Origin of the sequence: Microcoleus sp. BROC3, from assembly GCF_036702515.1 — a bacterium.
In the GTDB taxonomy this organism is placed as follows: domain Bacteria; phylum Cyanobacteriota; class Cyanobacteriia; order Cyanobacteriales; family Microcoleaceae; genus Microcoleus.
Map to the genome: position 1 here is coordinate 1 of NZ_JAUBTQ010000046.1, position 57,671 is coordinate 57,671.

Sequence of the window (57,671 nt, forward strand, 5' to 3'; positions counted from 1 at the left end):
CGCCTGCTTGGTGTCGCGATCGACTGACTGACGTAGCGATCTATCGCCTGACTCTTTTAAGATACAAGGGGCGGGTTAACCAACCATAATCGCCTGAAAAAAACAATCTCAAAAACCCGCCCAACCCAACAAACAATCGAAATGTACATTCCGATTGACCGTGGGTGGGGGCGGGTTTTTATAGATTGTGGGTCATCGTTATATATTATTCGTAAAACCCGCCCCTACCGCAACGTACATTCAACCCCAAAATCTGCTACAATCTCCAGCAACATCTCACCCACCCAGCCAATGTTCCGACAAATTTGGCAAAGAATCCTCAACCTGTGGCGGCAAATTCAGCGACATTTCCGCAAACGAGCACCCTCACCGCCAAAGCCAACTCCGATTCGCACTTTTAGGGAATACGAACAGAAATTTTTGCAACTGTTAGAGGGTGTTGAACAAGGCTGGAGTCGGGGCGAAATTAAAGGCTTTTTAATCGGCTGCAAAATCAAAGATGCTGAGTGGGCAAACTGGCTGCAAGAATTTGGAGACAGGTTGCTGGTATCGCCGGAAACTAATTTAGAATTGGGTGGGCGAATGGTGCGCCTGGGTGAGATGAATTGCGGGAGAATTAGTGAGGTTGCTGGGAATATTGGTAGGCAATTGTTGGTTGGGAAGAGTTTAAATCCGACTCCTGTGGATGATTCATTAGTGATAGGTGAAAATATTGTTATTCCCTTGTTGGAAAAGAAGAGTTTTAGTGTTTCTTCTACAGATAATTCATCGGCTGCTAAGCAACGCGATTCAACTTCGCAGTCAGAATCTATAGCAAGAGAAGTCTGTCAAGAGGCTATAGAATTATATAACCAAGGACGAGAACGTTATTATGCAGGAGATTTAGGTGAGGCGATCGCAGCCTTCGAGAAAGCCTTAGAAATTGACCCCAAATACCACTTGGCATGGAACGGGCTGGGCGCTACCCTAAATGGTTTGGGCCGCAACAGTGAGGCGATCGCAGCCTTCGAGAAAGCCTTAGAAATTGACCCCAAAAACGACTTAGCCTGGAACGGGCTGGGCAATGCCCTAAATAATTTGGGCCGCAACAGTGAGGCGATCGCAGCCTTCGAGAAAGCCTTAGAAATTGACCCCAAATTCCACTATGCCTGGAACGGGCTGGGCAATGTCCTAAGAGATTTGGGCCACTACAGTGAGGCGATCGCAGCCTACGAGAAAGCCTTAGAAATTGACCCCAAATACCACTTGGCATGGAACGGGCTGGGCAATGCCCTAAATGATTTGGGCCGCAGAGGTGAGGCGATCGCAGCCTTCGACAAAGCCTTAGAAATTACAGGCAATCAATACTGGGAAGCTTGGTTCAATCGAGGTTTGGCATTTATCAAATCCGGGCGCTACATTAAAGCCATTGAAAACTGGAATGAAGGCTTGCAGAAATATCTCCCCAGCAACCGCCACTATCGCCTCGCTTCCGGCAAATTTCACCAGCTAAAAGGCCAAGCACACTACGAACACGGCAAACAAACAACCACTTATTTTAAATTTTTCCACAAAGCCAAAGCCAGCTACGAACAAGCCCGCGAATTCTTGAAATCTCCCCTCATCCCAGAAACTTATTTAGAAGTAATGCAGGGCTTAATTACCGTCTGTGGCAGCTTGGGAGATGCCAAAACCAGCGAGTACCTTACCGAAGCTACTACGGCGTTAGAAAACTTAATTTTAGACGAAACTCACCCCGAAATCAAACTGCAACTTCAGCGCAAATTTGCCGGACTTTACCAACTAGAAGTCGATATCCTCGTCGAGTCCGGCGACAAGGTAAATGCACTGGAAAAAGCCGAATTGCGGAAAAACTTTTGCCTGCAATGGATGCGCGCAGCTTCACAAAACCGCACCGATAGCCCGACTTATCCCCAAATCCGAGACTTACTGGCAAACACCACCGAAACGGCGATAATTTACTGGCATCTCAGCCCAGTTTCCCTGACTGCTTTTATCATTACCCTAGAAAAGTTTGAAGTTATCTGCACACCTGTCACCGATATATTCGCCAAACGCAACAGTCAAAGTTTAGAAAAATGGCTGGAAAACTGGAAAACCAACTATCAAAATTACTGCCAAACTACCAGCAAACAGCAAAGCAAAGAATCCCATCCCTGGCGCGAGTCAATGACAGCGCAATTGCCACAACTCGCTGACATCCTCAAAATTCCCGAAATTTGCACCCACCTCACCAATATCCAACACTTAATCTTAATTCCCCACCGCGACTTGCACCTGCTGCCCCTTGATTCTCTGTTTTTTCCTCCCTTTTTCGCAGACTCTTTTACAGATACTCTGCAAATCAAAATCCGCATAATTACCCGCCTGCCCAGCGCCCAAATTGCCATCCAACAGCAACAGCAAAACCCCACCGCAACTGCGCCAAATTCACTGCTGATGGTTGAGCACTCACAAGGCAAAAGCGCCTTAAAATTCACCCAAATAGAAGCCGCCGCAATCAAACAAATTAACCATACTCACCGCGCCTCCAATGCAACCACCAAAACCGCAATTATTGAAGCACTAAAAGCCAATAGCGGCATCTTTCATTATACAGGCCACGCCTACCACAACACCGAAAATTCCGCCTTACTCTTAGGCACCGGCGAAGAATTGACATTGACCGACATTTTACAGTTAAAATTAGTCAATTATTACCTAGTCTGCCTCAGCGCTTGCGAAACCGGCATCACCAACAAAGGCGAGTTAATCGATGAATTTGTCGGCATAGCCAGCGGCTTTTTGCCGGAGACTAATTATATTATCAGCACACTGTGGCGAGTGGACGAACGTTCTAGCGCTTTGTTAATGATTTATTTTTACCAGTTATGGAAGCAGGGAATCCAGCCGCCGGAAGCCCTGCAACAAGCAAAAGATTGGCTCAGAGAACTCACGAATGGTAAGCTAGGCGAGTGGTACGCCGGAGATTTGCTGCCTTTGCTGAGAGAGGCTAATTTTAAAAGCATATTCTTCTTTGAAATGGAAGCTTCGCGACTGCAAGAAAATTTAGATATAATAGAAGAGAAACCTTATAACCATCCCTACCACTGGGCTGCTTTCACCATCACCGGCAACGGCTAAACTAACATGACTTATCAAGAATCTACCTTATCAGGATTTGATCTGTTTGCGCCCAAAGCTTTTTTAATCTCCCTTGCCAGATTTGAAGAACCTCTTTCACCTGAGTTGATAGCAGAAGTGAATGAAGTTGGCGAGGCTCTGGCCAGTGGCGAGTTAGAAAAAGCCTCTGCACTTATTAGTATAGCTCAAAAAGATGCGGCTTTTTATGAAGATTTTAAGAACGCTTACCAGGCGTTGCAGACACTGGATCAGTCGGAGGAAAAGAATAAGTTTCTTCCTGAGTTAGATGAAAATACTCCTTCGCGGCAGACTGATGATTATAAGAATTTTTTGGCTCCTCCTTTGACTAATTCTAATCCGCAGAGTATGGCGAGGAGGTTGTTGGGAAAGGCTAGTGATTTGGTTGAACGGGTGTATCGATTGAGGTTTTAGTCCTCTCGATCCCCCCTAACCCCCCTTAAGAAGGGGAGGACAAGAGTGTTCCAAGTCATGATTTGTAAGAGGGATATAAAAGTGTTCTCAAAGTCCCCCTTCTTAAGGGGGATTTAGGGGGATCTAGACTCGACAACAAGCGACATTTATCACATATTTTATGCTCAAATTAGTTGACCCTACCCTGAATTTATTTAGCTACACTCTCAAACAAGGGTTGGGTGTCGGCGAATCGGAAACTCGCAAAACTTACCGCAGATTTTTAGCGAGTTTGTCTGAACAACTGCACAAAAAGCTAAATGTTTCTATTCCCCCGCAACAAAAACAAAAGTTTCTGGCGCTACATGAGGAAACAGTAGCCGATTTACCTTTTACAGGAAACCTGAACAACCATCAAGTTAAGGGCCGCTACCGCCGCTGGAATGTTAGCGATAATTATCAACTTTTATTTGACGGCTACGTTGATGATAAGTATCAACCTGACCAAGTTATTAAACTGATTGAAAGTTTGCAATATTTAATTCCCCAACCACCGAAGTTGGAAAATATCGGCAAAACTTGGATGCTTTCGGGTTCGCTGGAATCTGGGACTGATTTGGAAGCGGCAGAACTTGCAAAACAGGTTTACAAGTGTTTGTTTGAAAAAGATGGTGTTTCTCAAGGAAGCGGTGTGTTTTTAGGTGGGAAAGTAGCTGAGTTTTGGGGCGATAAGATTGAGGATAATTGTCAACTGCTGGTAATTTTGTATCCCGATGAAGCGGCTTGTCAGGAATGGGCTAGGGATTTTTATGTGAGTTGGCTGGATTTGCTGTGCTTCCGCCATAAAATTATCTGGGCTTATGAGAACAGTCTACTGTTAAAAGAACGGTTGGTGAGTAATTACAACCAAATTGTGGGGATGAGGAATACTTCTCGACTCAATCTCAAGAAACTGCTGGAGGCGATGGGAAAATTGTCGGAGTTTGCGATCGACCTTAATTATTTGGAGTTGCAAAATAGTACAATTAAGGTTAATCTGGAGAAGTATGAGGCTAAGCTGGCCGAAATTCAAGCCAAGGCTAGACCTACTGATGATTTGAAGTTTTTGCAGGATTTTTGCGATCGGGCTAAACAACACTATCCCAAGCAAATCCAAAAAGATATTGACAATTTTCGTCCTTGTTTGGAAATATTGCGGAGTCTGACTGATACAATTAGAGGTACGGTAGAGATTAGGAAAGCTGAGAGCGATCGCACTTTTCAGACAATAGTCGGTATAGTCGGAGTCGGGCTGTCTACTGCTGGTACTGTAGGTTCTGCGGCTGCCAATTTCAAAACGGAAATCGAAGCAAATCCTACGATCAATACTGCCATAAATACGTTTGTACCAATTTTCGATCCGGGTTCGGGATTGAGGGTAATTATGGGATTTAGCATTCTATCAGGGATAGCAGCTAGTCTGCTGACAGCGATAATTATAGTAGTATGGCCGCGCATTTTTCGCCGTTAGTCTCGGTTGACGACATAACCCCGATCGCGCCCCACGTCCTTACAAAATAGCGATTATAGTTGCTAAAATATTAACAAGCAAAGCACTCCCAATTAACGATTATGACTGCCATCCAAGATCCGACCATTAAAACGACGCCCTTTGACGATTTAATCGCCGATTTCAATAAAATAAGAAGTCTATACACAGTAGAAGATCCTCTAGAAACTTTTAAGTTAATCATCGAGCAAGAAGTGATGATAAATTTAATTTTAGGAGCTCATTCTCACATTCGAGAACTATTTCCTACGGAAAGATTAGGCTTGGAAGTGAAAACAGATCCAGAAATTGCCAACTGGCGATCGCTGTGGATTACCATTTACACCAAACTCGAAGTCGATGAAGCTTTTGCAAAATTAAACATTCTTGATGATAATTGGTGGCTAGATGCTAAAATAGCTGCCCCCAAAAATGATTTACATATTAGCCTTGAATGGGAGTCAAATGAGATTTGATTGGTCTGAATATTTGAATTTAGCTCAAGAATTATCTGCTACAAATAGTGACAGTTCAGCTAACAGGGAAGCCAAGTTGCGATCGGCGATAAGTAGAGCATACTATTCGACATTTTGCCTAGCGCGAAATTACTTGCGCGACATTGAAAAAGACCCAAGACTTTTTCGTAAGAATCGCGATATCAACGAACATCAATATGTAGCAGAGGCATTTATAAACCACAGAAGTAAAAATAAAAACATGGTCAAAATAGGTGAAAATTTAAGCAGATTGAGAGAACTTAGGAATAAAGCTGATTATGAAGATACTATGTTTAACTTACCCACACAAGCGAGAACTGCGTTAAAGCTAGCTGACAATATTATTGCAGTGTTAAGTAACTTAACTGAATAATCCGGCAAAGGGGAAGTGAACCCAATAAACTTTAATGGCAACTCGTGCAAAAACCCGGTTTATTGAAGAAACCGGGTTTTTTAAGACAATTACCTAACTTTTACCGTGACCGTTTCCATTGCCGCCAGTCGTTAGCAAAACCCGCTTAGCTAAAGGTTCCGGCACTTCTTGCAGTCGATCGAACTCCCAATTAAAAAATCCTACTCCCATTGTCTGCGATCGCAATTCTACGATCAAATTCTGCATTTCTGCGATCGGCAAATAAGCAGAAACTGCATCCCATCCCTTCCAGCCTTTTTTACCTTCGTAGCCGAGAATTTGGCCGCGGTGTCCGCTGACCAACTGCAACACCTTTGATGTACACTCGTTCGGAGCGCAAATTTCAACTTTGGCGATCGGCTCCAGCAATGCCGGTTCGCACTTGGCCATTCCCTCCTGCATCGCCAAACGCGCCGCTTGCTTGAAAGCTTGTTCGGAACTGTCCACAGAATGGTAGGAACCGTTCGTCAGCGTCACCGCTACGTCTACCACCGGGAAACCCAGCGGGCCGCGGTCCAAATACTCGCGGACTCCCACTTCCACGCCGGGAATGTACTGTTTTGGGACGACGCCACCGACTATTTTGTCGCTAAAGCTGAAACCTTCTCCGCGAGGCTGCGGTTGAATGTCTAGGTACACGTCGCCAAACTGTCCGTGTCCGCCACTTTGGTGTTTGTAGCGCCCGTGGATGGAAGATGCAGGTTTGCGGATGGTTTCTTTGTACGGCACTTGCGGTAAGTGAGTTACCATCGGCAAGTTATACTTGCGGCGCAACCTTTCTAAAGCTACTTTCAGGTGGATTTCGCCTTGACCCCAAAGTATAATTTCGTGAGTGTCGCCGTGCTGTTCCCAGACTAAAGATGGGTCTTCTTCTAGCAATTTAGCTAAAGCCGAGCTCAGCTTAACTTCATCGTTGCGCTTTTCTGGGACGATCGCCAGTGCGTAGACAGGCGGGATGATTTCGGCTTTTGGCAATTCTTCCGATCGGTCTAGCGCCAGGGTATCGCCTGTTTTCACGCCTTCTAGCCTTCCCAAAGCCACAATTTCCCCGGCGCTGACAGACTGCAAACTTTGCGTTTGCTGGCCGGTCAAGCGGTACAAACCGTTAACTCGAACGCCGTTCAAAATTGCTCCGTCTGCCAGCGTCCCCCGCCACATTCTCACTAACGATAGTTTGCCTCCCTGCGGCGTGTAATAGGTTTTGAGGATTTGAGCCAGAACTTTGTTTTCACTTAGTATAATGCAGCGGCGATCGGCTGTAGTTTCCGGTGTCGGCGCTTCCCTCAGCAAAGCTTCCAGGAGGGGCCGCACGCCGAAATCTTGTTCGGCGATGCCGATGAATACTGGCACAATTAAATCTGCGCCTAATTCCATCTTTAAATCGCGGGTAATTTCTTCGGCGTCGGGATTGATTTCTTCGAGCAATTCTTCGAGTAAATGGTCGTCAAAATTCGCCAATTCTTCGAGCATTTGCTGCCGCGCTGCGCTTTCTTGTGCTTTGAGGTGTTCTGGAAGCGGGACGGGATCTGCGGCGGCGCCCGGATGGTAGTGGTAAGCTTGTTCGGTTACTAAGTCGATAAAACCGATGATTTGTTCGTTTTTGCCGATCGGATATTGGTGAGGTACGATCGGTCTGCTGGAAACGGATTTGAGCGCCTCGATCACTTCGGTGAAGTTGCTGCCGCAAGTGGTTTCGTCTGTGCAAGCCCGATCGATCTTGTTGATGAAAACTAAGTGGGGAATTTCCCAATCGTCGAGGAATTTAAACAGGGGTGCGAGGGTTAAAGTGCGATCGGCTTGCGGTTCGCAAACAATTATCGCCGCATCCACACCAATCAGCGCATTGTAAGTTTCTTGGACAAATTCTATCGAGCCCGGACAGTCGAGAAATGTGAAGCGGACGCCTTGATATTCAGCGGTGGCGGCGTTTACTTCTACGCTCATTTGGCGATCGCGCGCTTCGGGCGAACTATCACCTATTGTGTTGCCATCTTTGACATTTCCTTTGCGGGTAATTGTCCCTGTCACCGACAGCAAACTTTCGAGCAGTGCGGTTTTACCGCTTAAATAAGGGCCAACAATTGCAACGTTCCGCGTGGCCCCAAGGACTTTTTCGTTCATATTGCCTCCAACAGAAAACTTGTTTTCCATTGCTCTTGGTGCAATCTGTTCTATACCATTTTCTAGACTTTTTCTAGGTTAACTTTTATTGCAGTGTCGAGCAATTTCAGATTTTGGTATGATTCTATACTTTTGACGCTAGCGTATTTTGAGTGACGCAAACACAATTGTATTTTTTCTTAATATTTTGAAGTCTTAACCGCAGATGAACGCAGATGAACGCGGATAAGACTCTCGTTCCCAGGCTCTGCCTGAGAACGTATTTCTAGAGGCTCTGCCTCGATTTTAGCGGTTTTTAGTGTCTAATTTCTCACCAGTCGCAAACCGCTTAAGGTTACTATTACTGTAGGGGTGCATCTCAATGAAGGCAAATACATCAAATTGAAAGTTGACAGTTGAGATAAGCACAGCGAAGAGAAAGGAATTAGGAAACGTTCTCACTATTCCATTGCGCTCCCGATATTTTCACCCTTAATCCAATACGTTTAATTGTTAATTCAACTGTTCCCGAACCAATCGAACTTATGGATTATTATTTGTAATATTGGTAATAGATTATTCGGCAGCGATGGCTCTCTATCTAATTGCAAAACGTTTTTAATGCTTGACATTTAAAGTCTTTAAATGAATTTATAAATTCATCAACTTTGCCTTGCCATAACATATTTTTTGCTGGTTTTAATTATTTTATTAAACCCCCTACCTTGTAGAGATTTTATTTCAGATGATACCAATCAAAGATTTCTTGTCTTTGTTCATTATCTCCAATTTCTTTAAATATCTTCCAAACCCCGGCATGACCATCTCAACCGACAATACATAGGGTGTAGTAATTTTTGGCTATTAGTCCAATCAATTAAATCTTGATTATTTTGAAAAAATGCTCCCGAATAAACCTTATCTAAACACACGGCTTTATAGTCTTTCCAGTAACACCCCTCTCCCTTGGCTTCGTTGCTTAGTCTGACTTTACCGCCATCCAATGTAATTTATTTGTTCAAAGAGTATGGCAAAAAGAAGTGTTTATATTCTAAGTATTACTCCGATTTTTAGGGTTTAAGAGAGCAATATCGGACTTACTTACTCAGGGTGCTATCACCCATAAACAAGATTTGGATTCTCTTTTAACCTAAAAAATTCGGAGATTCAAGCCAGAGCAATTAACCGCAAAAGGTACTCAGCTACTCAGCATTGTGTTTGACCGTGGTGAGTATATCTTGTACTTTTTGAAAGGGAAGCTCAGTTATTCTGGCTGCCGATCTCGCGCTGAGGCTGCACCTTTGACTCGTATTTTTGGTTTGCTGGTAGCATAAGCACGAATCAAGGCAGATTTCTTAAGCCGTTTGACCCCACTCAAAACCAAGAGTGCAAACAGCGTTCCTATCAAACTCATCACCCACAAACCGCAGCCTGCCGCTGCACCTAATCCGGCAGCCAACCAAATAGTTGCGGCGGAAGTTAATCCTTTTACTTCAGCTTTACCAACTGGGTATTGAGTTTGTTGCAGAATGATTCCGCCCCCCAGAAAGCCTACCCCTGTGGCAACTCCTTGGATAGTTCGGCTCAAAGCATTGGAAGAGGAAAAGGTGCTGTCGCCATCCATCTGCAAAGGAATCATTACAAATATAGCTGCGCCTAGACTCACGATCATAAAGGTTCTTAAACCTGCTGGTCTACCTGGCTGCTGGCGGTTCATGCCGATCGCGAAGCCTACCAGTAGTGCAGCCGTCAGCCTAAAGGTGACTGTTTGCCAATCGTTGGGGCTGAAAAAGATAGAACTCATTGCCTGTACTCCTACTTGAACTGGCTCTTCACGCGCACGCATTCCCAGGCGTGGCAGGCTGACTCAATCTAACTCCGGTTAGTCGCTGGATTTACTAGGGAATCAGGTTAAGTTTAAGTTAAGACTAAGTTAAATTCAAGTAGAGGTTCGGCTCGATGTGCGGCCCCGAAACGTCAAACGCTGGAACTCCCATGCTTTGTTCAGGCGCTTGGCTAATAGGTTGCAGACAAATATCTGCGGTTGCAAATTTACATCGTTGCTTCTTCCTTCACCACTTCCCCAAAGCCCCCCAAACAGTACCCGAAACCACCCCCCAAATCGCCCCCAAACCAGCCCCCACGATCGCCCCCGCCACAGGCCCCAACTCCACCGGCACCCCAGCGCTGACAGCCGGAAACATCGCAGACACTCCCGCACCCAACACAGCACCCGCGAAAGTCCCCAAAAAACTGCCCCAAATCGCCCCCAAAGCCCCACCTTTCATCCCCGAAGGCTGAAACGAAATCGGCAGCTTCGGCGAAAACCCGCAAAAACCCAACAAACCCCCAGAAACCACACCTCCAACAGCACCCACACCAGCCGCCACGATCGCCACACCCAGCAACAAACTTGCAAACTCGTTCACCGGCCGCATCTGACCGTAATATTGCTGCCAAACCACCAGCCCAGCCCCCAAAAAAACACCTGCCAGAGTTCCCAAAAACGCTCCCCAGACCGCCCCCAAATACCCTCCCCGCCGGCCCCACACCCTGCCCACCGGCAGCGCCAGAGGAGGCTGAAAAGCAGCCCAAACACAGCCCCAGACAGCACCAGTCACCGCACCCGACAAAATCGCCTCTCCGATCGCCGGATTGTTATTAATCGCCCCAGAGACGGCACCGCCGATCGCCGCTAAGAAAAAAGCCCCCCAAGCCGCCCCCACCAAAACTCCTCCCCACTTCCGCCAAATCTGGTTCGGCGACAAAGTAAAAACGCCCCACATCATCCCAAAAAAACAGCCCCAAATCAAACCGACAAAAATCGCCCCCAAAATAGCGCCGCCGCCCTCAGCGATTACCGAAAAAATTCCCGACACCGCCGCCAAACACAAACTCCCCCAAACACCTCCCCAAGCAGCATCCTGAAAAATGCGCTCAAACTTGCCAACTGGAACCCGAGGCGCGGGAGTCCGACTGCGAGAAGACATCGGCATCGGCAGCAACGGCACTGCGTACTGACCGAGGGGGCGCGGCAGCCCCGTGGCGGGCTGTTGTCGGCGCACTGCGGGCTCCCTCCCGACGGGCGGGGGTTGGGGCTTTTTACGCTTGATTTTCGCGGGCTGCAAGTGCAATCCGTTGCTGACTGCTTGCCGCGAAGGAAACGGATCGCGCCCTTTGAGGAGTTTTGCCCGATCGCACCAAGGGCACCGACTGAGATGATTTCCGTATTTATGCTGACTGTTTTTGCTGCAACTAATTAAAGAATCTTCCGCTTCCCGAATCGCATTCACCCAAGTTTTCGCATCCGGGCGCGCCGAAGGATTGCCGTGCCCTTCCTCAAAACAGCGGATAAACATCTGCCGCAGTCGCGGATGCAGCATCTCGAAAGGAGGCGCAGCCGGCATCGGGCGGTAGGGAATCCGCTTCGTACCGGTGGGGAAATGGCCCGATCGAATTCTCGCTTCCAAAGACGGCGGTTCGTCGCTACCGAGATAAACTCCCGAAAACGGGTGCGTACCTTCCATCAGCAATTGAAAAATTAATACCGCTAAACCGAACAAATCGTGCTCTGGAGCTCGATCGATATCGCGGAAAGTCTGCCCCTGCAACTCCGGCGGCGTAAACTCGGGTTTCCCCACGGGACACCGATAAACGTAACCCGTATAAGGATCGCGCACTTGAAAAGAATCGGTGTCTACCAGCGTTACCAACGCCGTATCCGTCACGAGAATGTTCGACTCGTTTACGTCGCCGATGACGTAACCCCTGACGTGGAGGGCGTTTACAGCCGAGGCGAGGTTTCTGGCGGTACGGTGGAGGTAAAGATAGCTAAATAGCGGTTTTTGTTCGCGCCTGGTTTTGGGAGTGTAGAAAGTGTGTACCGGCATCACTTTGTTGACGCGCGGCATCACAAAACCGACGATTTTTTCTCGCCCGCCGACAGTATGCAGCAAATCGATCGGCCAAGCAATTGAAGCGTGTCCCGGTTCCGCGATCGGTGCATCCGGCGGCATACTGAACATGACTGTGAGTTTGTCGCCGTCTTCGTCTGTCGGTCTGTGGTAGATTTTTGCTACAAGGGACGAGTCTTGGGCGATCGGGTAGATGCGACCTTCACCCCCGCTGGCGATCGCGGTTTTGGTGTCAATAGCAATCAGTTGTCCGCTAAATTGGCGCTGCAACTGCATAGAATTCCATTAGGGGATAGAGGATGGGGGAGTCATCAGCACTCAATACATTCAACTTGCACATTAAATTTTACCTTTGTGTTTGTCCGATGGGCGTCCCGTCCGTCCGTCCCCTGCAAATTAAATGTAAAGCAGCTTCAAATCCACGGACAATAACATCCTATCCTCCATTTTTTGTCTGACGGTCGATGTTACCTGACAATTATCGCTGTTGAGGCATTCCACCAGCAAGTTGTGGGCATAATAATACTGTTTCAGCAATGTTTTCTGTTGGGGGCAGAAATCTAAATTGTAGCCGATCGCGCTTTTGAATTTTGCCATCCAACAGCGACCGCACTCTTCGCGCCACTTTTTCCAGTTTTGCAAATCCGGCATCTGAGTCTGAAATTCTTCCAGCAGTTGTTTTAGTTCTGGTTCAATGTCTAGCCCCAAGATGCCAACTAAGAGACCCGCCACATCACAGTCACAAGCCAATTTCAGAGATCCGCTGACCTCGGCAAATTCTACATTTTTTCTAGCGCTTGCAAAAGAATTCCTCAACTTACGAACTTTCGATTTATCAAACTTCTGACTCGGATCGAGAACGCCTGTCAAAGTCAAATCGAGGACGCAAACCAAGGCTAAATAAAAAGCGCGAATTTCCGCCGTTTTTAAATTCGTTTTCACTGACTGAGACTTTTGATTTGCCCAGAGTAGCAACTGCTGCAAAGTTTCATCTTTAGCTGCCATACTGTCTATCTTTTGTTGCATCAGCAGCAAAAAATCGTCAGCCGGTTGCAAAATGCTGGCCACTCTCAAAAATTCATTTTTCCATTTTTTATCTGTAATCCTGCTGACCAATTCCGGCAGCGATTCTGGGTCTGCACTGTCAATCAGATATTCTGGTTGAGTGTCGGTTTCCTCTACCAGTTCGTCAACTGCGGTTGTAATAAAGTTATCCACCAACCAATCGCGAGTGCGCGAGAAATTGCTCTCCAATTCCAGGTAATGACTGCCTAATTTTGCCTTAAAGTCTTTGGGAAAAATCTCTTTGGCTACTAACATATTTTTCCAGCGAGTTAGCTGGCTGGCGTTGCGTTCGGGAAAGCGGTTGTACAAATAGTCGAGCGCGATCGCATCTAGAATGTCCGCACCCAGGATTTCCCGCCGTTTGACCTCGTTTCCCGGCACAATTTGTGGCTGCCAAGTTAGATAAAGATGCTCGCTGACTGTTTTTTCAATCAAACGCTCAATCAGCCATTTTCCCGCACGGAAAAAGTCGCGGTCGTACTCTAAGTAAATCGCGCCAAACAACGCCTCAAAAGTCTCGGGCAAAAATCTATTGTACTCGCTTTTGTCTGTGTTTTGACTCCTCCCGACGCGCCAACTAAGTTCGTTCAAGTTCAAAGTTCGTGCAAATGCCGAGAGTTTTTGATTGTCTGCTAAACTAGCTTTTAAGGTTGAGATAGCATCCGGAGCGAGGTCGGGATATTCGCGGTACAGATAATCGGTAACAACAGCACCAAAAATCGCTCCGCCTAAGAGTGCAAGCCTGTTGTATTTAACTTCTTGCCAAGCGGGATGCTCGTGCAAACGAGCGGGGTAATGGCTGGTATGGGAACCCCGAGTCAATGCAATTTCCAGCAGCTTAATTTGCTCAAAGCTGCAAATGTCGATCGCTGCTTTGACTGCTTCAATATCTACCTTTTTATTTTTTATTATTTCTAATTCTTCTTCACATTTTCCCCACTTTTCCAACCAATCACCGCCAGCATCTTCAACATACAAATCCACAAAATCTACCCCGTAATTCATCCATTCATCCTGCATTTTTCTGGCTGCTTCCAGTTCTTCCCAGACTTTTTGCAAGTTATTTTCAACGGTGTTCGTACCTTGTACTGTCATAGTATTGAGTTTGCTGTAATTTGATTTTATTTCCAACAATTTCACCGCCATTAAATCAAATCTCAATTTAATTGAGCCCGAGTTGCTAGTTATATGACAAGATTGATTCCTGCGGTAAATATTCCCGTTGCTTAGCTTTCGTATCAAGCACCTGTTGCCGCTGTCTGTCATACCCCTCCCGGAAACAGAAAAGGAGAGGAAGAATCTTCGCGTAGCCTTCTCTTTTCCGGAAGCGGGCTGGGGGTTAGGTTTTTGGCATTGTCGAGAATTGTGCAATATGTGAGTTAGTCAAAATTTCTTCTTCACCCAGTTTTTAGCAGTCGAAATATTCTCAGCAGCAGACCTGGTTGATTTACGGGAATTTCAGGTAACGACCTGCGGGTAAATTATCGCTATTATATAATGCAATGTTAACTAACTGGTTCAGGAAATTTGCATCGTTTCTATCATAACTTAAAAATAATCCTCTGTCAATCCCCCAAGCTTGAAGAGTTTGTTGCCAATTTTGATATTTTTGTTCAGAGAATTCATCCGAAAGAGTAGTGACTTGAATGCAGAGGGGCTGCTGTTGGCGGTTGCTAACGATCGAATCGGTTGCCATAGAAAGATCTGCAACATAGCGATACAAAACAGTTCCTTGGCGATCGACAATTCGGGCTGCGATCGCACGAATTACGATATCATCACCCGGATCGAATTTGCCGGCCTTGAGTTTTTGTTTCCAGATGTAAAATTTGCGATCGTTTTCGCTCAGCCATTTAGGAAACAGATAGCTGTACCAATACCTTTCCCCCGGAGTCATTAACTCAAAAGCGGCTTGCTGTTCTCTTTCCGAAGGTAGAGATTGAACTGCCAGCCAAACCTGAGAATCTCGGATAAGCTGCAGCAAAAAAGCCATCACAAATTTTTTAGCCGTTAGCGAACCGGGTTTAACATCTTTCACCCAGCGATTGATTTCATCCAATCTTCTCGCCAAACTCGGATCTATTGGATCTGCTGCGCTAATTAGGGAGTTGAGCTTATCCTTAATCTCTTGTGCTTGCAAACGACGACCTACTGTACAAACTAAAGCAGAATTGTTGACACCTCGATTTTATTATAGAACCGCGCCAAATTTTCACCGCTGATTACACATCTCCGAAAATTGTTGGGGGTAAGTATCCTGCCAGCCCTTAACTTTATTTGAGGAGATGTCTATTGAGTAGCTGCGGCTGATTCCCGCAGGCGCTGGTACAATAAAACAAAATAAACATTCATCAACGGCCCGGCTAAAAACCCTAGTAGATTAGCTGCAAGCTGATATGTTACGGATTTCGCCGTCGGATCGATTAATAGGCAAATCGATAGTATTGGCACAAAAACCACAAAAATTATCAGCAAAGTGGATCGAAATACCAACCACCAACGCCCTTTAGTTAATTCCCAACTGCTGCTAAGACTGTCCACGGCCGAAGAGTTATCAATAACGGTAGCGTAAGATGAAAACATTAACCGATATGATACATAAACCCCGGGAATTATGAGTGCAATGAAGCCAGCGCACACCAGCAGCAAACACATAATATAAACCGCAATTAGTTGTAGCAATCTTCTGTTTGCTTGATTGAAAGCCTGACCCACAGTTACTTGATTTTTTGTGAAATCTCGGTAACTGTAAAAAATCATGGCTCCAGACAATAAAGGAACTACCACGAACCAGTAGATAATATTGAAAGCAACACCTGCTGAACCTAGCTTGCCAAACCTATTGAGTCCGACAAATATCAAAATTGGAGAGTTGATGAGCAACAGCGGAGCGTATCTAGAACCTATATTAGCAAAGGTTTCTCGCAACAGGCTTCTGGCACTAATTCGTGAAGCTGTCATAAGTTTTTATCCGGCTTTTGTAAGTGGATTTTAACATATTAAGTGGGCTTTAAAAATAAACATTACATGGGAGGGTAGGAGAGAATACTCATCAACTCGCTGGTATCTCATGATCCTACGCTAAACCCGCCCGGACAAGATACTATTTTTGTTAGCCCTTACCTACTTAGACATTATTAATTAGAAAAAGTTGCTAACAATAATGTTAAGTCATCGTCGGTGCGTTCGGAAACACGGGGCGATCGCAAAAATGACTCTAACTGCTGTTTCGCATCTTCCTCTTCTTTCCACTCGCCAGAAAACCGAAACAAAGGCGCAAAAAACGGCCCGTGCGGCGTGCCTTCCGGGATTTTGAGAGCTAGCATTTGCAAGCCGTCGGAAAAAACGGCCAAGTGCCGCAGTTTTTCCCGCAATACCTGAAATTGCGCTGTTTCGATCGCATTCGGCGAAATCAAAAAGATAGTTTCGTTGATGTATTCGCCGCAGGGAGGTACAGTCAGGGCGATCGCATTTCCTGCACTATCACCCGCTACCGCCGCACCGTCGCCGATTTGAGCAACTGCGATTAATTCCGGCGTAGCAACAACCGCAATTAAAGTGCAGGCTAAATCTCTCGCAGCCACTTCCCGCACAGCCGCTTCTGCTTCCACCTGCGCCCGCGCGACTTGCAGCGATGCTGTCAAGAATACCTGCCATTCATCGTCATTTTGAGGCAGCCTTTCCTGTTGCTGGCAAATCGTTTCGACAACCGCTTCCACAGCAATTTTTGCCCCAACTTCTGCGAGTGCTGCGGAACCTGCGCCATCGGCAACCGCTGCCGCTAAAACACCGTTTGGCAAGAGACGCCAGCAGTGGGCATCTTGACATGGCTGCGATCGTTTTTCGTGGCTCGTACCTATCACCGATGCCGCTACAACTTGCCAATTAAAGGATGAATTCTCCATTAATAACTCTTTTATTCAAAATTTCGTAAATTCACAACTATGAAAAGTTAGGGGGGTTTATTTATCCCTAATTATGTAGGGTGCGCACTGCGCACCTTACGCCCAATGTAGCCTAATTACCGCTTGTCACTTGCTAATCACCAATGAGCAATGACTTCCAACTAATGACTAAACTGTGCCCCATCCGGGTGGTGGCAGTGCTACTTGTTCGTCAATTTTTGAGTGAGAAACTCTCTGCATACTAGCCGACAGCCAGATGAACATCTCTCTAAAGTCTAATCCTCTCAATTTTACAGGCGTGCGCTCGACAATTTGCGCGAGACGGGCGATATTAGCACCTTCCACTCCGACTGCAAAAAATGCCACGCGCTTGTTAGTTTCTTCCTCTTTAATCCGCTGTGCTGCTATTTCCACAACATCGTCTGATTCGCCTTGAGGTTCGCCGTCGGTAATCATAAATACCCACGGGCGATAGTAGGTAATGCCGTTGTTGCGGTATTCGGATTTGCGGGCGGCAATCGTGTCTAGTGCTTGCTGAATGCCTGCACCCATGTGGGTTTGTCCTTGAGCTGTCAGCAGGGGAGTCTCGAACTGGTCGGCGGTTACGAAGTCTTGCACGACTTTGATATGATTGTCAAATGAAATAATCGCGACTTCTACTCGTTTTTTAGCTAGTTCGTCTTTAATGAGGTCAGCCCTAAAGGTTTCTAGCCCCTCATTCAAGGCATCTATAGGTGCGCCTTGCATGGAGCCGGAGGTGTCCAGCAGGAGGACGCAGGGACAGCGCGGCTCTGGGTTTTCGGCAAATTCTACGGCTTCGTCTAGTCTCATGGTTCGGGGTTGACCTGGGAGTGGCTTGATTTCTAGGTTTGTTACTTTACTCTATCAAGTCTGTAACAAATTTAAGTGCAAATTGCTAGGGCGATCGCATTTTACCATTTACGTGAATCGATTGTAGATTTTTAATTGTAGATTTTAGATTTTAGAATTAGATGTCTGCGGTCAAAAAAACAAATTCATTCCTGCCTGTGGTAATATAGACTAATAGTATTACTGCAAAATAAGGATAAATCTTATGATTGCAACAGTCACGCAAAAATTAACCTTTGACCAATTCCTTGTAGAATGTCCAGAAGATGGACTCTATGAACTGGTAAACGGAGAAATTGTAGAGATGAAGGCCACAAGAAATCATGATGATGTTGCTAATTTCATGTTATTTGGCTTCAATGATGAAATCCGGCGACTAAATTTGAATTATGTAGTCAACACCACAGCCGTTATCAGAACTGTAACTAAAGCCGGAATCGAACAAGGACGGAGACCGGATGTCAGCGTAATAGATCGCGATTTGTGGCGCTCGAACCGTTCTGCTTATTCTGCCTTACGAGAACCAATTCAACTGGCAGTGGAAGTAACATCAACAAATTGGGAGGACGATTATACAGACAAATTGGACGAATATCGGCGTCTCGGAATTCCTGAGTATTGGATTGTCGATTATTTAGCAATTGGTAGCAGGGAATTTCTGGGAAATCCCAAAGTTCCAACTGTATTTGTCCACCTTTTGGATGCAGAGGGCAACTATCAAAGAAGCGCGTTTAAAGGCAGCGAACGAATTGTGTCGCGGACTTTTCCCGAATTAACGCTGACAGCAGAAGAGGTGATGAATGTTTAACTTTGGTCAATCCAGCTAGCCAGACTATTCTCCATAAAAAATTACTGAAAATATGAAATCTATTTCTGATAAAAAACTTTCCGATCGAAAAGCTATTAGTCCTTGGAGTTACAAACCTTGGTGGTGTCAGCCTTGGTCGATTATTTTAACTGGTACTAGCCTGATTAGCGGTAGTTGGTTTTTATTAAAAACTGTTTGGATAACTGTTTTAGTCGCGATTCCTTTATTAGCTTGGATGGGTTTTTTCTTGTTAGTTTGGCCGAGGTTGATGCTGTCTAGCGGAGTTTTAGATTCCGATGCAGATTAGGTTTTGGCGGCGCGCACCTTATGTTTAGGGTAAGGTGCGCAGTGCGCACCCTACGTTTGAGAGTTTCCCAGTTTAGGTTTGGGGGTAATAGTCTTGAATTGCTTTTACTTCCATCGGATGGGATTTGAGCGATCGAATTCCCGCTGCTGTCGCTTTGGCACCGGCTATTGTGGTAATAATCGGGATTTTGTAAGTCAAAGCTGTGCGCCGGATAAAGATGCCGTCGGCCCGGGATTCTTCGCCGGAAGGTGTGGTGATAATTAGTTGAATTTTCTCATTCTTGATCGAATCCAACAAATTCGGCCGCCCTTCGTGCAGTTTCAATTCCAAATCTACCTCTAAACCTTGCTCTCGCAAAACTTTGCGTGTCCCGTGGGTTGCGACTACTTTGAAACCCAATTCTAAGAATTCCTTGACAACTGGTAAAACTGCTATTTTGTCCCGATCGCGCATCGAAACCAGCACGGTTCCCGACAGCGGCATCAATTGTCCCGCGCCGAGTTGAGCTTTGGCAAATGCTTTACCAAAGTCTGTGTCAATCCCCATTACTTCGCCAGTAGATCGCATTTCTGGCCCCAACAAAGTATCAGTTCCCGGGAACTTAGCAAACGGCAATACAGCCTCTTTCACGGAAATATGAGTGGGTACAATCTCTTTAGTAAAACCCAAAGCTTCTAGAGTTTGACCAGACATGACTCGCGACGCGATTTTCGCTAGTGGAACTCCGATCGCCTTGGACACGAAAGGTACTGTCCGAGAAGCTCGCGGATTAGCTTCCAAAATGAAAACTTGTTCCCCTTGAACTGCAAATTGAATATTCATCAACCCGATCACTTTCAGGGATTTTGCTAATTCTACAGTCCAGCGGCGGATTGTTACCAAAGCGGAGGCCGAAAGCGTTTGGTAAGGGATAGAACAAGCAGAGTCGCCGGAGTGGATTCCCGCTTCTTCGATATGCTCCATAATACCGCCGATCGTCACATTGCCAGTAGCATCGGCGATCGCATCTACATCCACCTCGATCGCATTCTCCAAAAACTTGTCAATTAAAATCGGATGTTCCGGTTCTACGTGTACCGCAAAGATCATGTAGCGTTCCAGTTCCGTATCCGAATAAACAATTTCCATGCCCCGCCCGCCCAAGACGTAACTCGGCCGCACCACCACCGGATAACCGATCCGTTGAGCTACTATTAAAGCATCCTCAAAACTGCGCGCCAAACCGTTAGCGGCTTGCTGAATATCTAATTCCCGCAGAATCTTTTCAAACCGCTCCCTGTCTTCAGCAGTATCAATGGAATCCGGCGAAGTTCCCCAGATTTTTGTTTGTACGTCGGGGTGATTTTCCAGCGCTTTTTGTAAAGTAACCGCTAATTTCAGCGGTGTTTGGCCGCCAAACTGAATAATTATTCCCTCTGGATTTTCTGCTTCGATAATGTTGAGAACATCTTCTTTTGTTAGCGGTTCAAAATACAGGCGATCGCTCGTATCGTAATCCGTCGAAACCGTCTCGGGGTTCGAGTTGACCATAATTGTCTCAAAGCCGTCTTCTCCTAGGGAATAGGAAGCGTGACAGCAGCAGTAATCAAACTCAATTCCCTGTCCGATGCGGTTCGGCCCGCCACCTAAAATCATGACTTTTCGTTTGGTAGAAGGCAAAACTTCCGACTCCGGCGGGAGACTGTGGCCCACAGGCGAAACTTTCTTTTCTTCATCGCCCAAGTCCCAAATTGCCGCTCCCGCTTCGTAGGTGGAATAATAATACGGTGTAAACGCTTCAAATTCAGCGGCACAGGTATCGACTGTTTTGTAAATCGGGATTACGCCTAACTGTTTGCGGTAAGCGCGGACTTCATCTTCTGATGTTTTGGTGGCGTAAGCAATTTGGCGATCGCTAAATCCCAACTGCTTTACTTCAAACATTGCCTCTTTTGTCAACTCTTCCAACGGCGTCCGTTTCAAGAACTTCTCAGTTTCCAGCAATTCCTGCATTTTATCCAAAAACCAAGGGTCGATAGCTGTGAACTCAAAGATTTCTTCTACCGACATTCCCATCATCATCGCGTGGCGGACTGTAAAAATGCGATCGGGATTTGGCGTCCGCAATCCGGCGCGAATTTGTTCCAAACTCGGCAACTTTTCCGGTTTGTCGCACCCGAAACCCGCGCGGCCTGTTTCCAATCCCCGCAGCGCTTTTTGGAAGGATTCGTTGAAGCTGCGCCCGATCGCCATTACCTCCCCAACAGACTTCATTTGCGTTGTCAGAGTCGGTTCGGAACCGGGGAACTTTTCAAAGGCAAATCGGGGAATCTTCGTCACCACGTAGTCAATTGTCGGCTCAAAAGACGCCGGAGTTTTCTTGGTAATATCGTTGGAAATTTCGTCTAGGGTGTAACCTACCGCTAATTTTGCCGCCATTTTGGCAATAGGGAAACCAGTTGCTTTCGAGGCCAAGGCGGAGGAACGGGAAACCCGAGGGTTCATTTCAATAACGATGAAATCTCCGTTGACAGGATTGACGGCAAATTGAATATTGGAACCGCCGGTTTCAACTCCGATTTCGCGGATAATTTTCACCGAAGCATCCCGCAGGCGCTGATATTCTTTGTCTGTGAGAGTTTGAGCCGGGGCGACGGTGATAGAATCGCCGGTGTGGACGCCCATCGGGTCGAGATTCTCGATCGAACAAATAATCACCACATTATCTGCCAAATCCCGCATTACTTCGAGTTCGTACTCTTTCCAACCAATCAAAGATTGTTCGATCAAAATTTGGGATACTGGACTGGCGTCAATTCCGCCTTGTGCCATTTCTTCAAACTCTTCTTGATTGTAAGAAATGCCGCCTCCGGTGCCGCCCATTGTAAAAGCAGGACGAATAATTAAGGGATAACTGCCGATTTGGTGCCCGATTGCTTTGGCTTCGTCGAGAGTGTTGGCAATTCCAGAAGGGCAAACGGCGACCCCAATTCGCGCCATCGCTTCCTTAAATAATAGCCGATCTTCTGCCATTTCAATTGCTGGCAACTTAGCACCAATCAACTCGACGTTGTATTTTTCTAAAACGCCATTTTTAGCGACGGCCACTGCTAAATTTAGCGCCGTTTGACCGCCCATTGTCGGTAAAATTGCTTGAGGTCTTTCTTTAGCGATGATTTGTTCGAGGATTGCCGGCGTTAGAGGTTCGATGTAAATGCGATCGGCAGTTTCCGGATCGGTCATAATCGTTGCAGGGTTGGAATTGACCAACACTACTTCAAAACCTTCTTCTCGCAAAGCTTTGCAAGCTTGCGTCCCCGAATAGTCAAACTCGCACGCTTGGCCGATAACAATTGGACCGGAACCAATGAGAAGAATCTTTTTTAAGTCTTGACGACGGGGCATAGGTTCGTAATTGGTAATTGGACAAGATTAACGATAAATTTGACATTTTGCACCAATTTCCACAAGTCGGAGGCTGAAACCTCGCAACTTTCGCAGCTAGGGGAAGCCCCCCCGCGAAGAGTTCGATCGAAAAATGGTGAAAGATATCATCAAGTCCAAACTATTTTAATTGTTGTTGGTAATATCGTGTTGTATAATACAAATCCGCTGCTAAAGTGCTCTCAGCGTTCCGTCGCTGCTGGCTTAACCCTAGGTACAAGGCTTCTGAGTCGATCGCACCGCCTGTTCCCAGATAAATTTTTTTATGGGGAAACAGGCAGAATTGCTGTTCCACCACCACAGGAATTACGCAGAAACCGGGTTTTTTCATCAAAATACTGCGGAAACACGCAAGATGCCTGTTCGACCAAAAATAAATGTGCTTGAGGGGCGACGGACATCAGCCGCCGCCCCTCAAGCAAGGATCGGGAAATAAGTAGGCATCCTGCCTCAAGTTACACCCGTTTCCAAAAAGAATGCAACTGCACGCTCGCTATCCAAACCCCGACACTCATCACTAACTCCCACTTCTTTAATCTTTAATCTTTAATCTAAAACGGTATTACCTTTGTCTATTTTTCAGGTAGCTCTTAATTTTTGTTGTCGGTTCCATCAGCCACGGCTCCCATCTTTTGTATTTTACCTTTAACCGAGAAAGCCAATCAGAATTATTTTTAATGGGGCGCAGTTCGTCCTTAAACGGTGTCTGAGCCAACATCTCCAGCCATAATTTATTAGGTTGCGGGCTTTCCCAAGGTTTCGGGCTGGATATAAAGTGCATCACTCTAGTGGACATATCCTCCGTATCGTGGTTGTTCCATATCTGCTCTAATCGCTTCCACCTTCCCGCTAAAACCGAATTAGATGTCCCCTGGTCGCAATCGCACCAAAGGTTCACCCGAGCGTTTTCAAGCATTTTTTCAGAAAGTTTTTCTTCTTCCCAAAGCTTCAGATTGAAAACTAACAGACCCGCATTGAAATAAGGGTTTTTATCTGCCGGGTTGTTGGGGTTTCCCCAGACATTGAGGGCCGCAGCTACGGGCATTCCTTCAAAATCTAAGTTCCACAGCGGCTCTAAGCTGCCCAAAACGATCATGTCGCTGTCGAGCCAAATCAGCCTGTCTTTGGCTTTTGTGTATTTCTCCGGTTCCAATCTCGCATAAGTGAGCTTAGAACCCGACAGGGAAAGCAATCCCCCGTAATTCGGTTTAACTTCTTCCCATTCAATATTGTATTTACAGCACTGCTGCAACTTTTCTTTTTGCTGTGTATTTATACCTGTTGATACCACAGTAATGTTGACAGGCAAATTCGGATCTTCAGTAACATTGAGTTCTATGGATTTCAGCAGCGCTGCTATCCCCAAAATGTAATTTTGATCGCCAATAATGGATACGTTCATTCCACTCATTGATGAAGGTGTATATAAAATAACCCTAACATAATTTTTTCTTAAATCAACCCCGATCGCAAGTTGATAGAACTTGGCAGAAACCGAGTTTCTGCACAAGTCCTACAACTTAATGTTCCCCCGGCGCAAAGTGCCTTCCGCGCGCGCCCGACGTGGATGTAACAGCCGAATTCTTAAGCTGTTCGGTGACGGCGGATCGGGACGCTAATCACTTGTCCCGGCTTGGCACCTCGCTGCGGCGGGATCCAATCCCCGACTGCGGCAAATCCCAGTCGGTACAAGGTGTGGAGGGTTTCTCACACGGCCTTGCGGGAACGGACAACCGCGATCGGCACTACTTCCTGTTTCGATACTGCTGAGGTATTGTTTGGACGCGCGGACAAGTTATCGTCAGGTACGAATTCCTGTGAAATAATATGGTCTCCTGGTTTTTGGTTTTTTAGGAAAACCCAAAAACCCAGCCGCCCCGCACGGTAACACAGAGCAGGGCGGCTAGAAAGAGTGTTAGGCGTTGCTGATTTACGGTATGAAAGGCTAAATATGCAAGTCATAGAAACCTGTATCCACAAAGCTTCGGGATTTTCAACTGATTTTTTTCACACCCTGATTAAGCAACGCCAGATTGAGATTTTCCTCCAAAAACTCTCCGACTCTCCCACCCTCCCCTTCTCCAACTCTCCCCCTCTCCCTCAACCCAACCTACTAGATGAGGGAATGCGCCGAGGAAGAGGTAAAATATGGAATCGTTCCAAAAGCTTAAAATCAAAATTCTAAAATACAGATATGCCTAGAACACAAGTGCGAATATTCGGTGCACTTACTGCTTGACGGCGGCCACATCGATTTTAGATTTTAGATTTTAGATTTTAGATTGTCCTCCAACAACTCTCCCCATCTCCTATGCCTAGAACACCCAGCGAATATTCCGTGCACCTGCTGCTTGAGGGCGGCCACCGCGAAGAAGTACGTTTCGCAACGCTGCAAGATTTTCAAAAGTGGTACAGCAGTACGCTGGTACCGAAACAAGATTCAAGAGAATTTCTTAACGTCCCGATCAAAAATATTCAAGGCGAATACATGGTAGTTCGGCCTACCAGCGTTCTCGCAATTCGCGTAGAACCGATATTTACTTCTAGCGTCGAACGATTCGATGAATAAGGAAAACAATCAATTTAGTAGGGAAGATTGGAAATTGAGCAAGATTTTTCGCTATCAGCTATTAGCGATCGCCTGTTGCGTTTTGACGATCGCTTTTTCGGTGCCCGCCGTTGCAGTTACGTCGCTGCAACCAATTAGTATAAATCAATTGCAAGCTGGCGAATCGGAGGCTCTCGCCTTTGACTCTCAAATCTGGGGCGAAAATGGCAAACCGGGCGATCGAGAATTGCTGTTAAAGTCGATCGACAACAGCCTCCGCTATCTCAATACATCGGCCGCCGCCACTGCTTACAGCCGCTATCCAGTAGCAGGAGTTACGCGCGATCGAGTTCGGCGTTCCCTCGATCGATTCCGCCAATTAGTTGTCAGTTCCACAACCCCTGCACAACTCCAGGAATCTGTCAAGCGCGAATTTGTATTTTACAAATCTACGGGCAAAGATGGCAAAGGAACAGTCGCATTTACAGGTTATTTCGAGCCGACTTACGCAGCATCTCGCACGCCGAATTCCGAATACCGTTATCCCCTATACCGGATGCCGCCAAACATGGCATCTTGGCCGAAACCTCACCCGACAAGATTGCAATTAGAAGGCGAAGATGCTTTGCAGGCAAGTAAAGGATTGCTGCGAGGATTAGAATTAGTTTGGTTGCGCGATCGATTCCAAGCATTTCTCGTGCACGTCCAAGGTTCTGCGAGATTGCAGCTAACAGATGGTAGCGTCATGACAGTCGGTTTCGCCGGCAAAACCAGTCACAGTTATACAGGAGTCGGGCGAGAATTAGTTAAAGACGGAAAGTTTACTTTAGAAGAGTTAAATTTGCCGAAACTAAGGGAATATTTCACCAACTTTCCCGCAGATATGAACAAATATTTGCCGAAAAATGAAAGCTTTGTATTCTTCCGGGATACTAACGGAGTTCCAGCCACAGGAAGCATTGGAGTGCCAGTAACTGCTGAAAGGTCGATCGCCACCGATAAAGCCTTAATGCCGCCCGGTGCACTAGCATTAATTAGTACAAAACTCCCTTATCCGAATGCGGCAGGACAACTCGAACAAAATGCCGTGAATCGGTACGTTTTGGATCAGGATACTGGCGGTGCAATCAAAGGCGCGGGGAGAGTTGACGTATTTATGGGAACGGGAGATTTAGCGGGCGATCGGGCCGGCTATATCAACTCAACAGGAGAACTGTATTATCCGCTTTTAAAGTAGATTAATTCTACTTCATGTGATTGTTTGCGGTGCGTCGCAATCCCGGACACGGCACTGCCGTGTCCCTACAGATATTATCGCCGACAATCTATATGCAATCCTACTGTGGATAATTGCTATAAAATAGACAATACCCCACCCTCCCAACCTCACAAATGCTCAACAAAATTTTGCAATTCTTCAAACGACTATTTCAGCGCCTGTTGGGAACCGCAACCCCCCCCGCCTCGCCTTCACAAAATACCACCATCCGCCCAACATTAACTGACGCTGAATACGAGTCGAAATTCATGGAAATTCTCGAAGGGGTGAATGCCGGCTGGAGTCGCGGGGATGTAGCGGGATTCTTAATCGCAAAACGCCTTAAAGATGGTGAATTGGCGGCTTGGTTGCGACGGTTTGGGAAAAGATTGTTAGAGGGCGAACATGATGACACCGCCGCTACGGATGCGGTGGCATCGCTTCAGGAATTGGCGCAGCGGCTGGTATTGTTAGGTAGAATTGGCAGCGGGGAATTGTCAGAGGTTGCGAGGCAAATTGGGCGGGAGATTTTGACACGCTTTCCGCTGCCGGAGGTTGAGGAGGAGGATACAAAGGGGAGGGTGATTGAGGCGGTGTTTGTTGGGGATGGTTTGGGTTTTTCTGGGGCAGTGAACCGTACAAGCGCTGAGGCTGCAGAGGAAGAATCGGAAGTTAATGTAGATGCTGAGGCGTTGTGCGATCGGGGGAATGAGCATTATAATTTAGGAAGATTTGAAGAGGCGATCGCATTTTATAACCAGGCAATTGCTCTCAAACCAGACTACCACGATGCTTTGCACAACCGTGACTTAGCGCAACGTAAGTTAGGAGAAATTGAATAGGCGAACTCGTTTGTATCCAGCATTTTGGCTAGGTATTGCGATCGATATGATGCTATTAATAATAAAGCACAGTCTCCGGGCTAATTCTCATATATTTAAAATAGGAATTTTAGGACTGAAGTCTTCACTGCCAACTTAATTGGTAAGGTGCGCATTGCGCACCCTACAATAGGTTTATACTATTAGGATTAATCCCAAATCTTTGCATCCAAAATCCCAAATCGAATGACACAAGTAATCGGCATTGACTTAGGCGGAACCGCAATTAAACTCGGCAGATTCAGCGAAGACGGCATTTGCCATCAATCCTTAACTGTCCCAACCCCTCAATCGGCAACGCCAGAAGCCGTTTTAGCCGCGATGACCGATGCTATTTTACAACTGAATCCGGTCGAAAATGCTGTAAGTGCGATCGGCATCGGTACTCCAGGCCCGGCAGACGCCGCCGGCCGCATAGCCAGAGTAGCAATTAACCTCAAAAACTGGCATAACGTCCCCCTAGCTGACTGGTTGGAAGCTAAAACCGGACTGCCGACCGTATTAGCAAATGATGCCAACTGTGCCGGATTGGGAGAAGCTTGGTTGGGCGCAGGAAGGCACTTTAAAGATCTAATCTTACTAACTTTAGGTACAGGCGTCGGCGGTGCAGTTATCCTAGACGGCAAACTATTTGCAGGTCATCAAGGCGCGGCCGGAGAACTAGGATTGATTGCCATAAATCCAGACGGCCCGGAGTGCAACAGCGGCAATCGCGGTTCTTTAGAACAGTACGTTTCGGTGCAAGCAATTCGCCGGGAAACGGGTTTGGAACCTGTAGAATTAGCAAATTTAGCTAAGTCGGGAGATGCCAAAGCTTTAGAATATTGGCAGAACTACGGCCGCTATCTGGGTATCGGTTTGGCAAGTATAATTTATATTTTGACGCCGGAAGCTATTATTATCGGCGGTGGAATTAGTGCAGGTGCAGAATTTTTCTTGCCGCAGGTTAGAGCCGAAATAGAGCAACGTGTGCTGCCGAGTTCTCGCGAAGATTTGCAGTTATTGGTTGCTGAATTGGGAAATCAAGCAGGTATGGTAGGGGCGGCTAAATTAGCTTGGCAGCTCAATACTTAAAAATTAAAATGCAGCGTATTTTACAGCCATTTTTTCATATATAAACTTAGGGGGCGCCGCCCGCACATTACCACAAAAAAAATAAATGTTGGGAGTTACTAAAAATATTCTCCCTTCATCCTTCATCCTTGATTGTCGATCCTTCTAACTACAGTCCGGGACGCACACATACCAAAGAAACCGGGTTTTATACCGAATCTGGGCGTCACAACTAAGTTTTTCCCTAAAAAAACCCGGTTTCTGAGCCTTCGGTGCGTAAGTCCTAAACTAATGACTAATGACTAAGGACTTTTTCAGGGCAGAGATTGTCCTGTCGTATTTTTAATGTATTCCTGAATTTCTTGATAAGCGTCCGGGTTGCTTTGGCGCATGATAATAATATTAGTTGCGCTGTCAGGCAGGCAAAAGCTTAGCCGGCCGTTCTGTTCGCAAGCAAAAGAGCTAATTCGACTCATATCGATCGCAAATTCTTTGCGGTCATAATTAATTTTAATCCACGAGCCTCTAGAATTGCGCTCGATGGTTTTTTTTAGGTAATCGAGAACTTGCTTGTAAGCCTCATAATTGCCTTGGGGATTGAGGATAATCGGCTGACTGCTATTAGGCAGCCAAAAGGTGATACGCTTGTTATCCAGTTCGCTAGAAAAAGCACTAATAGTGTCAAGATCAATTATGTATGTACTTTTCTCATAAGTAATTTTGCTCCAATAAGCCACAAAGCCTCCTCAAACCTGTGTTTCCTGGTATTTTAGGATAGTTTGACAACTCATACCATTTTAGATTTTAGATTGTAGATTGTAGAGTGGGCATGACTGATGACTATCGGGGTTTGGAACTTGCCTAAATTTGCATTCTTTTTTGAAACTGGTATCACTCTTGAAATCCAAGCTAAAAATTTAAGTAAAAATATCAGCATTTTTACCTTCAGCCTTCTGCCTTTTGCCTTCTCCCTTGGGGTACTAGCCCCCCCAACCCCTATGCTAGGGCTGGGGTGTGAGGTTTTTCAATCGTTGAGAATGCTACCCGATATCATGTCCGGTAAGTGCGACCCCTATCAAATTATATTGGTCTGTTGGGCGGGTTTTGTAATGTCGATTGTCGCCCTGATTTGAATATTGTCTACTCTAACCCGCCCCTACAGACATCTAATATATCAGAACTAATCGATCGGACATGATATCCGATCAGTTTCCTGCCAGTTTCCCGGCCACCAAGTCGCGACCCTCATCTTTTAAAACATCCTGCTTTCCCTGGATGCTAGCCGCCTGGATAAACCCCTGAAACAAGGGGTGGGGGGCGCTAGGTCGAGATTGGAATTCGGGGTGAAATTGACTGGCTATGAAAAAGGGATGGTTGGGCAATTCGATCATTTCTACCAATCGACCGTCTGGAGATGTGCCGGAGACTGCATAACCTGATTCTAAGAAAAGATTGCGGTAGGCGTTGTTAAATTCGTACCGGTGGCGGTGTCGCTCGTAAATCACTTCTTTCTGATAAAGTTTGAAAGCGAGAGTGTCTGGGTTGACGCGGCACGGATACAAACCCAGTCGCATTGTACCGCCCAAATCGACTACATCTTGCTGTTCTGGCAATAAATTAATTACTGGATTTGCCGTATCCGGGTTAAATTCAGCGCTGTTGGCATCCTCTAGTTGGGCGGTGTGGCGCGCCCATTCAATCACAGCACACTGCATCCCCAAACACAATCCCAAAAAGGGTATTTTATGGTGTTTGGCATATTCGATCGCCGCTATTTTGCCGTCAACTCCCCGAACCCCAAAACCTCCCGGTACAAGAATGCCGTTGATATCTTTGAGATAATTATCGAGGTTTCCCGATTCTAAATCTTCTGAGTTAATCCAGTGCAAATTCAGGTCGCAGCCGATCGCAATTGCCGCGTGCCGCAAAGCTTCGACTACCGAAAGATAAGCATCGTTCAACCGCACGTATTTGCCAACTAAAGCAATATCAATCTTGTGGTTGGGACTGTAAAGCCGCTTGACTAAGGTTTGCCACTGAGTCAAATCGGGTTGCCGCGGTTCGAGTTGCAGCAAATTGATCGTTTGTTCGGCCAAACCTTCCTGTTCCATCATCAGCGGCACTTCGTAGATACTTTTAGCATCTTGAGCGGTGATGACGCATTCTTCCGGGACGTTGCAGAATTCCGACAATTTCTGTTTCATGCCCAAAGACAGGGGGCGATCGCACCGACAGACTAAAATATCTGGTTGAATGCCGATCGACCGCAATTCCTTCACCGAATGCTGAGTCGGTTTAGTTTTCATCTCCCCAGCCGAAGGAATCCAAGGTATCAGCGTGACGTGCATATACACAACATTTTGCCGGCCGACATCCTTGCGAAACTGGCGAATTGCCTCCAAAAACGGCAAAGATTCAATATCTCCCACCGTTCCGCCGATTTCCGTAATCACCACATCTGGATTAGTATTTTTTGCTACCCGGTGAATTCGCTCTTTAATCTCGTTAGTGATGTGCGGAATCACCTGCACCGTGCTCCCCTGATACTCGCCGCGGCGTTCTTTGTTGATCACCGCTTGATAGATGGAACCCGTGGTGACGCTGTTGAGGCGCGACATGGAAGTATCGGTAAAACGCTCGTAGTGCCCCAAATCCAGGTCTGTTTCTGCACCGTCTTCCGTCACGAAAACTTCTCCGTGCTGAAACGGGCTGAGAGTGCCGGGGTCAACGTTAATATAGGGGTCTAGCTTCAAAATCGAGACAGAATAGTCCCGCGACTTCAATAGGCGGCCCAAGGAAGCACCGACAATACCCTTGCCGATGCTGGAAACCACGCCGCCAGTCACAAACACAAATTTGCTCATAGGATTTTCGACTTTAGATGTTTCTGTTTCTAGTTAAGGTAACACTCAACTCTAAGAGCTAAAATCAAAAATTGTCCAGCAGTGTTTGACCATTTATCAAATACGGCTGGGGATACGACGAGTGACCCGCGACCTCGATCGGGCGGTTTGCAGGGGTTTTGAGCTGGTGGGCCAATTTCAAAACGGTTGATTGTCGATCGGTGCGCTTTGGGCTGATACCAGTCAATCGATTTTAGATTTTAGATTTTAGATTTTAGATTTTAGATTTTAGAATTGAAGCATTGACCCCACGGATAAATTCGGGGGGCAAGTTTCATCGGATACAGGTTTTTTATTTCTGGACGGATGAATCCGGGGGCTTGTATCCTGAATGCTTTCGGTCAAGGGCGATCGATCTTTCTTTTGAGAAAACCACCTTCACCCAGGCTTTTTTCCCTTCCTCACAAATATGTCTGTAACCGATCTGTCACATCTGACACACTGGCCAACTCTAAAACTGCCTCTCCTAAATTCTCTAATTGTTCAGCGGATAACTGACTGATGCGAGTTTGAATCTCCGACGGCAACGGGCCGACACGGCGCTCCAACAGCCGCACAACTAACTCCAACTTTCCTTGTTTGATCCCTTGTTCGATGCCTTGTTCAATTCCTATTCTGGTAGCTTTGGTAATTGCACCGCGCTGGTCTTGAATAAAAATTTCTCGCCTTTCTAAATCTTCCAATTCATCAGGATCGAGATTCGCTTCATTCGCAATTGCAAAAGCCTGCCGGAGTTCCGGCACATTTCCCAACTCTTCGGGAACAGACCGTAAAATTTGAGCAGTTTTCATGAAATATATCCACTTATCTGTCAGCGTTTCTAACTCCTGTAATGTCTTGTCAAATTTTGGCAACTCAACAAACACAAGTTCAAATTCATCAGCTAGATAGTCTGTTAAAAAACTTTTTTCTTTGAAAACAAAGCGCGAAATCACTGTTTCCAGATGCTCAAACATTTGAAAATCTGTAATCGTCAGAGCAATCACAGGGTTTAACAAGCTGTAACGGCTTCCTGTGGTTAGCTGCATTGAATAAGCTTTAGTGGCATTGTATAAAATCCGCTTCTCGAATGACTCTACATTCAATACTTGCATTTCAATAATTACCGTTTTGTTGCCATCAATTTTAGCTTTGACATCCAAGTAAGTATCTTTTACTCCTTTGATTTTGGGAGCTAAATAGGGATCGATAATTTCTAAATCTTCGATGACTGGCTGTGCTTCGTAGAGCATGGCATTCAAGAAACTAATCAAAATGTCCTTACTCTCAGCAGACCCGAAGATTTTTTTAAATGCAAAGTCGGTTTTAGGGTTAATAAAATTCATGGCTTTTTCAATTTATTAGAGGTGGAGAGGTTGAGATTAGAGTGATTTAATTATTTAATTATCATACAATCTTCTAGGTTGGGTTCGCGGACGATCGCCCCAACCGACCTCACCCAAATACGGATGCAAGCCGGCGACAGCAGTCGCCCTGAGCAATCATGGCTTCGACAAAAGTTCCAGCGCCCAGTCCGCCCCTAGGCAAGTCAATCTAAAATCTAAAATCTAAAATCTAAAATCAGCCCTACGCGATCAGTCATTTTTCCCAAAAAGCTAACTCAGGAACGTTTCGGCAATCGTAAAGTCATGGTAAACAAAGCACCTCAAGTCTGCTAAAAAAAACAGCTATGAAGTTTGTCTGCGTTCTATCCCCTCAACGGTTGCTTTGTGCTGGTATGGCATTGCTCGCTGCGATCGAGTGCGGCGCGTGGGTCGCTCCCAATGCCGCGCGGGCAAAAGCTCTTGGGGAAAATTATTCGTCTCTGTCGCCGAAAATCCTCGCTAGTAACGATGTTAATTGCAATGGCGGACGATCGCCCGAAACTCGCTGTCGAGTCGGCGGTTTGTTCGTCAAAACTCCAAATACGACCTCAGAACAAGTCTTTCCTCTCAAGCAGACTGAAGTTAAAGCCAAAATAGCTGGCAATATCTCCCGCGTCGAAGTTGTTCAGAAGTTTGAAAACCCTTTTCCCGAATCTATAGAAGCTGTTTATATATTTCCTTTGCCAGACGAAGCCGCGGTGGACGATATGGAAATTAAAATAGGCTCACGAATTATTAAAGCTGATATCAAACGCCGCGAGGAAGCTTTGGAAATTTACGAACAAGCCAGAAAGCAAGGCCGGACTGCTGGTTTGTTGGAACAAGAACGCGACAATATTTTTACTCAGTCTCTCGCTAATATCAAACCGGGAGAAAAAATTGAAGTTACGATTCGCTACACCGAAAGTCTCAAGTTTGCCGGCGGCGATTACGAATTTGTGTTTCCAATGGTGGTAGGGCCTCGCTATATTTCGGGAAATACGACCCCCCCCAACCCCCCCTTGCTAAGGGGGGGCGATCGTTCAGGTGCCGATCGCATTAACCCGCCTGTCTTGCCTCCAGGAACGCGATCTGGTCACAATATTGCTGTGTCGGTAGAAATAGATGCCGGAGTGGCGATCGGCGATGTCCGCTCTACTTCCCATCAAATTACAACTGACCGCAGCGGCAATATTGTGCAAGTCCAATTAGCCAATTCAGACACAATTCCCAATAAAGATTTAATTTTGCGCTATCGAGTCGCGGGCGAAAATACTCGGGCAACTATTTTGACTCAATCGGACAAGCGGGGCGGTCATTTTGCTACTTATTTGATTCCGGCTTTAAACTACAAAACTAATGAAATTGTACCCAAAGATGTCGTGTTTCTGATGGATACTTCCGGTTCTCAACAGGGCGAACCGCTGGCAAAATCTAAGGAGTTGATGCGCCGCTTCATTCAAGGGCTCAATCCCAACGATACTTTTACTATTATTGATTTTGCCAACACTGCGCAAGCCCTTTCAACAACTCCTTTAGCAAATACTCCCGAAAACCGACAAAGCGCTATTAATTATATCGAAAAGTTGCAGGCTAACGGGGGTACTGAACTGCTTAACGGCATTCAAACAGTTATGAATTTTCCGGCGGCGGCAACGGGAAGACTGCGGAGTATTGTACTAATTACTGACGGTTACATTGGTAATGAAAATGAAGTGCTGGCTCTGGTTCAGCGGAGTCTGAAACCGGGAAATCGACTTTATAGTTTTGGTGTTGGCGGTTCGGTGAATCGGTTTTTGCTCAACCGTTTGGCGGAAGTGGGAAGAGGCACATCTCAAGTAATTCGTCAAGATGAACCGTCAGCAGAAGCTGCAGAAAAGTTTTTTCGTGAAATTAATCGTCCGGTATTGACTGAGATTCAAATTAGTTGGGAGGGAATGGGGGAAAAACCGGAGATTTATCCGATCGCACCCCCAGACTTGTTTGCGAGTCAGCCGCTGGTTTTGTTTGGCAAAAAGGCCGATCGAACTAACGGTCAACTTCGCATTCGCGGCACTCTTGCGGGCGGCAAAGCTTACGAGCAAGTTTTACCTGTTAATTTTGCTCGATCCGGCGGGCGACAGCGGGAGTCAACATCAGTCGCAGCAACGGCTACGGATTTTGGCAATTCGGCGGTAGCTCAACTTTGGGGTCGATCGCGCATTAAAGATTTAATGAATCAAATGTTTGGTGGCGAGACTAAATCTTTGGTGGAAGCTGTGACTAATACTGCTCTGACTTATCGGTTGCTGTCGGAATACACGGCTTTTGTGGCTGTGAGCGAAGAAGTGCGAGTCGAACCAGATGGAACTCGTCGTCGAGTGCAAGTGCCTGTGGAATTGCCGCAGGGTGTCAGCTATGAGGGTATTTTCGAGTCGGGAGGGGCAGAGCAAACTAGGGGTGGCTCTCGCAGCGTTACCTCGACTCGCAACTCGGCACCAGTGAGTCCAGCTCCTGCTATGCCGCGCCCGCCCGGTTACGGTGAGTTGCAACGCCCGAAGCCTTTGGTTTCTCGCCTCCAAGTAGTTAGCGCCGAAGGGTTGGATACCGGGGCACTCGCCGCTTTGACTCAATACCTGCAATCGGTTAATCTCCCGGCGGGGGTTAGCGGTGAAACGGTGTGGGAGTTATCTGTACAAGACGGCCGCGTTGCCCGATTGGCGATAGATACTCAAACCTCGACGCTGCAAGCAACAGACGCCGTAGAGACTCTCAAGAAGGCCTTGAGTTCCTGGCAACCTCCTGCAGGATTCAAGGGCACGCTGCGCCTGAAGTTGCGAATTACGGTCGATCGTTAAGCAAGGACTATCTATGTCACAAAACATTAACTTTTAATTCAAAAATACCGAAAGCGCGATCGGTACCGCGAGGAAGATATAAAATCTTTATTAAGAGATTGCCTTTAAACAGAAAGTGATGTTATTGGGATTTATACAGTTTGAGGCAAATGCTGAAACAGTCTAATTTCTAAAACAGTTCCCTTTCTGAAAGAACCTTAACAGTAAAGATTTCTGGATCGACACCCCTCAATCATAGAAGGTATCACGCCCTATGGAAGTTAGCGAACTGCTCAACAATTACGAAAAAGGACAAAGAGACTTTACCGGAGCCGACCTCAGCGGGGCAAACCTAAGCGGAGCAATCTTAATCGGAGTCAACCTTTCGGGAGCTAATCTTTCTGCGGCGAACCTCAGCAGAGCTTTTCTCACCAAAGCAACACTCAAAGGCGCACAGATGCAGAGAACAAATCTGACTTTTGCAAAAATGGGCGAAACCAAACTCTCATGCGCAGATTTGACAAAAGCTAATCTCAGCGGAGCTTTTTTGGTAAAAGCAAAATTGCCGAGAGTAAAGTTAAGCGGCGCAACTTTAACGGGCGCAAACCTGCGGGGTGCTGTGTTGTGGAATGCCAATTTGTGCAGTGCCGACTTGCAATTAGTTAACTTGCTGGGCGCGAATCTGACGGGAGCTAATTTTAAATGGGCCAACCTTTACGGTGCAAGGCTCAACAGTGCAAAACTTTTGGGAGCTCAATTAACCGGAGTGAGTTTGCGGCGAGCGCAGTTGACAGGGGTGAATCTCTGCGGTGCAGATTTGAGCGGCGTTAACGTGAGTGAAGCTAAACTGATGGGAGCTAATTTGGAAGGCTCGAATTTGGCGGGGGCAAATTTTAGCGCGGCTCAATTGCGGGGGGTGAAGTTGGCGGGCGCAAACTTAACCGGGGCTAAGTTGAAAGGAAGTTGTTTGAGAGGGGCAAATCTGAATTGGGCGAAGCTGTGTCAAGCTGATTTGATGGCAGCAGATTTGAGCGAGGCGACGTTAATAGGAGCTAATTTAGATAATGCTTTGTTGGCGGGAGCTATTTTGCCGGAATCTACTAGGCGCTATTTTTCCTTAGCGGGACCCGGCAAAGTCAATTCTTGGGAAGTTACCGAAATTAAAAATGGGTAATGGGGGAGGGGGAATTTGGAAGTGGGGAATTGGTAATTGCGTATCTGAATTGGATTTTTGGGCGGGCATCCCGCCCAGCCCCTACTCCCCACAATAATTTCATCCAACTTGACTGTAAAATTTAGATGCGACAGGATCGATTAAATCCGGTAACTAGAATTATTAAAAGTGGTAGATATCCTCGCCGGAAAAGGCATTGCCGTGTAGCTACAAAGGATTACGCTCAAGGTTTTCTGTTGAAATCAATTCTTTAATCTCAAATCTAAAATCGTTATGACTGTTAATTTTGGGGTGGTGCTGGTAACTGCTGCATCGGAGGCGGAGGCGGAAAATATTGCTAAATCTCTAGTTGAACACAAGCTGGCTGCTTGTGTGAGTTTGTCGCCGATTCGCTCTATTTATACTTGGCAAGGGGAGATTCATTCCGAGTCTGAGTGGCAGTTGGTAATTAAAACTGATATGGCTAAATTTGAGGCTTTAAAAACAAAAGTTCAGGAACTCCATTCCTATGAAGTTCCCGAAATTATTGCTATTCCTATTATCGCTGGCAGCGAGGCTTATCTGAGTTGGATCGGACAATCTTTAGATTTGCAGTCAGGAGTTTAGTCCTAAATTATCCAATGAAGAGGGACTGAAGTCCCTACTACAAACCGCAAGAAACCTACTGATTTTGGCTGGTAGGGCCGATGACGCCGATTTTATGGCGAAAACTTAGTTCGCCGCCGAACCAGCCTGTAACGCCCAGCAAAGTTGCCACGACGAGCGATATTGCTAAACCTGTAAAGACGATCGGCTCAGCCGGATTTCCTTGTCGCAACAGCAAGTTAATCAGGGAAAGTACCAAAGCCGCCACATTGCCGCCCATGTGCAACCAACCGGCACTGCGCTCGCGCACTCTTTTTATTTTGAAAAAATCTAAAAAGCCCGTGATTCCCGCCAAAATCCCCGCACCAAAACCGGCACCAATCAGCCAAACCGAAGCTCTCGCCCAAAACGGATCGCTTGTCAGCCAATAACCGATATCCGTGCCGGCGGCTCCTACTAAAAAGGCTACCGGAAACACGATCAGCACTGGGTGGAGGGGATGACCTGCAACTGAAACTGTACTTGTAATGCCGGCATCGCGGTATTCTGTGTCGTCACTTTCGAGAATCGGCGGAATATTGGGATAGGGCGTACTATTTCTTTGATTTGTTTCCATGATTTCTACAGATAACTTTTGTACAACAAACCCGTTTTTATTGGATTGAAATTAATCCCAAATCCGCTCGCCATTTTCGTCAACGCGGGCCTGCCGAATTACGTCGGAAATTTCCTCGGCGTCTTTGACGTGGTGCAAAGCTTTCTTTTCCCCGTCTGGTTCTTCTACGATCACATAAGTTGGAACTGTAACAACATCTCCCGTGATGTCTGGCACGTGGTCTACCGCCAGTTGCTGGGCTTTTTCTTCAATGGTTTGCGGTTCGTCGGAAATGCGATCGCCCGGATTGGCAGTGCGCTCCATATCTTTGCCTGGTTTGTCGATACTCATAAAAACCTCTCTGGTATTTCTAATTTTTTGCTGACTCTAATTCCTACTATTGAACGAAAAATATCTCTACGCAAACATCTCCCGACGGGTGGAAGTTTCAGTTATGCCGATCACAGACAGCCTCTTCCTGTAGGTAGAGGTTTTTCGGCGGGTTCGGAAAAAAACCTAAGCTAAAATCTAAGCATGATATTTTCCTTACCTTTGAGTTGCCCATGAAAAGTTACGATTGGATTGTTGTCGGCGGTGGCATTACGGGTGCGTCACTGAGTTACGAACTGGCAAAAAAAGGTTTTGCTGTGCTGCTTTTGGAACGAGATGCTACCATGCAAAATGCTACTCGTTTTAGTTACGGCGGCTTGGCTTATTGGTCGGGAACGACTGATTTAACTCGTCAATTGTGTCGGGAAGGTATCGAACGCCACCGCAATTTATCGACCCAATTAGATGCTGATACTGAGTTTCGCGAGTTGGATTTGTTGCTGACAATTGATGCGGGCTCCGATGCCGAAAAAGTGGCGGCTAATTACGCGCATTTTGCGATTGTTCCGCAGCTTTTGAGCGTTGCAGAAGCTGGCGAGTTGGAACCTTTGCTGAATAAAAGCGCGATCGCCGGAGCTCTGACTGTGCGTCACGGTCACATTTCGCCGACATCCACAAATCAAGCTTACTGTCAAGGGTTTATGCGGTTGGGAGGAACGATAGAATTTGCTGAAGTAATTGGGTTGATCGAAGAGGGAAATCGGATTTCGGGAGTCGAGACGGCGCAGGGAATTTATTGTTGTGAAAATGCTGTTGTTTGTGCAGGAGGTTGGAGTCGGAGTTTCCTAAAAGCCGCTGGTGTTTCTGTGGGAGTTTATTTTACTCGCACGGAGATTTTGGAAACTGCACCTGTGGATTTGAAACTCAGGACTTTGGTGATGCCTGCGGTATTAAAACGTTTTGAATTGGAAGCTAAATCTAGTAGAATTGAGGTTGATTTTCTTTGGGATGAACCTGGTAAAGAGTTGCTGTCGCCGATTTTAGATTCGGGTGCAATTAAGTTTAATGATGGGAGTTTGCGGATCGGGCAATTGTCGCGCACTTTGAGCGATTTGAATGCTAAAGTCGATCGCGAAACCAGCGAAACGGCAATTCGTGCAGGCATCAGCAAGGTTTTGCCTGCTTTGGCAGCTTTACCGGCAACTTGGCACGAGTGTATTGTGGCATTTAGCGCTGATAATTTGCCCGTAGTGGGGCCGATTGCCGATCGCCCCGGATTGCACGTTTTTTCGGGTCTCAGCAATCCTTTGACTATTGTACCTGCTTTGGCTGAGCGATTTGCTAATTGGGCGGGGGGAGAAGAAGATAGGGCGATCGAGCTTTTATCTCCCGATCGATTTATTGCAGAAGGAAGAAGGCTTTAGTTATCTAGGAGAGAAGTTAGCAGCAATCTTCTGCAATGGTTTGAACCGTAAAAAACGTTTTATTCTAACCCTGGGCGCGCTGGTTATATTACTAATGACTCAAGACTAAAAAAGGCAGCGCGACAATAAATGTAGTACCTTTACCTAGTTCACTTTCCACACTTATTGTACCGCCGTGCAGGTCAACTATGTGTTTGACAATGCAAAGTCCCAACCCCGATCCTTTAATCTTGCCTACATTAGTACCCCGTTCAAACTGCTGAAATAATTTCTCCTGATATTCCGATGTCATGCCAATCCCTTCATCTCTAACGCAAAAAATTACTTGTTTACTCTCACAGCTTAATTCTAGACATATATTCCCACCATTCGGAGAATATTTTATAGCGTTGGACAGCAAATTAGTGAGGAGGTGTTGCAGCAGTTTTGCATCCAGATTAGCTTGGATTTTTTCTGTTTGATTGCGGAAAGCTACTAAGTGTTTTTGAGTAGCGAGGGGTTGCAGTTCTTCTAAAATAGATTTGCACAAATCTATCACATTTACCGGATTTAAGTTCAAGGAAAGTTTGCCGGATTCGGCTTTGCTTAGCATTAAAATTTCCTCCAGCAATTCACTCATATTGCTGACAGCTTTTTTGATCCGTTCGACATTTTTATTGCTCGTTCCTGGGGTTTTCTGCAATTCGCTATCTTCCAACATTTCAGCCGATAGCTGTATGGTAGTTAAAGGAGTGTTTAAATCGTGGTATGCCATTGAAATAAATCGCGATCGGTTTTCGCTTTTTGCTGCTGCCAATGCAATTAGTTGTTGCATTTTAACGGCTTCTTGATGTTTGCTCAGCGCTATTTTGATGGTGGCGTGCAGTTCTCTTTGTTTAAACGGTTTGAGGAGGTAGCCGTAAGAGCCAGTATTTTCGGCTCGCTGCAAAGTTGCGTCATCGGCATAGGCAGTTGTATAGATAATTGGGATATCTAATTCTTGATTGATTATTACTGCTGTTTCTATGCCGTCAATGTCGCCTTTGATGACTATATCCATTAAGATTAAATCTGGTTCCAATTCGCCGGCGCGCTGGATGGCATCGGCTCCTGAAGAAACGATGTCTGCGATTTGATATCCCAACTTTTCTAATTTTTGGGCTAAACTTTTAGCAATTAATAGTTCGTCTTCGACAATCAAAATATTAATTGCTTTTTCTGCCAAATCCATGATTTTAAAACCTTTGAGAGTAGTTTAACTCGTTAAATTTTAGGTAAAACGCTGTGCCAGTTTGTCTTAACAGTTCGATGCTTCCTTCTAACTGCTCAGTTAAAGTGCAGACAACTTGAAAGCCCATTGAGTTAGTTTTCCGAAAATCTAAAGTTTGAGGAAAGCCGATGCCGTTGTCCTTAACTAAGAGGTTGATTTCTCCATCGCCCGTTTGATAACATTCTACACTAACTGTACCGCTAGTGCCATCAGGAAAAGCGTGTTTGAGGGTATTTGAAACCAATTCGTTGGCAATTAAACCGCAGGGACCAGCAGTTTCAATATTTAGGTAAATTGGTTCAGCTAATACCTGCAACTGAATGCGATTGTCACTAATATTGTAAGAGTGAAACAAGTTACTTACTAAATCTTCGAGATATTCGCCAAAATTGATTTGCGCCAGGTTAGTCGAGCGGTACAGTTTCTCGTGAATCAGAGCCATAGAGTAAAGGCGATTCTGACTTTCTTCAAACATCTTGGCTATTTGCTGGTCGGCAACTGTGTTAGATTGCAATTCTAACAGACTGGCAACTACGCAGAGGTTGTTTTTGACGCGGTGGTGAATTTCTTTGAGCAAAATTTCTTTTTCTTTGAGGGAGTTTTTTAAGTTTGCTTCTGCTTGTTTGCGATCGCTCAGTTCAGCTTGCAGTTGCTGGTATAGCAGAGATTGCTGAATGGCGATCGCTAATTGATTCACCAACTGCTGAAATAAATTCATTTCCCATTCTTGCCACTGGCGAGGGCGATCGCATTGATGGGCAATCAGCAATCCCCAAAGCTGGCTGTGCTGAATAATCGGCACTACTAACTTTGCCCTAACTTCAATTTGTTTCATAAACTCCATCACACAAGGTGTAATGCTGGGAGAATCTAGTTCGGAAATCGCAGAAATTCGCCCTTGCAAATAAAGCTGATAACTTTCAGGCGGAAAAACTTCTTCGCCAAAAAATCTATCCACGAGTTGGCTGCATCCTTCTGCCACGGCTTCAGCAATGACTCGCCCGCCCTTTTGGGGTAAAATTTGATAAACCAAAACTCGATCGGCTAACAATACTTGCTGGAGTTCGGCAACCGTAGTGTTGAGAATTTCTTCTAATTGCAAAGACTGGCGGACGCGACGGGCGATCGCCTCGACGAGCCGTTCTCGCTCGAACTGCTGTTGCAGCGCGATTTCGGCATATTTAGAATTGCTGATCTCGGCGGCGTAACCAATAATTTCGATCGGAATTCCCCTGCTGTCAACCAATAGTTTCAGTTCCGTCCGCAGCCAGCGGTAAAGTCCATCTCGGTGCAGAAAACGGTACTCGCAAATGCAATTTTTACCCTCGGACAAATCAGAAAAGTTTACTAAAAATTGTCGCCGATCTTCAGGGTGAATCCGGCTCGACCAAAATTTAGAATCTGCTAACAGTTCTTGGGGTTCGTAGCCAACGATTGCCTTAACGTTGTCGCTAATGTAAGTAGTACAAAAATCTCTTGTAGGTGCGGCAGTAAAAATTACCGCCGGATTAGAAGCCAGTAAAAATTGCAGGCGTTCTTTTAACTGCTGAAATTCCATTTCTGCCCGCTTGCGATAACTGATATCTTCGATCGCCCCCATGCTGTAAAGAGGAATTCCCTCGCGGTCGCGGATCAGCGTCATCGTCAAGTTTGCCCAGATCAGCTCGCCATTCTTCTTAATTAAGCGTTTTTCGAGCCCGAAGCGAGAAATATTGCCGCAGACCAACTCCTTGACTTGCTCGATCTCTGCTTGTAAATCTTCTGGATGCGTCAGTTGAATAAAAGTCATCGTCGCCAACTCCGAATCGCTGTAGCCCAACATCTGGCGGTGAGCTTCATTCACTTTGATAGTGCGGTAGTCGCGCACGCTTGTCAAACCGATCGCGATCGGAGCATCGTCAAATAAGTTGCGAAACTTTTCCTCGCTTTTTTGGAGTGCAGCTTCTGCGTGTTTGCGAGCGGTAATGTCTCGGGCGACCCACATCACCCGATCGAGATCCAGCGGCGAAATAGTGGCATCAAACCAGAATAACTTGCAGCCAATTTCCATCCTGTATTCAACTCTGTGGGTTTGGCCAGATGCTAATGTTTCGCGAATGTGACTCAGAGCAAAATTAGCTTCGGCTTCTGGGAAGATTTCGGCGAGGGTTTTGCCCAGCACTTCATTAGCCGGTTTGTACAGCAGTTCGGGAGCCGTGGGGGCTATTTTGAGGTAGCGGCCCGCTGCGTCGAAAACCAGCACGATATCCGTCATGGCATTAAACAGCGTCAGCAGTTCTGCTTCGGAGTTTTGGAGTTTTTCTTCGGTCAATTTGCGATCCGTAATGTCGGTGTCAGTGCCAGTCAGACGGTAGGCCTTGCCGGAAGCCGATCGGATCGCGCTGCCGCGGGCAAGTATCCAGCAGGTGCTCCCGTCTTTGCGCAGCATCCGGTGTTCTACTTCATAAATTTCTGTCACACCCTCTAGATAAGCCTTTACTGCTTCCTCGACTGCAACTCGATCGTCGGGATGAACGCGAGACACCCAATTTTCTATGCGGTTGGGAATCTCTCCGTCCTGATAGCCCAACAAAGCTTTCAAAGACGGAGCAATGTAGATTTCGTCGGTTTCCAAATTCCAGTCCCAAACCCCCACTTTGCCAGCCGATACTGCCAGTTCGTACCATTGAGTCCGCTGCTGGACTCGTCGTTCTAACTCTGCATTAAGCTGTTGCAAAGCGATTTCTGCTTGTTTGCGCTCCGTGACATCGCGACCTGCTGCTTGATACTCGACGATTTGTCCGCTCTCGTTGAATATAGCCCGATCGATCCACTGCTGAGTGCGAATTTCCCCGCTCGGCAAAATGACTCGGTGTTCGCACGTAAAAACAGGCTTGTCGGGAGACACAGAAATATATTGCTCTTGAAAAAGTTCTCGGTCTGGTTCTGGGATCAGCGTCATGAAGCTGTTGCCGAGCAAGTCTTCTGGTTGCACGCCGAAATAACGGCAGTAAGCTTGATTGACAAAAGTTATTTTACCGTCGGGGAGGTAGCGGCAAATTAGTTCGGTTTGGTCTTCCACAATCGCCCGGTAGCGCGCCTCGCTCTGCCGCAGGGCATTTTCGGCATTTTTGCGATCGCTGACTTGTTTGGCGATTTCTGACTGTTTTTCTAATATTTCACACTGTTTTTGCTGAAGTTTGACAACTTTTTGCTGCAACTTTTTGACTCGCCTGTAAATTTCTCGGCGTATCCTTTTTTCGCTGACTAAACCTACGGGCTGACCCCGTTCGTCCACAATTGGCAAGCAATCGATCGAGTGTTGACAAAACAGCTTAAATGCGGTAAAAACATTTGTAAATTCAGATTCTTTTAAGATAATTAAATTTCGCGTCATTGCGTCGGCGACTTTCATTGTTTGCCATCCAGATTCGGAGGCGACTATGTTCAGCACATCTCGGGGGCTTAGCAGTCCGACTAGCTGATTTTCATCGACAACTAAGACGCAACTAATCGAGGCTTTTACCCTTTCGTTTGAGTGCGGCGGTGAATTAGCCAGCGGACAAGGGTTTCTCGCCCCACGCATCAGGGCGATCGCATCCCCGAGGGAAGTTGAGGGCGCAACCGTCACAGGGTGGCGATCCACAACTTCGTCGGGCGATCGTAAATTTGCCGGCAAATTAGCAAGCTGCATCAGTCTTGGCCAAAAAGTATTGCTAATTAACTTTAGCAACACTTTTTGTCATCAGCCAGAGGACTGATAACTGATGAGTTATGACTCAATACGGTTCAGTTAACACTGTTAATTCCCCGGAGATCCCCCTCGCATCCCCCTTAAGAAGGGGGACGCAAGAGCAACTTCTTGTCCCCCCCTTTTTAAGGGGGGCTAGGGGGGGATCGGTCTTATCTGAACCGTATTGAGTTATGACTGACATTATTTTTTCCTAAGTAGAATATAAGTTTTCATTTTCCCTTTGCCTTTAACTTCAATAATTCCCCGCTCCTGAAACAAATATTTGTCTGCCACTAACTTATAAGTAGTTTCGCTGACTTGAATCCGCCAAGGCAAACCCTGAGATTCCATGCGGGAAGCAATATTTACCGTGTCGCCCCACAAATCGTAAATAAACTTCTTGATGCCAATTACTCCGGCAACAACCGGGCCGCTGTGAATGCCAATGCGGATGCTAAAATATTTATTATGGCTAGCATTAAATCGGGCTATTTCTGCTTGCATATCTAGGGCCATTTGGGCGATCGCCTCTGCGTGGTCTGCCCTGGGTTCAGGCAGTCCTCCTACTGCCATGTATGCGTCCCCGATCGTCTTGATTTTCTCTAACCCGTGCCGTTGGCACAAAAGGTCGAATCCTGAGAAAATCTGATTGAGGAGCTCCACGAGTTCGATCGGATTCATGACAGCAGACAAAGCAGTAAACCCTACAATATCAGCGAACAAAACAGTCACTTCCGGAAAGTATTCGGCAATAGTAGTTTCGTTTTGTTTGAGGCGTTCTGCTATTGCCTGCGGCAAAATATTTAGCAGCAGCTTTTCGGATTTTTCTTGTTCTTCCCGCAACGCATCTTCTGCTTGCTTGCGTTCCGTAATGTCGTGGTAACTCCAGACTCTGCCGATAATTTTATCTCCCAGCCGCTGCGGTTGCGAATAGCGTTCAAAAAATCTGCCGTCTTGAAATTCCAATAAGTCGTAACTTTCGGCTTCTGGCTGCTCGTAAAGCGATTCTATTCTTGCTTGAAATGCTTGAGGGTCTTTGAGTTGTTTCAGAAAAAAAGCGTTCATTGTGGCGTCATCTCGCAGTGCCATCACTTCGTTAGGTATGCGCCACATTTCCACAAATTCTCGATTGAAAGTGACTATTTTTCCGCTCCTGTCAATAGCTAAAATACCGTCCGCAGTAGAATCAAAAGTTGCTTGCAGCAGGGATACAGATTTTGCTAGGGCGTCTTCGGCCATCTTTCGAGCCGTAATGTCTCGCAAAATAGCGCGAATAGCTACTAGCGAACCTTCCGCCAACTTACAGCTTATACTGCCTTCCAGCAAAATTTGTTCGTGATGTTTAGTAATAAATATTGCTTGAATAGAGTCTGGATACAACGTTTTTTCATTTACGGTCTTTTTGGTAATAGCTTGATAGAATATGTCCAGAGACTCTTGGGAACTGTTGGGATGAATGATATCAAAAACAGTCATTTGAGCAATTTCTGCTTCGCTGTAGCCCACAGTTTCCCGCCAAGCCCGATTTACATACAAAAAATGACCGTCTGCTCCAATACTTTGAATTAAGTCTGTAGCATTTTCAAATAAGTCTCGCAGTTGTTCTTCGCTTTCCCGCAAAGCTATTTCCGCTTGCTTGCGCTTGATAAATTGACCGACTTGGCTACCGATTGTTGCCATGGTCTGGAGCAATTCTTCATCAAAAGACTGCACTTCCAGGCTAAAGAAAGTCATCACCCCCAACACAGACCGGGCAGAATTTTCCGGCTCGTAGTCGCCCAAAATCGGGAACCCAAAAGCTCCGTGCAGTCCTTCTTGGGCGGCAATTTCTCGGCGTAGAAACCTGTCGCTTTCTGTGACATCTGCAATCCACTGAGAGGAACCGCTGGCCCAAACGAGACCGGGCAATCCTTCGCCAAATGCACAGGTCATTGTTTCGGTAAATTCGGCAAATTTGGGGATGGAAATTGAGCGTTTTCTCCAACTGGCGACGCACCGAAGCAAATTGGGGTCGGAAACAGCAGTTATTCTGTTACTTCCTGACAGCAGTTTTTCCCCAGCTTCCGGCATCCAAAGTTCGCCGGTATCCCATCCCAAACTGTCGCAAATTACAGGGAGAATGGCTGCTATAGCTTTTTTGATTGTTTCGGATGCCGACAGGATGCGAGTGGTGACGTACTGAGCTATTTTTCGCTTGCGGGCTCGCTGTCTGTCTGTAACGTCGCGGCCGATGTACACGAAATCTTGGACGGCGGCCCAAGAGCCAGAAATACCTTTAATGTCAGTCGGAATCGCCGTACAGGAAAAGGCCACTGTTAGCTTTTCTCCGGTTTTTGCCGTGCAAATTACTTCGGCATTAGTTTGCGATTGTTGAGGCCCCTCTTGACTGACTGCTTGCAAAGAGGAGCCAACAGCAGCAAGAGCGTCTATTTGCTGGCCTACTAATTCCGATTCCCTGTAACCGAACAAATCTTGAGCCGCCTGATTGACTTTTTTTATTTTTCCCGTGGCCGTTGTTACCAACAAAACTTCGGCCATGGAAGTAATAATTTTTTCAACATAATTATTAGTAGCGGCTAAGGTACTCAACAAAATATTCATTTCATTGGTAGCTTGGACTAGAGTTTGTTCCAAACCCATCCTGTCGGTTACGTCTTCAAAAAATACAATTAATCTCTGATAATTATCGTCATTGTTGAACTCGACTATATACATATCAAAATAAAGCCGCGAGCCATTTTCTAATACCCTGGTTATCGCTTTTAATTCAAAATTTGGCAAACGTCCTTCAAAAATATTGATTAAAATTTCTTCACTCCCTACCAATTCTGGAAAGGGAATGCGGACATCGTTGCCGGCCGCTACTTCCTCGGGACAGTCGGCAAACCGCTGCACTTTGAGAGATGTTTCTTGGATTAAAAACTCTTTGTCCAGTGCTAGGTACTCCAAGTGGGGGGGCACCAAAAGCTTTTTTAACAGGGTTTTCATGTTATATTTTTAGTAGTGAACGCGCCCTCTGTATCGAATCATCTGAGATTAATCTATTTATATAAATTTAAAAAATAATGCAAATCTAGGCAAGCTCCCAATCATGATAGTCATCAGTCATTCCCATCTAAAATCTAAAATCAAAATCAAAAAGAGTCTTACCTCTATTTGTAAAAAGGAATTGTGACTGTAAAGGTAGTGCCTAACCCTATCTCGCTGGAAAATTCGATTTGACCTCCGTGCAAGTCTACACACTGCTTGACTATGGATAAACCCAGTCCTGTACCGGGGATTTTTCCTACATTTTGGGCTCGATAATAAGACTCAAACAGTTGTTCTTGGTCTTCGATAGGAATGCCAATGCCTGCGTCTTTAATTTTAAATGCAGCTTCTTGATTATTGTCACAATTTAATTCAAAATAAATATTGCTGTCGATCGGCGAATATTTGACAGCATTTGAAAGCAAATTTGTCAAGATGTGCCGCAGCAATTTTGAATCGAGTGCGGGCCAGTGTTGTGTTTCCTCCGATTCCCGATCAGTTTTTTTCGCTGGCGCAACTAATTCTGGGCAAATAAAGTTAATTCTATGATTTTTTCCGTAACTCATTTTAATTGATTCTACTAACTCGCTGCAAAATTTTTGTAAGTCAACTGGTGCGGGATTGAATTCGAGTTTTCCGGCTTCGGCGCTGCTGAGCAACCGCATATCATCTAATAGCTGAGCCATGTGTTTAGATGCTGATTTAACGTGTTGGAGGTATTCTTTTTTTTCCGCGTGGGTGATTTGGTCGTCGTAGTCTTGGAGGATTTTCGTCGCAAATAATACTGTACTTAAAGGATTGCCGAATTCGTGAGCGAGCATTGAGAAAAAACGAGATTTTACCTGTCTGAGTTCTTGCTCTTTTGCCAAAGAGCGACGAATTTCTATTTCTTGTTGCTTGCGTTCTGTGATGTCCCTGCCGATGTAGATGAAATCGTAAAGTTCCTGTAATTCTGTCTGAATTGCCGAACAGGAAAATTCTACCCAAATTTCTTCTCCTGCTTTAGTAGTGCAGATTACTTCCAGTTCTCTGAGCAGCTCTTGATGAGACAAGATATAGCGGTGGCGAGCTTGGTAAAGTAATTTTTCTTCGACTACTATTATGGAGAGGGGGTGGCCGATCAATTCGGCTTCGCTGTACCCAAATAAGGATTGTGCTGATTGATTGACTGTTTTGATAGTTCCTAATGTTGTTGTCACCAACAAAGCATCGCCCATCGAACGAATAACTTTATCTATATAATCTTTAGAAGCGGCTAAAGCGCTCACCAAAAGATTAGCTTCATTCGCCCTCTGAATCAAGGATTGCTTCATCACCATCTTTTCGGTGACATCTTCAATCAAAATTAGCAATTTACTTGGCACATCTTCTTGTTCGCTTTCATGTTCAATAGCCAACATATCAAAGTATAAAGGGCGGTTGGGGTCGGCAAACCGAGCGATACCTTTGAGTTCAAAACTCGGTAGCCGTCCCATAATGATAGACATGAGGATATTTTCAATGCCAATCAATTCGGGAAAACTGATGCGAGCATCTGCACCGGGTATCGCATCGCCCGGAGTATCGGCATAATGGTGGAGTTCGGCGGAGGTTTCCTGAATAATGAAATTGTGATTTACTAACAAATACTCTGTTGGCCGTGGCTCCAACAGCTTTCTCAAAAGTGGGTTCATACTGGTTCTACCATTGTATAAGCTAGTTTATAGAAAATTTCGTCAACGTCTTTGCCTGTTTTAGCCGATGTCGCGTAAACTGCTATTACTTTGTCTTGAGATATCGAATGAGATATTTCCACTAGCAGCGCCAATTTTTCCTCGTCAATCAAGTCTACTTTGTTCAAAGCGACGATTATTGACCCTTTAGGATTGACTGAAGAAAAAAGCTGAATGTGTTCGGAGATTCGCTCAACAGTTTCGGAGCGGCTGACATCGGCAACGATTAAAACGCCGCTAGCTCCCTGCAAGTAAGTCGGTGCTATTCCTTTGAATTTTGTATGCCCTTCTAAGTCCCAAATTAGCAACTGTGCAGTCACGTTTTCCGGCTGTTTTGTGTTTTCTAATATGATATTTTTGCGGGAAATTTTCACTCCGACCGTGGACAGGTACTGGTCGCTGAATTGCCGATCGACAAAACGGCGGATTAGGCTGGTTTTGCCGACGCCAAAATCGCCGATCATGCACATTTTTTTAGCTATAGTAACTGACATAATTATTTACTGTTTATGGTCTTAGTTATTGGTTCAAATACCACGCATCTGCTTAAAAGTCGTGGTTGATTGGGTTCCACGTCGGCAGGAGGATTTGGACTGCCGACCGTTTGGAGGCGCTTCGGGTCAGCACCTTGTCGCACTAAAGCATCTCGCACTGCTGCGGCACGCTTGAGCGACAACTGTTGATTTGTAACAAGTTCTCCAGTTCGATCGCTGTGCCCAATTATCTTAATATGTTTTTGAGGATATTGATCCATGAAATTTTTGACACTGGCGATGATTTCTCCATATGTAGAGTCTAATTTTGTGGTTCCTGGCTCGAAGTAGATGCGGGTTGTAATTTTCAGGGGATCTAATTTAACCGTACTGATGACCGATTGAACACCGGGAATTTGCTTCAAGGACTGAGCTATTTTCTGTGCGTCTGCTAGGTCTATAACTGTGCCATCTACTGTAACTTTGCGATCGCCGTACCGAGTAGAAATTAAAACGCCCTCTCTCTGGTTCAAAACAGCGGTAATCCGCTGCACCTCTGCCGCTGTCAAAACTGGATCTGGAGGTACATCTACAGCGACAATTTGATTGTCTAATTTCAACTTTGGTGCAGTTGAGCCAGCTATCTTTGCAGCTTTTGCCCGTAATTCTGGATTTGGCAACTGTCCGGTTAACTTCAGAGTTTTGCCCTCAACACTGACATTTAAGCGATAAACCGCTAATTCTGGGGTCGATTCCAAAGCTAAAGTCGCATTGGCCGCGAGGCGGCGGTCAATGTTGCTGCGGTACTGATAAATTCCCCAAGGTACTAAGATTAAGCTCAGGGCGGCTAAACTGATAGCCGCTAGGGCGATCGGGGGTTTTGTTGATTTTTCCGTTTGCAGCGGTTCAAATAAACTTTTTATCCAGGGGTGCAGCGACTCCGGTATAGTACCGGGATCGCCGTTAAACTCGTGAATTACTTTAGCGTAATTAAGGATGATATTACTAACTGTTTGCCGCAGTTTTTTGATAAACAAATGTGGCGGTTCTCCTTTGATCACGACTGCCATGTAGCAGTATCCCGCTACTTCTAGGATAATCTTGGAGTCGCCGTATTCAATTTGATTAAGTTCGGAAGCTTCTCCGGGTTCAACGATGCACTCGTTAACAAAGCTGCGAATAGCTGTGAGCATTCCTGCTACCATTTCTGATTCTAAATGGTAGCTTTCGGAGTTTTGAACTTCGGAAATTATTAAGCCTGATGCTTTGTGAATTAAGAATGCTGCTTGGACGGTAAAGGGTACTGATTCTTGGAGGATTAATTCAGCTTCGGAGACTCGTTGTACTTTGGAGCGAATTTTTCGCTTAAAGCCTTCAACGCTGATGGCATTGGACACTTTTTCATTGATTGTCTTGATAGCTTCTGCCATGTATCGGGAAATTGTACTGCCAATTACGGGATAGAGGGCATCCACCATAGAGTCGCGTTCGAGTTTTATTTGGGCTGTAATAGCTTTGCCCATTTCGGGGGCGAGGGCTTGAGCGATCGACTCTTGGTCGAGGCGAATTTGCTCTTTAATTGCCAGACCGATTTCTGGGGCGATCGCCTTAGCAATATCCGCTGGCGAATTCACTATTTGTTGAGCAAGTGCCTCGGGAAGCAGCTCAGCTATTGCCGCACTCATTGCCGACTTGTTTTCCTGAGTTTTTGCCCTAATCACTTCGTCAATAATTGGGACGATCGCCTTGACAACTTCTTCTCTGGAATCGGTAATTTTGCGGCTGAGAATTTCTGCGATCCAAGGCAGCATCAACTGAATCAACTCTTGGGGATCGTAGATTTGGTGCTCCAATTTTCCTAATTTATCGTCGATTGTTGCCATCAGGTGGCGCACCCCCGGCAAGTCGTTTTCGGCCAGCAGATTTTTGACTTGCTCAATATCCGACATTTGCGAGCCGAACATCAGATTTTGCAGCCTTTCCATCGCGCTGTCGGCTTCATTTAAATCTTGTTTAATTTGGCCTAATATTTCTGTCGGCTGCGATATCGTTGTCGGCTGTTCTACCAAGTTTGGCATCGATTGAATCGAAGCAACCACGGGATCTAAATATCCCGTTTCTGGTGGATGTGAGACTGTGGAAGCTATCGGATTATCGGCAATTATCGAAGGTTTTGACTCGGTTTCGGGAGCGGACACATCCTGTAAATGCCGATCGAACCGCTGGGATTTTTGAGCCTGTACTTCCTGTAGAGAATCTTTCATTGTCAAGTTAGACAATTCTTCGACAGGCTCTGATTTCTCCTCCCAATCCGGCTGGGCGATCGCTGAAACCTCTATAGTTTTAGCGGAGGAATAGTTTCTTTCGAGTTCTGAAGTGTTGAGTTTTTGAGTAGCGAATAGCAAACTTTTGAACTCATCTTTAACATCCCAGGAATCGCCAGACTCAGGTTCGCGATTGCCAGTTTCGGGCAAATTCGCTGCAACTTCCTCTTGCTTTTCTGAAGAAATACCTAACAAATCCATCAACCCGCCGAGAGCCCCAGCTTGATTGTTTTCGCTGCTGCTGTCACCTTCGGGATCTGCATTTTGCTGGTTTGAACCAGCAATAATTTTGAGATCGACTAACAGATTCAGCAACGGTTCTAGCTGGGCGGCTGCACCGGCAGCGGACTCGTCAGGTTTAGAAACAAAACCCTCTAACTCATTTTCGTCAGCCGGATTTTCTTTCGGTAAAGCCATGCGTTATTATCCGTGATTGTGGCGCTCCGGCAACAGAAATTCGGTATTTAACTTATTATCAGCAACGCCTTTAAGTTCGGGGACAAATTCTGTTCCTTTGAGCCTCATGCCGAGTTCAAACAGAATTTCTGCCATGTCGTCTCGGGAAACTTTAACATCTCTGAGCATGGAAAAGCGGCGATCTAGTTCTTCAAAAACCTGTGTTTTCAAAGTGCGGGTTTCTTCAGATAGTCGCTCTCTGGTTTGGGAGAGTTCGTCGCGAAGCGAACTGGTTTGATTGTCGATAGCTTCGTCGAGGGCTTCCATGCTGCTGGAGAATTTGCGGTTAACGCGATCGACTTGCTGACGGATGTCTGCGCTTTCTTCTTGGGTGTTTGAGGTGAGCGATTTAACTTTTTTTTCTAACGAATCAACCGCAGCCCTCATTTCTCCTGAAAGAACTGTTTTTACTTGTTCAATGCGAGCTTGCATATCTTGCTGCATCATCGACAAGTCGGAATCTATTTTATCGAAGCGATTGTCGTATTCTCTAAGTTGAGCTCCAAAAATTATATCGCGAATCTGATCGATATTTCCCAGTCGTTCGCGCATTTCTTCTTTAGTTATTTCGGCCATGCTTGTACCTGAAATCTCCGGAGATTGTGAATTTAAGAAGTGTGCTAGTGATTTACGACAGTTGTTAGTGGCACTAGCTTTTTTGAGTGGGCCGGCTTTTATTGTTTGAACTCTCACCCCTGCGTCGGGGATGGGATTTTTTAGAATTTTGACTCTAAATATCCTGAGATTCAAATTCTTGAGCCAGGTTTTGTCACCAAAAAGGGCGGTTTGCTATCCTTGCCTTGCAGCAAGCTCACAGAAGCGTAGACTGCTATACAGCGGGTAGGTTTTAATGTCTTGACTGACATCTTCAATCATATCGCATCTTGACAGTGCCTCATACCACAGGGCTTGATCCCCGGCAAAAAGCTGCGGCTTCGATCGCACAGGTCTTATGTATAAGATATAACTCAAAAGCTGCACCGATCGATCGCCGATCGACTCGCAGGGATGTTGCCTTTGAGCACAAAGCACTTATACAGCCCAACTCGGCCCCTCTGTACCCCTCGATGCCTCTTCTCCTGCGATCGCCCTATAAAAAAGCGTAGGGCCCGATCGACAGCGATCAGACCCAATAATATGAGAGCTTTGTTTTTTTTAACAAACGAGATGTGTTTCCGGTTGAGAACTGTGACTTACTAGGGTTTACAACTTGTGCAGCTTTACTTTTAATCCGCAACCACAATAAGTCTGACTCGACTGCGGTTTGGCTTGACTGCTCGATCGGCAGTTCGCCACTATTCCAAGTTGTGTTCGGTTAATTTCTGCTGCGCCTGGGAATCTAGACCGGAGACACCATGTCTATATCCTCGAACTTTCTTTCTAAATATAGCGACCTCCTTTCTCTTCCTGTCCCGGTGTCTATTATTAAGTTAGCATGGCCTTTCGGAGGAGTAAAGCACTATTTGCAAAACTTGATAGGTCTTTACATTACTAAGTATAATGATATGAATCTCCAAATAGATGTAAGTTAGCACTCACGCACTCGTAACCAAGAAACCGGGTTTTTCTACCCAGATTGAGGATTTTAAGCAAGTATTTTGGTTTAAAAACCGGGTTTCTGGACACCCGTGCGTAAGTCCTATAAATTCTATTGTTGCTACATCTTTACATACTTAAGTGTTTTTGTCATGTCTATTTCTCCTAAGTTTCTCAGTGGCAGCCAAATCCGCCAAACCTTCCTCGACTTTTATGCTCAGCGGGGACATAAGATATTGCCGAGTGCTTCTTTGGTGCCGGAAGATCCGACAGTCTTGCTGACGATCGCCGGAATGCTACAATTCAAGCCGATATTTCTCGGACAGCGCGCCGCCGAATCACCGCGCGCCACGACTTCTCAAAAGTGCATCCGCACCAACGACATCGAAAACGTCGGCCGCACCGCCCGCCACCACACGTTTTTTGAGATGTTGGGCAATTTCAGTTTCGGGGATTATTTCAAGAAACAGGCGATCGCCTGGGCGTGGGAACTTTCCACGGAAGTTTTCGGTTTACCAGCATCTAATTTGGTTGTTAGTGTTTTCCGAGAAGATGACGAAGCTTTTGCGATTTGGCGCGATGAAATTGGCATTCCGGGCGATCGCATTCAGCGCATGGGAGAAGATGACAATTTCTGGCAATCCGGCCCGACAGGCCCCTGCGGCCCGTGTTCGGAGATTTACTATGATTTCCACCCAGAGAGAGGCGACAATATTGACCTCGAAGATGATACCAGGTTTATTGAATTCTACAACCTGGTTTTCATGCAGTACAATAAAGATGCAGAGGGCAATTTAACACCGCTGCAAAATCAAAATATTGATACTGGCTTGGGACTGGAACGGATGGCGCAAATCCTCCAGAAAGTCCCCAATAATTACGAAACAGATTTGATTTTTCCGATCATTCAATCGGCGGCGGAAATTGCCGGGATTGATTACCACAATAGCGATGAAAAAGTCAAGGTTTCGCTGAAAGTAATTGGCGATCATATTCGGGCTGTGGTGCACATGATTGCGGACGAAATTCGCGCGTCGAATGTGGGTCGCGGTTACATTTTGCGCCGGTTGATTCGCCGGGTGGTGCGCCACGGGCGACTGATTGGAATTCAGGGCGAATTTACGGTGCGGGTGGCTGAAAGTGCGATCGCCCTTTCGCAAGCTGCTTATCCGAACGTGCGGCTGCGGGAAGCTCAAATTAAGGCGGAATTGGCAAGGGAAGAGGCGCAGTTTCTCAAGACTTTGGAACGCGGAGAGAAGCTGCTGGAGGAAATTGTCGATCGCACAAAACAGCAAGCAAACCAACAAATCAGCGGTCAAGATGCTTTCACTCTTTACGATACCTACGGTTTCCCCTTAGAACTGACTCAAGAAATTGCTGAGGAACAGGGAATTACTGTGGATTTGGACGGCTTTGAAAGGGCGATGAAGGAACAGCAAACTCGCGCTAAAGATGCTCGCCAAACAATCGATTTAACGGTGCAGGGTTCTTTGGATAAGTTGGCTGAAACTATCCAGGGAACTGAGTTTGTCGGTTATGCTGAATTGTCGAGTTTAGCTGAGGTGGAAGTTATCTTGGTTGACGGCAAATCTGTCGAGGAAGCAGCCGCAGGCACCGAGGTACAAGTTGTGTTGAACCAAACGCCGTTTTATGCAGAATCCGGCGGACAAATTGGGGATAAAGGTTATTTGAAAAGCGGAGATAATGGTGATGGTTTGTTAGTGAGAGTTGATGATGTGAAGAAGGAATCTGATTTCTTCGTGCATTTCGGCTTTGTGGAACGGGGAACCCTGAAAGTTGGCGATAGTATTACTGCGAAAATTGACAACAGCGGTCGCCGCCGAATTCAGGCCAACCACACAGCAACTCACTTATTACAATCAGCTTTGCGGAAAATTGTGGACGATTCGATTTCGCAAGCTGGTTCGCTGGTATCGTCTGAGAGATTGCGGTTTGATTTCAATTCTCCGCGCGCTGTCACAGCAGAAGAGTTGCAGAAAATTGAGGATTTAGTTAATAGTTGGATTGCTGAAGCCCACGCTGCGGTCGTTGCAGAAATGCCGATCGCCCTTGCGAGAGAAAAAGGCGCGACTGCGATGTTTGGCGAGAAGTACGGCGATGTGGTGCGGGTTATCGATTTTCCCGGCGTTTCGATGGAATTGTGCGGCGGAACTCACGTCAGCAATACCGCAGAAATCGGGCTGTTTAAGATTGTTTCGGAAGCGGGGGTAGCGGCGGGAACTCGCAGGATTGAAGCGGTTTCCGGTCAAGCTGTTTTGGACTACTTGAACGTGCGGGATAAGGTGGTGCGCGATTTGGGCGATCGATTTAAGGCGAAGCCTGAAGAATTGCCGAACCGGATTACTAATTTGCAGAATGAGTTGAAGGATACTCAGAAACATTTGGCTGCTGTGAAGTCGGAATTGGCGATCGCGAAATCCGACCAGTTGCTGAGTGCGGCGGAGGCTATCGGCGAATTCAAAATCATTGTAGCTCAATTGGGTGATGTGGATACAGAAGCGCTGAAAACTGCGGCAGAAAGATTGCAGCAAAAATTAGGAAATGCTGCGGTTGTTTTGGCATCAATTCCTGAACCGGATAAGGTAAGTTTGGTGGCTGCTTTTAGTCCTGAAGTCAATAAGAAAGGATTGCAAGCTGGCAAGTTTATCGGGGGAATTGCTCAAATTTGCGGCGGAAAAGGCGGCGGGCGGCCGAATTTGGCGCAAGCTGGGGGACGCGATGCAAGTAAGTTGCAGTCAGCGTTGGAAAGTGCTCGGAATCAGTTGCTTGAAGGGTTGGGTTAGTCTGGGTTTTCTGTAAGAAACAAAAACTCTTTGTATCTCTCGTTTATAGCGGAGGCTAGATCCCCCTAAATCCCCCTTAAGAAGGGGGACTTCGATCGGAATCTTGTCCCCCCCTTCTTTAAGGGGGGCTAGGGGGGATCGGGGCCTAATCGTCAGTTCGATCGCTTCCGTCTGCCTGAATCTTCGCAGGCTGCTACCGCATATTTTTGCCCTTACATCTGCGTTTATCCCCGTCCATCCGCCAACATCTGCGGTTAAAAACACCCTTGATTTCCCCGCAAAAAATGTAAAATCAAACAAACATGGGTAGTCAAAAATGAACCAACCACGCCGCCAAGCCTATCTCACCCTGATTGAATCTCTCCTCACCTGTCCCAGGGACAAACAAACCGCCATCCTGCAAGCCAATCTAGAATTATTAGACGATGATTTTGCCCAATATTTGCGAGAACTTGCTACTAAAGTTTTAGCAAATTTGGATGTAGATAAAGCATATATTTTTGGTCAAATTTTAAGTAATTTGAGTCTTCTATTTATAACTCTTCAGCAAGGCAGTAGAGCAAGCAACTTAGAAATTGCTATTATTTGTAACAAAATAGCATTAACCGTTTGGACTCGCGATTGTGCGGAACAAGTAGTGATTTTGACATTTTATCTACTCATACAGAATGGGTTATGTCAAATCGCATCACTACTTATGCAAAAGTATGGCGATGTTTATCTTGCAAAGCGGACAAGCACTCAAAATAATTTGGCAATTGCTTACTCTTTCAGAATCAAGGGAGACAGGGGTGATAATTTAGAAAGGGCGATCGCATTTTATGAAGCTGCTTTACAAGTTTACACCCCCCCAGCTTTTCCCCAACAATGGGCAATGACTCAAAATAATTTGGGAGAAGCTTACAGAAACAGAATCAAGGGAGACAGGGGTGATAATTTAGAAAGGGCGATCGCATTTTATGAAGCTGCTTTAGAAGTTTACACCCGCCCAGCTTTTCCCGAATATTGGGCAAGGAGTCAAAATAATTTGGCAAATGCTTACAGTGACAGAATCAAGGGAGACAGGGGTGATAATTTAGAAAGGGCGATCGCATTTTATGAA

The 57,671-nt window shown here is 46.0% G+C and carries 42 protein-coding genes and 1 pseudogene (1 of these 43 running past the window's edge); 18 read left to right on the plus strand and 25 right to left on the minus strand.

Annotation, left to right across the window (positions count from 1 at the left end; all coding sequences use genetic code 11):
• Nucleotides 1-291 precede the first annotated feature (291 nt).
• From QUB30_RS24670 to QUB30_RS24690, 5 genes are all read left to right on the plus strand, one after another.
• A complete protein-coding gene (locus QUB30_RS24670) occupies nt 292-3,123 on the plus strand; it encodes a CHAT domain-containing tetratricopeptide repeat protein (RefSeq protein WP_333338831.1) in 2,832 nt (943 codons plus the stop codon).
• Nucleotides 3,124-3,129: 6 nt separating this feature from the next.
• On the plus strand, nt 3,130-3,555 hold the full coding sequence (locus tag QUB30_RS24675) for a hypothetical protein (protein WP_333338834.1): 426 nt from the start codon (nt 3,130-3,132) through the stop codon (nt 3,553-3,555).
• Nucleotides 3,556-3,715: 160 nt separating this feature from the next.
• On the plus strand, nt 3,716-5,044 hold the full coding sequence (locus QUB30_RS24680; protein ID WP_333338837.1) for a hypothetical protein: 1,329 nt from the start codon (nt 3,716-3,718) through the stop codon (nt 5,042-5,044).
• Nucleotides 5,045-5,145: 101 nt separating this feature from the next.
• Entirely contained in the window at nt 5,146-5,538 is a 393-nt protein-coding gene (locus tag QUB30_RS24685) for a peptidase (protein WP_333338839.1), read from the plus strand.
• A complete protein-coding gene (locus QUB30_RS24690; protein WP_333338841.1) occupies nt 5,528-5,932 on the plus strand; it encodes a HEPN domain-containing protein in 405 nt (134 codons plus the stop codon). The genes QUB30_RS24685 and QUB30_RS24690 overlap by 11 nt, the downstream gene beginning before the upstream one ends.
• Before the next feature lie 93 nt (nt 5,933-6,025).
• Here QUB30_RS24690 and QUB30_RS24695 read toward each other — a convergent pair whose 3' ends face one another.
• The 9 genes and pseudogenes from QUB30_RS24695 to QUB30_RS24735 all read right to left on the minus strand — a co-directional run bounded on the left by QUB30_RS24695 (nt 6,026) and on the right by QUB30_RS24735 (nt 17,786).
• On the minus strand, nt 6,026-8,092 hold the full coding sequence (locus tag QUB30_RS24695) for an elongation factor G (protein ID WP_333338845.1): 2,067 nt from the start codon (nt 8,090-8,092) through the stop codon (nt 6,026-6,028).
• Between the two features lie 424 nt (nt 8,093-8,516).
• Nucleotides 8,517-9,081 (minus strand): annotated as a pseudogene (locus QUB30_RS24700) (ISKra4 family transposase); the annotation flags it as partial.
• A gap of 254 nt (nt 9,082-9,335) precedes the next feature.
• Nucleotides 9,336-9,917 carry an MgtC/SapB family protein gene (locus tag QUB30_RS24705; RefSeq protein WP_333338847.1) on the minus strand — a complete coding sequence of 194 codons (582 nt, stop codon included), beginning with the start codon at nt 9,915-9,917 and terminating at the stop codon, nt 9,336-9,338.
• Between the two features lie 226 nt (nt 9,918-10,143).
• Nucleotides 10,144-12,261 carry a DNA-binding protein gene (locus tag QUB30_RS24710; protein WP_333338849.1) on the minus strand — a complete coding sequence of 706 codons (2,118 nt, stop codon included), beginning with the start codon at nt 12,259-12,261 and terminating at the stop codon, nt 10,144-10,146.
• A gap of 120 nt (nt 12,262-12,381) precedes the next feature.
• The gene (locus QUB30_RS24715; RefSeq protein WP_333338850.1) at nt 12,382-14,145 is read right to left on the minus strand and encodes a ribonuclease III domain-containing protein; all 1,764 of its coding nucleotides are present in this window, start codon (nt 14,143-14,145) and stop codon (nt 12,382-12,384) included.
• A 352-nt stretch (nt 14,146-14,497) separates the two neighbouring features.
• The gene (locus QUB30_RS24720; RefSeq protein WP_333338852.1) at nt 14,498-15,190 is read right to left on the minus strand and encodes a hypothetical protein; all 693 of its coding nucleotides are present in this window, start codon (nt 15,188-15,190) and stop codon (nt 14,498-14,500) included.
• Between the two features lie 149 nt (nt 15,191-15,339).
• The gene (locus QUB30_RS24725) at nt 15,340-16,011 is read right to left on the minus strand and encodes a hypothetical protein (RefSeq protein ID WP_333338854.1); all 672 of its coding nucleotides are present in this window, start codon (nt 16,009-16,011) and stop codon (nt 15,340-15,342) included.
• A 176-nt stretch (nt 16,012-16,187) separates the two neighbouring features.
• Entirely contained in the window at nt 16,188-16,955 is a 768-nt protein-coding gene (locus QUB30_RS24730) for a PP2C family serine/threonine-protein phosphatase (protein ID WP_333338858.1), read from the minus strand.
• Between the two features lie 168 nt (nt 16,956-17,123).
• Nucleotides 17,124-17,786 (minus strand): VWA domain-containing protein, encoded by a 663-nt coding sequence (locus QUB30_RS24735; RefSeq protein WP_333338860.1) that lies wholly within the window; start codon nt 17,784-17,786, stop codon nt 17,124-17,126.
• 244 nt (nt 17,787-18,030) lie between these two features.
• Here QUB30_RS24735 and QUB30_RS24740 point away from each other — a divergent pair, with 244 nt between their 5' ends.
• On the plus strand, nt 18,031-18,633 hold the full coding sequence (locus QUB30_RS24740; RefSeq protein WP_333338863.1) for a Uma2 family endonuclease: 603 nt from the start codon (nt 18,031-18,033) through the stop codon (nt 18,631-18,633).
• 52 nt (nt 18,634-18,685) lie between these two features.
• Entirely contained in the window at nt 18,686-18,940 is a 255-nt protein-coding gene (locus tag QUB30_RS24745) for a DUF6737 family protein (protein WP_333338866.1), read from the plus strand.
• A 72-nt stretch (nt 18,941-19,012) separates the two neighbouring features.
• On the opposite strand, the gene carB is transcribed toward QUB30_RS24745, so the two are convergent.
• From carB to QUB30_RS24760, 3 genes are all read right to left on the minus strand, one after another.
• Nucleotides 19,013-22,324 (minus strand): carbamoyl-phosphate synthase large subunit, encoded by a 3,312-nt coding sequence (gene carB / locus QUB30_RS24750; protein WP_333338869.1) that lies wholly within the window; start codon nt 22,322-22,324, stop codon nt 19,013-19,015.
• Between the two features lie 160 nt (nt 22,325-22,484).
• The gene (locus QUB30_RS24755) at nt 22,485-22,694 is read right to left on the minus strand and encodes a hypothetical protein (RefSeq protein WP_333338872.1); all 210 of its coding nucleotides are present in this window, start codon (nt 22,692-22,694) and stop codon (nt 22,485-22,487) included.
• A gap of 231 nt (nt 22,695-22,925) precedes the next feature.
• Nucleotides 22,926-23,765 carry a glycosyltransferase gene (locus QUB30_RS24760; RefSeq protein WP_333338875.1) on the minus strand — a complete coding sequence of 280 codons (840 nt, stop codon included), beginning with the start codon at nt 23,763-23,765 and terminating at the stop codon, nt 22,926-22,928.
• 909 nt (nt 23,766-24,674) lie between these two features.
• Here QUB30_RS24760 and QUB30_RS24765 point away from each other — a divergent pair.
• The 4 genes from QUB30_RS24765 (at nt 24,675) to QUB30_RS24780 (ending at nt 28,124) form a co-directional block, all read left to right on the plus strand.
• Complete coding sequence (locus tag QUB30_RS24765) at nt 24,675-24,932, plus strand: hypothetical protein (protein WP_333040861.1); 258 nt, start codon at nt 24,675-24,677, stop codon at nt 24,930-24,932.
• On the plus strand, nt 24,925-26,148 hold the full coding sequence (locus tag QUB30_RS24770; protein WP_333338879.1) for a murein transglycosylase A: 1,224 nt from the start codon (nt 24,925-24,927) through the stop codon (nt 26,146-26,148). Before QUB30_RS24765 ends, QUB30_RS24770 begins: the two co-directional genes overlap by 8 nt.
• A gap of 155 nt (nt 26,149-26,303) precedes the next feature.
• Nucleotides 26,304-27,011 carry a tetratricopeptide repeat protein gene (locus tag QUB30_RS24775; protein WP_333338881.1) on the plus strand — a complete coding sequence of 236 codons (708 nt, stop codon included), beginning with the start codon at nt 26,304-26,306 and terminating at the stop codon, nt 27,009-27,011.
• Between the two features lie 225 nt (nt 27,012-27,236).
• A complete protein-coding gene (locus tag QUB30_RS24780; protein ID WP_333338885.1) occupies nt 27,237-28,124 on the plus strand; it encodes an ROK family protein in 888 nt (295 codons plus the stop codon).
• Between the two features lie 293 nt (nt 28,125-28,417).
• Here QUB30_RS24780 and QUB30_RS24785 read toward each other — a convergent pair whose 3' ends face one another.
• Nucleotides 28,418-28,840: a hypothetical protein gene (locus QUB30_RS24785; RefSeq protein WP_333338888.1), complete on the minus strand. Its 423-nt coding sequence runs from the start codon at nt 28,838-28,840 to the stop codon at nt 28,418-28,420.
• Between the two features lie 120 nt (nt 28,841-28,960).
• Between QUB30_RS24785 and QUB30_RS24790 the strand changes: the two genes are divergently transcribed.
• On the plus strand, nt 28,961-29,236 hold the full coding sequence (locus QUB30_RS24790; RefSeq protein WP_333338891.1) for a hypothetical protein: 276 nt from the start codon (nt 28,961-28,963) through the stop codon (nt 29,234-29,236).
• Between the two features lie 72 nt (nt 29,237-29,308).
• Here the strand turns inward: QUB30_RS24790 and QUB30_RS24795 are convergent, their stop codons facing one another.
• Nucleotides 29,309-30,967 (minus strand): CTP synthase, encoded by a 1,659-nt coding sequence (locus tag QUB30_RS24795; protein ID WP_333338893.1) that lies wholly within the window; start codon nt 30,965-30,967, stop codon nt 29,309-29,311.
• A 440-nt stretch (nt 30,968-31,407) separates the two neighbouring features.
• On the minus strand, nt 31,408-32,331 hold the full coding sequence (locus QUB30_RS24800) for an Rpn family recombination-promoting nuclease/putative transposase (protein WP_333338896.1): 924 nt from the start codon (nt 32,329-32,331) through the stop codon (nt 31,408-31,410).
• A gap of 344 nt (nt 32,332-32,675) precedes the next feature.
• On the opposite strand from QUB30_RS24800, the gene QUB30_RS24805 reads away from it, so the two are divergent.
• The 3 genes from QUB30_RS24805 to cutA all read left to right on the plus strand — a co-directional run bounded on the left by QUB30_RS24805 (nt 32,676) and on the right by cutA (nt 36,945).
• Nucleotides 32,676-35,186 carry a VIT domain-containing protein gene (locus QUB30_RS24805; protein WP_333338899.1) on the plus strand — a complete coding sequence of 837 codons (2,511 nt, stop codon included), beginning with the start codon at nt 32,676-32,678 and terminating at the stop codon, nt 35,184-35,186.
• 253 nt (nt 35,187-35,439) lie between these two features.
• A complete protein-coding gene (locus QUB30_RS24810) occupies nt 35,440-36,339 on the plus strand; it encodes a pentapeptide repeat-containing protein (RefSeq protein WP_333338902.1) in 900 nt (299 codons plus the stop codon).
• A 273-nt stretch (nt 36,340-36,612) separates the two neighbouring features.
• Nucleotides 36,613-36,945, plus strand: a complete 333-nt coding sequence (cutA, locus tag QUB30_RS24815; RefSeq protein WP_333338905.1) for a divalent-cation tolerance protein CutA — start codon at nt 36,613-36,615, stop codon at nt 36,943-36,945.
• A 55-nt stretch (nt 36,946-37,000) separates the two neighbouring features.
• On the opposite strand, the gene QUB30_RS24820 is transcribed toward cutA, so the two are convergent.
• Nucleotides 37,001-37,540, minus strand: coding sequence for a DUF2231 domain-containing protein (locus QUB30_RS24820; RefSeq protein WP_333338908.1), 540 nt, complete (start codon nt 37,538-37,540; stop codon nt 37,001-37,003).
• Nucleotides 37,541-37,591: 51 nt separating this feature from the next.
• A complete protein-coding gene (locus QUB30_RS24825; RefSeq protein ID WP_333338911.1) occupies nt 37,592-37,870 on the minus strand; it encodes a hypothetical protein in 279 nt (92 codons plus the stop codon).
• A 212-nt stretch (nt 37,871-38,082) separates the two neighbouring features.
• On the opposite strand from QUB30_RS24825, the gene QUB30_RS24830 reads away from it, so the two are divergent.
• On the plus strand, nt 38,083-39,273 hold the full coding sequence (locus QUB30_RS24830) for an FAD-binding oxidoreductase (RefSeq protein ID WP_333338914.1): 1,191 nt from the start codon (nt 38,083-38,085) through the stop codon (nt 39,271-39,273).
• Nucleotides 39,274-39,364: 91 nt separating this feature from the next.
• On the opposite strand, the gene QUB30_RS24835 is transcribed toward QUB30_RS24830, so the two are convergent.
• From QUB30_RS24835 to QUB30_RS24870, 8 genes are all read right to left on the minus strand, one after another.
• Entirely contained in the window at nt 39,365-40,483 is a 1,119-nt protein-coding gene (locus QUB30_RS24835) for an ATP-binding protein (protein WP_333338917.1), read from the minus strand.
• A gap of 4 nt (nt 40,484-40,487) precedes the next feature.
• Nucleotides 40,488-44,195, minus strand: coding sequence for a PAS domain S-box protein (locus QUB30_RS24840; RefSeq protein WP_333338920.1), 3,708 nt, complete (start codon nt 44,193-44,195; stop codon nt 40,488-40,490).
• A 240-nt stretch (nt 44,196-44,435) separates the two neighbouring features.
• A complete protein-coding gene (locus tag QUB30_RS24845) occupies nt 44,436-47,222 on the minus strand; it encodes an adenylate/guanylate cyclase domain-containing protein (RefSeq protein WP_333338923.1) in 2,787 nt (928 codons plus the stop codon).
• 164 nt (nt 47,223-47,386) lie between these two features.
• Nucleotides 47,387-48,937: a PAS domain-containing sensor histidine kinase gene (locus tag QUB30_RS24850; RefSeq protein WP_333338926.1), complete on the minus strand. Its 1,551-nt coding sequence runs from the start codon at nt 48,935-48,937 to the stop codon at nt 47,387-47,389.
• A complete protein-coding gene (locus QUB30_RS24855; RefSeq protein ID WP_333338928.1) occupies nt 48,934-49,470 on the minus strand; it encodes a Rab family GTPase in 537 nt (178 codons plus the stop codon). Before QUB30_RS24855 ends, QUB30_RS24850 begins: the two co-directional genes overlap by 4 nt.
• 2 nt (nt 49,471-49,472) lie before the next feature.
• Nucleotides 49,473-52,190 carry an OmpA family protein gene (locus tag QUB30_RS24860; RefSeq protein WP_333338930.1) on the minus strand — a complete coding sequence of 906 codons (2,718 nt, stop codon included), beginning with the start codon at nt 52,188-52,190 and terminating at the stop codon, nt 49,473-49,475.
• A gap of 6 nt (nt 52,191-52,196) precedes the next feature.
• Nucleotides 52,197-52,805, minus strand: a complete 609-nt coding sequence (locus QUB30_RS24865; protein WP_333338933.1) for a hypothetical protein — start codon at nt 52,803-52,805, stop codon at nt 52,197-52,199.
• A 213-nt stretch (nt 52,806-53,018) separates the two neighbouring features.
• A complete protein-coding gene (locus QUB30_RS24870) occupies nt 53,019-53,261 on the minus strand; it encodes a hypothetical protein (protein WP_333338936.1) in 243 nt (80 codons plus the stop codon).
• A 656-nt stretch (nt 53,262-53,917) separates the two neighbouring features.
• Here QUB30_RS24870 and alaS point away from each other — a divergent pair.
• Nucleotides 53,918-56,569: an alanine--tRNA ligase gene (gene alaS / locus QUB30_RS24875; RefSeq protein WP_333338939.1), complete on the plus strand. Its 2,652-nt coding sequence runs from the start codon at nt 53,918-53,920 to the stop codon at nt 56,567-56,569.
• Nucleotides 56,570-56,885: 316 nt separating this feature from the next.
• Nucleotides 56,886-57,671, plus strand: partial view of a CHAT domain-containing tetratricopeptide repeat protein gene (locus QUB30_RS24880; protein ID WP_333338942.1) — the start only. Its footprint extends 2,355 nt past the window's final position; the window shows 786 of its 3,141 coding nt (coding positions 1-786); it begins with the start codon at nt 56,886-56,888; its stop codon lies off the right edge, out of view.

Coding starts and splice junctions, on each gene's coding strand:
- QUB30_RS24670 (WP_333338831.1), top strand. CDS start 292: ATGTTCCGACAAATTTGGCAAAGAATCCTCAACCTGTGGCGGCAAATT.
- QUB30_RS24675 (WP_333338834.1), top strand. CDS start 3,130: ATGACTTATCAAGAATCTACCTTATCAGGATTTGATCTGTTTGCGCCC.
- QUB30_RS24680 (WP_333338837.1), top strand. CDS start 3,716: ATGCTCAAATTAGTTGACCCTACCCTGAATTTATTTAGCTACACTCTC.
- QUB30_RS24685 (WP_333338839.1), top strand. CDS start 5,146: ATGACTGCCATCCAAGATCCGACCATTAAAACGACGCCCTTTGACGAT.
- QUB30_RS24690 (WP_333338841.1), top strand. CDS start 5,528: ATGAGATTTGATTGGTCTGAATATTTGAATTTAGCTCAAGAATTATCT.
- QUB30_RS24695 (WP_333338845.1), bottom strand. CDS start 8,092: ATGAACGAAAAAGTCCTTGGGGCCACGCGGAACGTTGCAATTGTTGGC.
- QUB30_RS24705 (WP_333338847.1), bottom strand. CDS start 9,917: ATGCGTGCGCGTGAAGAGCCAGTTCAAGTAGGAGTACAGGCAATGAGT.
- QUB30_RS24710 (WP_333338849.1), bottom strand. CDS start 12,261: ATGCAGTTGCAGCGCCAATTTAGCGGACAACTGATTGCTATTGACACC.
- QUB30_RS24715 (WP_333338850.1), bottom strand. CDS start 14,145: ATGACAGTACAAGGTACGAACACCGTTGAAAATAACTTGCAAAAAGTC.
- QUB30_RS24725 (WP_333338854.1), bottom strand. CDS start 16,011: ATGACAGCTTCACGAATTAGTGCCAGAAGCCTGTTGCGAGAAACCTTT.
- QUB30_RS24730 (WP_333338858.1), bottom strand. CDS start 16,955: ATGGAGAATTCATCCTTTAATTGGCAAGTTGTAGCGGCATCGGTGATA.
- QUB30_RS24735 (WP_333338860.1), bottom strand. CDS start 17,786: ATGAGACTAGACGAAGCCGTAGAATTTGCCGAAAACCCAGAGCCGCGC.
- QUB30_RS24740 (WP_333338863.1), top strand. CDS start 18,031: ATGATTGCAACAGTCACGCAAAAATTAACCTTTGACCAATTCCTTGTA.
- QUB30_RS24745 (WP_333338866.1), top strand. CDS start 18,686: ATGAAATCTATTTCTGATAAAAAACTTTCCGATCGAAAAGCTATTAGT.
- carB (WP_333338869.1), bottom strand. CDS start 22,324: ATGCCCCGTCGTCAAGACTTAAAAAAGATTCTTCTCATTGGTTCCGGT.
- QUB30_RS24755 (WP_333338872.1), bottom strand. CDS start 22,694: ATGAAAAAACCCGGTTTCTGCGTAATTCCTGTGGTGGTGGAACAGCAA.
- QUB30_RS24760 (WP_333338875.1), bottom strand. CDS start 23,765: ATGAACGTATCCATTATTGGCGATCAAAATTACATTTTGGGGATAGCA.
- QUB30_RS24765 (WP_333040861.1), top strand. CDS start 24,675: ATGCCTAGAACACCCAGCGAATATTCCGTGCACCTGCTGCTTGAGGGC.
- QUB30_RS24770 (WP_333338879.1), top strand. CDS start 24,925: ATGAATAAGGAAAACAATCAATTTAGTAGGGAAGATTGGAAATTGAGC.
- QUB30_RS24775 (WP_333338881.1), top strand. CDS start 26,304: ATGCTCAACAAAATTTTGCAATTCTTCAAACGACTATTTCAGCGCCTG.
- QUB30_RS24780 (WP_333338885.1), top strand. CDS start 27,237: ATGACACAAGTAATCGGCATTGACTTAGGCGGAACCGCAATTAAACTC.
- QUB30_RS24795 (WP_333338893.1), bottom strand. CDS start 30,967: ATGAGCAAATTTGTGTTTGTGACTGGCGGCGTGGTTTCCAGCATCGGC.
- QUB30_RS24800 (WP_333338896.1), bottom strand. CDS start 32,331: ATGAATTTTATTAACCCTAAAACCGACTTTGCATTTAAAAAAATCTTC.
- QUB30_RS24805 (WP_333338899.1), top strand. CDS start 32,676: ATGAAGTTTGTCTGCGTTCTATCCCCTCAACGGTTGCTTTGTGCTGGT.
- QUB30_RS24810 (WP_333338902.1), top strand. CDS start 35,440: ATGGAAGTTAGCGAACTGCTCAACAATTACGAAAAAGGACAAAGAGAC.
- cutA (WP_333338905.1), top strand. CDS start 36,613: ATGACTGTTAATTTTGGGGTGGTGCTGGTAACTGCTGCATCGGAGGCG.
- QUB30_RS24820 (WP_333338908.1), bottom strand. CDS start 37,540: ATGGAAACAAATCAAAGAAATAGTACGCCCTATCCCAATATTCCGCCG.
- QUB30_RS24825 (WP_333338911.1), bottom strand. CDS start 37,870: ATGAGTATCGACAAACCAGGCAAAGATATGGAGCGCACTGCCAATCCG.
- QUB30_RS24830 (WP_333338914.1), top strand. CDS start 38,083: ATGAAAAGTTACGATTGGATTGTTGTCGGCGGTGGCATTACGGGTGCG.
- QUB30_RS24835 (WP_333338917.1), bottom strand. CDS start 40,483: ATGGATTTGGCAGAAAAAGCAATTAATATTTTGATTGTCGAAGACGAA.
- QUB30_RS24840 (WP_333338920.1), bottom strand. CDS start 44,195: ATGCAGCTTGCTAATTTGCCGGCAAATTTACGATCGCCCGACGAAGTT.
- QUB30_RS24845 (WP_333338923.1), bottom strand. CDS start 47,222: ATGAAAACCCTGTTAAAAAAGCTTTTGGTGCCCCCCCACTTGGAGTAC.
- QUB30_RS24850 (WP_333338926.1), bottom strand. CDS start 48,937: ATGAACCCACTTTTGAGAAAGCTGTTGGAGCCACGGCCAACAGAGTAT.
- QUB30_RS24855 (WP_333338928.1), bottom strand. CDS start 49,470: ATGTCAGTTACTATAGCTAAAAAAATGTGCATGATCGGCGATTTTGGC.
- QUB30_RS24860 (WP_333338930.1), bottom strand. CDS start 52,190: ATGGCTTTACCGAAAGAAAATCCGGCTGACGAAAATGAGTTAGAGGGT.
- QUB30_RS24865 (WP_333338933.1), bottom strand. CDS start 52,805: ATGGCCGAAATAACTAAAGAAGAAATGCGCGAACGACTGGGAAATATC.
- alaS (WP_333338939.1), top strand. CDS start 53,918: ATGTCTATTTCTCCTAAGTTTCTCAGTGGCAGCCAAATCCGCCAAACC.